This is a genomic window from Caballeronia udeis, from assembly GCF_044909315.1.
In the GTDB taxonomy this organism is placed as follows: domain Bacteria; phylum Pseudomonadota; class Gammaproteobacteria; order Burkholderiales; family Burkholderiaceae; genus Caballeronia; species Caballeronia udeis_A.
The window spans coordinates 114182-171852 of sequence record NZ_JBIYEB010000003.1 but is presented as its reverse complement, the minus strand read 5'-3'; the positions used below and the strand labels follow the sequence as shown (position 1 = coordinate 171852).

48 protein-coding genes, 2 tRNA genes and 4 pseudogenes (2 of these 54 running past the window's edge) are annotated in these 57671 nt (G+C 60.0%); 21 read left to right on the top strand and 33 right to left on the bottom strand.

All coding sequences use genetic code 11. The features are described 5' to 3' along the window. The 4 genes and pseudogenes from ABH944_RS05940 to ABH944_RS05925 form a co-directional block, all read right to left on the bottom strand. Positions 1 to 229 carry the 5' end (the start) of an amidohydrolase family protein gene (locus ABH944_RS05940; protein ID WP_404605158.1) on the bottom strand. The gene continues 797 nt to the left of window position 1, outside the view, so the window shows 229 of its 1026 coding nt (coding positions 1-229); it begins with the start codon at positions 227 to 229; its stop codon lies beyond the left edge, outside the window. Between the two features lie 11 nt (positions 230 to 240). Continuing rightward, on the bottom strand, positions 241 to 1218 hold the full coding sequence (locus tag ABH944_RS05935) for a PhnD/SsuA/transferrin family substrate-binding protein (RefSeq protein ID WP_404605160.1): 978 nt from the start codon (positions 1216 to 1218) through the stop codon (positions 241 to 243). Between the two features lie 252 nt (positions 1219 to 1470). Then, positions 1471 to 1566: pseudogene (locus ABH944_RS05930) on the bottom strand (IS6 family transposase); the annotation flags it as partial. A 167-nt stretch (positions 1567 to 1733) separates the two neighbouring features. Further along, the gene (locus tag ABH944_RS05925) at positions 1734 to 2816 is read right to left on the bottom strand and encodes a porin (protein ID WP_404605162.1); all 1083 of its coding nucleotides are present in this window, start codon (positions 2814 to 2816) and stop codon (positions 1734 to 1736) included. A gap of 1142 nt (positions 2817 to 3958) precedes the next feature. Between ABH944_RS05925 and ABH944_RS05920 the strand changes: the two genes are divergently transcribed. Continuing rightward, positions 3959 to 5263 carry an MFS transporter gene (locus tag ABH944_RS05920; RefSeq protein WP_404605164.1) on the top strand — a complete coding sequence of 435 codons (1305 nt, stop codon included), beginning with the start codon at positions 3959 to 3961 and terminating at the stop codon, positions 5261 to 5263. Positions 5264 to 5647: 384 nt separating this feature from the next. Then, the gene (locus tag ABH944_RS05915) at positions 5648 to 6352 is read left to right on the top strand and encodes an SH3 domain-containing protein (protein WP_404605166.1); all 705 of its coding nucleotides are present in this window, start codon (positions 5648 to 5650) and stop codon (positions 6350 to 6352) included. Between the two features lie 190 nt (positions 6353 to 6542). On the opposite strand, the gene ABH944_RS05910 is transcribed toward ABH944_RS05915, so the two are convergent. From ABH944_RS05910 to zwf, 3 genes and pseudogenes are all read right to left on the bottom strand, one after another. Further along, positions 6543 to 7061, bottom strand: coding sequence for a GNAT family N-acetyltransferase (locus ABH944_RS05910; RefSeq protein WP_404605168.1), 519 nt, complete (start codon positions 7059 to 7061; stop codon positions 6543 to 6545). A gap of 136 nt (positions 7062 to 7197) precedes the next feature. Further along, positions 7198 to 7284: pseudogene (locus ABH944_RS05905) on the bottom strand (histidine/lysine/arginine/ornithine ABC transporter ATP-binding protein); the annotation flags it as partial. A gap of 25 nt (positions 7285 to 7309) precedes the next feature. Next, positions 7310 to 8773, bottom strand: coding sequence for a glucose-6-phosphate dehydrogenase (gene zwf, locus ABH944_RS05900; protein ID WP_404605170.1), 1464 nt, complete (start codon positions 8771 to 8773; stop codon positions 7310 to 7312). Positions 8774 to 9503: 730 nt separating this feature from the next. On the opposite strand from zwf, the gene ABH944_RS05895 reads away from it, so the two are divergent. The 3 genes from ABH944_RS05895 (at position 9504) to ABH944_RS05885 (ending at position 10659) form a co-directional block, all read left to right on the top strand. Next, complete coding sequence (locus ABH944_RS05895) at positions 9504 to 9722, top strand: hypothetical protein (protein ID WP_404605172.1); 219 nt, start codon at positions 9504 to 9506, stop codon at positions 9720 to 9722. Between the two features lie 142 nt (positions 9723 to 9864). Continuing rightward, positions 9865 to 10290 carry a hypothetical protein gene (locus tag ABH944_RS05890; RefSeq protein WP_404605173.1) on the top strand — a complete coding sequence of 142 codons (426 nt, stop codon included), beginning with the start codon at positions 9865 to 9867 and terminating at the stop codon, positions 10288 to 10290. Between the two features lie 9 nt (positions 10291 to 10299). Then, positions 10300 to 10659, top strand: a complete 360-nt coding sequence (locus ABH944_RS05885; RefSeq protein WP_404605175.1) for a hypothetical protein — start codon at positions 10300 to 10302, stop codon at positions 10657 to 10659. Between the two features lie 71 nt (positions 10660 to 10730). Here the strand turns inward: ABH944_RS05885 and ABH944_RS05880 are convergent, their stop codons facing one another. Beyond that, positions 10731 to 12284, bottom strand: coding sequence for a putative bifunctional diguanylate cyclase/phosphodiesterase (locus ABH944_RS05880; protein WP_404605371.1), 1554 nt, complete (start codon positions 12282 to 12284; stop codon positions 10731 to 10733). A gap of 21 nt (positions 12285 to 12305) precedes the next feature. Beyond that, positions 12306 to 12626, bottom strand: a pseudogene (locus tag ABH944_RS05875) (MASE2 domain-containing protein); the annotation flags it as partial. Positions 12627 to 13046: 420 nt separating this feature from the next. On the opposite strand from ABH944_RS05875, the pseudogene ABH944_RS44630 reads away from it, so the two are divergent. Further along, positions 13047 to 13142, top strand: a pseudogene (locus ABH944_RS44630) (IS6 family transposase); the annotation flags it as partial. Positions 13143 to 13348: 206 nt separating this feature from the next. Here the strand turns inward: ABH944_RS44630 and ABH944_RS05865 are convergent. The 8 genes from ABH944_RS05865 to tig form a co-directional block, all read right to left on the bottom strand. After that, on the bottom strand, positions 13349 to 13525 hold the full coding sequence (locus ABH944_RS05865) for a hypothetical protein (RefSeq protein WP_404605178.1): 177 nt from the start codon (positions 13523 to 13525) through the stop codon (positions 13349 to 13351). A 90-nt stretch (positions 13526 to 13615) separates the two neighbouring features. Further along, positions 13616 to 13849: an Arm DNA-binding domain-containing protein gene (locus ABH944_RS05860; protein ID WP_404659328.1), complete on the bottom strand. Its 234-nt coding sequence runs from the start codon at positions 13847 to 13849 to the stop codon at positions 13616 to 13618. 247 nt (positions 13850 to 14096) lie between these two features. Beyond that, a tRNA-Val gene (locus ABH944_RS05855) sits at positions 14097 to 14172 on the bottom strand. A gap of 118 nt (positions 14173 to 14290) precedes the next feature. Further along, complete coding sequence (locus ABH944_RS05850) at positions 14291 to 14569, bottom strand: HU family DNA-binding protein (RefSeq protein WP_255540614.1); 279 nt, start codon at positions 14567 to 14569, stop codon at positions 14291 to 14293. Positions 14570 to 14852: 283 nt separating this feature from the next. Then, positions 14853 to 17276: an endopeptidase La gene (gene lon / locus ABH944_RS05845; RefSeq protein ID WP_404605182.1), complete on the bottom strand. Its 2424-nt coding sequence runs from the start codon at positions 17274 to 17276 to the stop codon at positions 14853 to 14855. A gap of 204 nt (positions 17277 to 17480) precedes the next feature. After that, positions 17481 to 18752 (bottom strand): ATP-dependent Clp protease ATP-binding subunit ClpX, encoded by a 1272-nt coding sequence (gene clpX, locus ABH944_RS05840; protein WP_031359732.1) that lies wholly within the window; start codon positions 18750 to 18752, stop codon positions 17481 to 17483. 250 nt (positions 18753 to 19002) lie between these two features. Next, positions 19003 to 19656, bottom strand: a complete 654-nt coding sequence (gene clpP, locus ABH944_RS05835) for an ATP-dependent Clp endopeptidase proteolytic subunit ClpP (protein ID WP_062092991.1) — start codon at positions 19654 to 19656, stop codon at positions 19003 to 19005. A gap of 153 nt (positions 19657 to 19809) precedes the next feature. Next, positions 19810 to 21165 (bottom strand): trigger factor, encoded by a 1356-nt coding sequence (tig, locus tag ABH944_RS05830; protein WP_404605183.1) that lies wholly within the window; start codon positions 21163 to 21165, stop codon positions 19810 to 19812. A 515-nt stretch (positions 21166 to 21680) separates the two neighbouring features. Here tig and ABH944_RS05825 point away from each other — a divergent pair. After that, entirely contained in the window at positions 21681 to 22847 is a 1167-nt protein-coding gene (locus ABH944_RS05825; RefSeq protein WP_404605185.1) for a glycerate kinase, read from the top strand. Positions 22848 to 22901: 54 nt separating this feature from the next. Here ABH944_RS05825 and ABH944_RS05820 read toward each other — a convergent pair whose 3' ends face one another. The 3 genes from ABH944_RS05820 to ABH944_RS05810 form a co-directional block, all read right to left on the bottom strand. Continuing rightward, positions 22902 to 24308, bottom strand: a complete 1407-nt coding sequence (locus ABH944_RS05820) for a PepSY-associated TM helix domain-containing protein (protein ID WP_404605187.1) — start codon at positions 24306 to 24308, stop codon at positions 22902 to 22904. Between the two features lie 53 nt (positions 24309 to 24361). Beyond that, on the bottom strand, positions 24362 to 26785 hold the full coding sequence (locus ABH944_RS05815) for a TonB-dependent receptor (protein WP_404605189.1): 2424 nt from the start codon (positions 26783 to 26785) through the stop codon (positions 24362 to 24364). A gap of 103 nt (positions 26786 to 26888) precedes the next feature. Next, on the bottom strand, positions 26889 to 27311 hold the full coding sequence (locus ABH944_RS05810) for a DUF2946 domain-containing protein (RefSeq protein ID WP_404605191.1): 423 nt from the start codon (positions 27309 to 27311) through the stop codon (positions 26889 to 26891). 402 nt (positions 27312 to 27713) lie between these two features. Here ABH944_RS05810 and ABH944_RS05805 point away from each other — a divergent pair. After that, a tRNA-Leu gene (locus ABH944_RS05805) sits at positions 27714 to 27800 on the top strand. Positions 27801 to 27884: 84 nt separating this feature from the next. On the opposite strand, the gene clpP (ABH944_RS05800) is transcribed toward ABH944_RS05805, so the two are convergent. Continuing rightward, complete coding sequence (clpP, locus tag ABH944_RS05800) at positions 27885 to 28487, bottom strand: ATP-dependent Clp endopeptidase proteolytic subunit ClpP (RefSeq protein WP_404605193.1); 603 nt, start codon at positions 28485 to 28487, stop codon at positions 27885 to 27887. Between the two features lie 204 nt (positions 28488 to 28691). On the opposite strand from clpP (ABH944_RS05800), the gene ABH944_RS05795 reads away from it, so the two are divergent. The 4 genes from ABH944_RS05795 to ABH944_RS05780 all read left to right on the top strand — a co-directional run bounded on the left by ABH944_RS05795 (position 28692) and on the right by ABH944_RS05780 (position 32660). Next, positions 28692 to 29519: a sigma-70 family RNA polymerase sigma factor gene (locus ABH944_RS05795; protein WP_404605195.1), complete on the top strand. Its 828-nt coding sequence runs from the start codon at positions 28692 to 28694 to the stop codon at positions 29517 to 29519. A gap of 252 nt (positions 29520 to 29771) precedes the next feature. Next, positions 29772 to 30692 carry a transglutaminase family protein gene (locus ABH944_RS05790; protein ID WP_404605197.1) on the top strand — a complete coding sequence of 307 codons (921 nt, stop codon included), beginning with the start codon at positions 29772 to 29774 and terminating at the stop codon, positions 30690 to 30692. A gap of 28 nt (positions 30693 to 30720) precedes the next feature. Continuing rightward, positions 30721 to 31524: a transglutaminase-like domain-containing protein gene (locus tag ABH944_RS05785; protein ID WP_404605199.1), complete on the top strand. Its 804-nt coding sequence runs from the start codon at positions 30721 to 30723 to the stop codon at positions 31522 to 31524. 242 nt (positions 31525 to 31766) lie between these two features. Continuing rightward, the gene (locus tag ABH944_RS05780; protein ID WP_404605201.1) at positions 31767 to 32660 is read left to right on the top strand and encodes a squalene/phytoene synthase family protein; all 894 of its coding nucleotides are present in this window, start codon (positions 31767 to 31769) and stop codon (positions 32658 to 32660) included. 38 nt (positions 32661 to 32698) lie between these two features. Here the strand turns inward: ABH944_RS05780 and ABH944_RS05775 are convergent, their stop codons facing one another. The 3 genes from ABH944_RS05775 to ABH944_RS05765 form a co-directional block, all read right to left on the bottom strand. Continuing rightward, on the bottom strand, positions 32699 to 33916 hold the full coding sequence (locus tag ABH944_RS05775) for a DUF1501 domain-containing protein (protein ID WP_404605203.1): 1218 nt from the start codon (positions 33914 to 33916) through the stop codon (positions 32699 to 32701). Positions 33917 to 33933: 17 nt separating this feature from the next. After that, complete coding sequence (locus ABH944_RS05770; protein WP_404605373.1) at positions 33934 to 35439, bottom strand: DUF1800 domain-containing protein; 1506 nt, start codon at positions 35437 to 35439, stop codon at positions 33934 to 33936. Positions 35440 to 35751: 312 nt separating this feature from the next. Next, positions 35752 to 36285 (bottom strand): hypothetical protein, encoded by a 534-nt coding sequence (locus ABH944_RS05765; RefSeq protein WP_404605205.1) that lies wholly within the window; start codon positions 36283 to 36285, stop codon positions 35752 to 35754. A 204-nt stretch (positions 36286 to 36489) separates the two neighbouring features. Here ABH944_RS05765 and ompR point away from each other — a divergent pair, with 204 nt between their 5' ends. The 4 genes from ompR (at position 36490) to ABH944_RS05745 (ending at position 40032) form a co-directional block, all read left to right on the top strand. Beyond that, the gene (gene ompR / locus ABH944_RS05760) at positions 36490 to 37215 is read left to right on the top strand and encodes an osmolarity response regulator transcription factor OmpR (RefSeq protein ID WP_031359745.1); all 726 of its coding nucleotides are present in this window, start codon (positions 36490 to 36492) and stop codon (positions 37213 to 37215) included. A gap of 67 nt (positions 37216 to 37282) precedes the next feature. Further along, positions 37283 to 38641 (top strand): ATP-binding protein, encoded by a 1359-nt coding sequence (locus ABH944_RS05755; protein ID WP_062091572.1) that lies wholly within the window; start codon positions 37283 to 37285, stop codon positions 38639 to 38641. A 214-nt stretch (positions 38642 to 38855) separates the two neighbouring features. Further along, entirely contained in the window at positions 38856 to 39404 is a 549-nt protein-coding gene (locus ABH944_RS05750) for a peroxiredoxin (RefSeq protein WP_062091571.1), read from the top strand. Positions 39405 to 39507: 103 nt separating this feature from the next. Continuing rightward, the gene (locus tag ABH944_RS05745; protein WP_062091570.1) at positions 39508 to 40032 is read left to right on the top strand and encodes a carboxymuconolactone decarboxylase family protein; all 525 of its coding nucleotides are present in this window, start codon (positions 39508 to 39510) and stop codon (positions 40030 to 40032) included. Between the two features lie 75 nt (positions 40033 to 40107). On the opposite strand, the gene ispF is transcribed toward ABH944_RS05745, so the two are convergent. Together ispF and ispD are read right to left on the bottom strand one after the other, a co-directional pair. Next, positions 40108 to 40599: a 2-C-methyl-D-erythritol 2,4-cyclodiphosphate synthase gene (gene ispF, locus ABH944_RS05740; protein ID WP_404605209.1), complete on the bottom strand. Its 492-nt coding sequence runs from the start codon at positions 40597 to 40599 to the stop codon at positions 40108 to 40110. A gap of 49 nt (positions 40600 to 40648) precedes the next feature. Next, a complete protein-coding gene (ispD, locus tag ABH944_RS05735; protein ID WP_404605210.1) occupies positions 40649 to 41362 on the bottom strand; it encodes a 2-C-methyl-D-erythritol 4-phosphate cytidylyltransferase in 714 nt (237 codons plus the stop codon). A 109-nt stretch (positions 41363 to 41471) separates the two neighbouring features. Here ispD and mfd point away from each other — a divergent pair, with 109 nt between their 5' ends. From mfd to ABH944_RS05720, 3 genes are all read left to right on the top strand, one after another. Beyond that, on the top strand, positions 41472 to 44963 hold the full coding sequence (gene mfd, locus ABH944_RS05730; RefSeq protein ID WP_404605212.1) for a transcription-repair coupling factor: 3492 nt from the start codon (positions 41472 to 41474) through the stop codon (positions 44961 to 44963). A 92-nt stretch (positions 44964 to 45055) separates the two neighbouring features. After that, positions 45056 to 46282, top strand: coding sequence for an acetylornithine deacetylase (gene argE / locus ABH944_RS05725; RefSeq protein WP_404605213.1), 1227 nt, complete (start codon positions 45056 to 45058; stop codon positions 46280 to 46282). Between the two features lie 39 nt (positions 46283 to 46321). After that, positions 46322 to 47335, top strand: a complete 1014-nt coding sequence (locus ABH944_RS05720) for a threonine/serine dehydratase family protein (RefSeq protein WP_404605215.1) — start codon at positions 46322 to 46324, stop codon at positions 47333 to 47335. A gap of 23 nt (positions 47336 to 47358) precedes the next feature. Here ABH944_RS05720 and ABH944_RS05715 read toward each other — a convergent pair whose 3' ends face one another. The 4 genes from ABH944_RS05715 to ABH944_RS05700 all read right to left on the bottom strand — a co-directional run bounded on the left by ABH944_RS05715 (position 47359) and on the right by ABH944_RS05700 (position 51647). Continuing rightward, entirely contained in the window at positions 47359 to 48180 is an 822-nt protein-coding gene (locus ABH944_RS05715; RefSeq protein WP_404605217.1) for an ABC transporter permease subunit, read from the bottom strand. Further along, complete coding sequence (locus ABH944_RS05710) at positions 48177 to 49091, bottom strand: ABC transporter permease subunit (RefSeq protein ID WP_404605218.1); 915 nt, start codon at positions 49089 to 49091, stop codon at positions 48177 to 48179. Before ABH944_RS05710 ends, ABH944_RS05715 begins: the two co-directional genes overlap by 4 nt. Further along, positions 49088 to 50296 carry an ABC transporter ATP-binding protein gene (locus ABH944_RS05705; RefSeq protein WP_404605219.1) on the bottom strand — a complete coding sequence of 403 codons (1209 nt, stop codon included), beginning with the start codon at positions 50294 to 50296 and terminating at the stop codon, positions 49088 to 49090. The genes ABH944_RS05710 and ABH944_RS05705 overlap by 4 nt, the downstream gene beginning before the upstream one ends. Before the next feature lie 181 nt (positions 50297 to 50477). Further along, entirely contained in the window at positions 50478 to 51647 is a 1170-nt protein-coding gene (locus ABH944_RS05700; protein WP_404605220.1) for a polyamine ABC transporter substrate-binding protein, read from the bottom strand. A gap of 735 nt (positions 51648 to 52382) precedes the next feature. On the opposite strand from ABH944_RS05700, the gene ABH944_RS05695 reads away from it, so the two are divergent. Together ABH944_RS05695 and ABH944_RS05690 are read left to right on the top strand one after the other, a co-directional pair. Next, on the top strand, positions 52383 to 53597 hold the full coding sequence (locus tag ABH944_RS05695) for a phospholipase A (protein WP_404605375.1): 1215 nt from the start codon (positions 52383 to 52385) through the stop codon (positions 53595 to 53597). Between the two features lie 64 nt (positions 53598 to 53661). Then, a complete protein-coding gene (locus tag ABH944_RS05690; protein ID WP_097262484.1) occupies positions 53662 to 53865 on the top strand; it encodes a DUF1289 domain-containing protein in 204 nt (67 codons plus the stop codon). A 152-nt stretch (positions 53866 to 54017) separates the two neighbouring features. Here ABH944_RS05690 and ABH944_RS05685 read toward each other — a convergent pair whose 3' ends face one another. The 3 genes from ABH944_RS05685 to thrC form a co-directional block, all read right to left on the bottom strand. Next, the gene (locus ABH944_RS05685; protein ID WP_404605222.1) at positions 54018 to 55175 is read right to left on the bottom strand and encodes an NAD(P)H-dependent flavin oxidoreductase; all 1158 of its coding nucleotides are present in this window, start codon (positions 55173 to 55175) and stop codon (positions 54018 to 54020) included. A gap of 222 nt (positions 55176 to 55397) precedes the next feature. Continuing rightward, complete coding sequence (locus ABH944_RS05680) at positions 55398 to 56990, bottom strand: ABC-F family ATPase (protein ID WP_404605224.1); 1593 nt, start codon at positions 56988 to 56990, stop codon at positions 55398 to 55400. Positions 56991 to 57201: 211 nt separating this feature from the next. Continuing rightward, positions 57202 to 57671: the final stretch of a threonine synthase gene (gene thrC / locus ABH944_RS05675; RefSeq protein ID WP_404605226.1), read on the bottom strand. It continues 976 nt past the right edge of the window; 470 of the gene's 1446 nt are visible here — the last part of the coding sequence; its start codon lies off the right edge, out of view — the gene reads right to left on this strand; the stop codon is at positions 57202 to 57204.

Below are 57671 nucleotides of genomic sequence, written 5' to 3'. Positions count from 1 at the left end.
GGCTCATCAATCCGGCGATCGGCGAAAACAGCGTCAAATCACTGCCCCGTTCGCGCTGCAGCCGGAGTTGACCATTGCCGACCCCTTCCCGGATTTCATCGTCGGTCACATGTGCGCCGGCGCGCGACGGTGCGTTGGCCGGGTCGTTCGCGAACTCGACCTGCCTGGCGCGCCAGTTGCGAAATGAAGTGGGTACGGTCGTGAAATGGCCGTGGCAATCAATAATCATATTGTCTCCAATCAGCGGGCCAGTGGGTCTACGAACAGTTCGTCAATGGACATGCGGCGCGGCGTGAGGCCTTGCTTGAACGCGGTGGCTTCCAAGGTTTCGATCGTCTTGAGGTTCTCTTGAAGACCGTAGGGAAGCGGATCGTGTCCAACAATCTTGCGCAGTTCCAGGTACTTCCTGTCGCTGGCGCTGGTTGCTTCTCCGGCGTCAAGACGCGCCAGCCATTCCTTCTTCGCTTGTGCAAAAGCGTCGAAAATCGATTTCGCGATCCACGGATGCCCGGCGAGCACCGAGTCCTTGACGACGATAGTTCCATGCATCGGATACACCCGTGTGCGGGTGTAGTACTCGGCTTCGAGTTCTGCGGCATTGGGCAACAGATCAGGATAGTCGGCCTCGACCTCCTTCCATCCGCCGGTGGGCGCACCGGTGCGGCCTATGCCCGCGGCAGCGCCAAAGCCTGCCGCCAATTCGCCGTTGGCCATCATTTTCGCCAGCGAGCTTCCTTCCGGGGCGTGGACAACGTTCGACGGCAGCTTGAGTTGGGTGACATGCTCCTCGTCATCGACGACCCAGGTCACCTTCGACGAATCGAGCCCGAACTCGTCAATGAGGACTTGACGCGTCCACACGCCGGTCGTGACCGAGTAGGCGCGCACTCCTACCTTCTTGCCCTCCAGGTCCTTGGGGGTCTCGATCCCCGCGTCCGGGCGCACCAGCAGACCGCCATGATGAAAGCGCCGCACGACGAAGATCGGCAGTCCGACGAACGGTGCGCCATAGGCACGGGCGATGATGTAAGTGGTCGGCGCCAGTTCGCAAACGTCGAATTCGACGTCGCGCACCATCCGGCGGAACGCGCCAATTTGCGGCTGGACTGTGATGAACTCTGCATCCACGCCCTCGATGGGGATGGAGCCGTTACGGATTGCAGACGTGTGCGGATGCTCAGCGATTGCGATCTTGAGCCGGACTTTTTTGGTCAACATTCATCTCCTTTGGACTAGGCGTCATCGACGGCTGAATGAAGGCTCCAGCGCCGGACGCATCGTTTCGATAAGAGAAGAATATTTGAGGACGGTCCTCACGTCCCTACACAAAAACTAGATTCGATGGCACTTTTAGAGTGTGTCGCGAAATAGAACTGCGGTAGCTGTTCGCGTGATGCCGTCGCCCTTCATCTGGCCTTTGCTGTCTATGGTCACGGTCTCAGGCGCACCGTTTTAATCGATGGACTTCTAGAAGCAGATGTGCGCGGCAGCCTTGTCGCGATGCGCACGCAACAGGAAATCGACCGTATTGCCGGCCTTGTCCGCCGCCCAATACGGGCACTTCCATATGAGCGCCTTGGCGCGACAGCGCCCTTGCGTCAGGCGGCAGAGCCCGGCCGATCCGTGATCCGGGACTCCTGTGATTGATCGTTTGGAAATGGCTCCTCCCGGAATCATCGAGAACGCCCAAACGACGCTTCTGAAGAAAACCGGGTGAGGATTTTGCGGTGATCTTAGAATTTGTGCACGAGGCCGACCCCGATGCCGCGCGTGTCGGTGCCGGGAGTGATCGCAAGGCCCGAATAGGCGGTGCCGGAGAGCGTGTAGCTTGCTTGATTCCGGTTCTGGATAAAGCCAGCCGCCGTGTAGAGCTCAGTCGATTTGGACAGGGAGTATTCGAAAAGGAGGCCCAATTGCTGCGCATTGTTGCCCTTCCCCGTACGGTCGTACAGGTAACCGTACATCAGCGAAAGTAAAGCAGCCGGCCCGAACTGATACGAGTCCGATATCTGGTAGACGTCGTGCTGCATGTATTTCGGCGTATTGGTCAGGTTTTCCGTGTGATAGGCCAGCCAGACGCGGTTGGCCCCGATCGCATACGAAGCACCCGCGTTAAACACGCTCAATACCGCGCCAGGACCCGCGGCAGCACCGCCCGCTAGCGTATAGCTCCCGCCCGCCCCGACCCCAGGTTCGTCTCCTCGTTCGTAGCCAGCGGCCACATTTAACGGCCCGTTGATGTACTGGATGACGACGTTGTAGAACCCCACGCCGTTGCCCCCGGTCGTCGGATCGCGCAACGCCACCATGAATTTGGCATTCAGCCCGCCAAACGTGGGCGTGTAATAGGAGATGCCGTTGTTCGCGCGGATGATCAGACCGTTGAAATTATTCATGGGCGACGCGATGCTTTTAACCCAGGAAGGATCCATTGCCGCCTGGAGAACGTCGTATTGCGGCGAGTTTTGCAAGCCGAAACGGACTTCTCCGAAACCGCCGGAGACACCGACAAACGCTAGACGATTAAAGGCATCGGCCGGGTTGGTGGCTGCACCCGTCTGGCCAGAGAATGCTTGCTCCAACTGGAAGTTGACGTGCAAGCCGTCACCGATATCCTCACTGCCCTTAAAGCCGTAGCGTGTCGCGAAAAGTCCGCCCGGTACCGCACGGATCGCCGAATTGTTACCGCCCGAACTCTGGTAGACGAAGCCATTGTCGAGCACGCCATAGAGTGTGACCGATGACTGCGCGAACACGGGGGGAGCGGCTGCGCAGGACAAGACTACGCCGGATGCGAGAGTGGTAAACCATTTCATGCGGCATCTCCATTTTTATCTGCATCGGTATGCCGATGCCTTTGTAGATATTTATTGATCGGTATAGCTAAGTTAAACGTCATGCGGTGAGCATTCGAGCGTCCCGATACGCCCGGGTACGTCACGGTTTTACGGAGAGATGGTCAATTTCAATGCGACCCGTCGGGTCGCTGAGGCCGATAGCGGCGGGGCAAGATAACGCGGTCTTTATGAGTTCGACTGCTAAATTTGTCTCCTCTGATTGATGTGTTTTTTTGGATCGGAGTCAATTCCGGCAAAAAAGCGCATCGGAATTCATTCGGCAAGGTTAATTGCACGAACGGCAAAGGGTCCATGGATAAAACTTAGATTGGATGGCATTTTTCTTACTTGAACCGGACGGGGTAAACCAGTATCGATGCCGCGAACCGTGCGCAGTTTGGTTGTGTCGCAGTAACAAGTGGGCCGTAGAATTCCGCGAGAGCGAGCAAAATTTCAGGACGTCAATTATCAGTCATCCTTAGTTCATGATATGGCTGCACTGTCTGCTCTTTCCGTTAGCGGGGGCCTGCCTGGCAACGCTGCACCAATGCCTTGCCGTAAGGCGAGGCGGCAATCCTGAGCACCGAGGTGCGACGAGGCGAGCATTCCTCTGGGCGTCTTACTGCGACTTCGTTCACGTCCCATCTAATTTACTTATCGGTGGTCTGGCCACCGAAGGTCGCGAGGATTGCGTCCCGGATCCGGAAAAATAGCGCACAGTCCTCGCCGCCGGGGCTCCCCGCGGACTTCCGGTCTTCCCGGTGCGTATGGGAAGCGGCAGAAACTGAATGTTATCGGCAGAGCATGTGGTTAACCCGAATCTTCTAAGCCGCACGCCACTTCGCTAACGTGCGTCCTGGGTGGCAGTTCGAATCTCTTCCCATATCCAGTTTGCTCGATCCGATTTCTCGCGCCCGGTGGGACACCATGTTTCGAACTGAAGCTAATCAATGTGCCTGTGGCCGTTCGATGCCCCGGCATATCCGGTGCTCAGATCACCGCTCACCGCGGCGCGCTTGACTACGTTCTCCACTGGTGCGCCGATCAAGCAACTCGTGCGACTCGCCGAACTTCGCCAAAGCATCGAGCGCGACTTCACTAAAATTTAGAGGGACAAAAAAATGCGTCTGGGTTGGTACTCTGATCTCACACCTGTTGAGCGGCGCACATACTGGGCGTGTTTCGCCGGGCTTGGCCTCGATTCGATGGATGCCACCATCTTTTCACTGGTGATCCCGGCCCTGATCGCGACGCTTGGGCTGACTCATCCGCAAGTGGGCTACCTGGCCACCGCGGCGCTCCTGGGGGTCGCCATCGGCGGCTGGGGTGCGGGCATTCTTGCTGACCAAGTCGGGCGCGTCCGGGTGTTGCAGTTCACAATCTTGTGGGTTGGCATATTCACCGTCGCCGCGGCTTTCGCCAACTCGTTTCCCGTGCTGTTCGGCATCCGTGTCATGCAAGGCTTGGGTTACGGCGGCGAAGCGGCCGTGGGCGGCGTGCTGATCAGCGAAGTCATCCGGCCCGCGCTGCGCGGCCGGGTCGCTGCCTCTGTTCAAAGTGGCTATGCCCTCGGCTATGCCATGTCAGTCGCGCTATTGCCGGTCATAGCCTCACTATTCCCCGAGCAGATTGGCTGGCGCGTGTTCTTCGCTATCGGCATCTTGCCAGCCGGCTTGATTTTATTCATCCGCCGGCTGGTGCCCGAGTCGGACGCGTACTCCGACGTGAAGGCCGCTCGCGACAGTGGGGTCATTGCTGCTCCGTTCTGGGAAATCTTCGGCCGGGCTCACCTGCGTCGCACCGTGGCCGCTGTGGTCATGGCGACGGGTATCTACGGGGGGGCGTATGTCATGATCACCTGGTTGCCGACCTATCTGCGTACCGCTTTGAACCTCTCGGTCGCGACGAGTGCCGGCTATCTCGCCTTTAATATCCTGGGTTCCCTTGTCGGGCCGTTCTTCTACGGGTGGATGTCGGACCGCGTGGGCCGACGACCCGCGTTCATGACGTTTTTGGTCCTGCAAGCCGCCAACGTCGCCGTCTATTTGCTCGTTCCAATAGGAGGCGCCGTCACCATCGTGCTCAGCTTCTTTCTGGGCGCTTTTCAGGCTGCTTTGGCGTCTGGCATGCTCCCGACCTTTGCCGAATTATTCCCGACCAGCATTCGAGCCAGTGGCCAGGGGTTTTGCCTCGGAGGTGGCCGCGGCTTCGGGTCCATCGTTCCAGCGACGGTGGGGCTCCTTGCCGCGTCTTTGTCGCTCGGCACGGCTATGGGCACGTGCGCCCTGTGCGCCTACGCCATCGCATTTTGTGCTGCCGTATTCTTGCCCGAGACCAGTGGAACGGACCTGCACGAGACATCCCTCGATCCCGCAGAGATGACCGACGCCCAGCGGCCACGCGCAGGCGGAGCACTTCGCACATGATGGCTGACCTATTGCGCGGCGATGGCCGTTTCTCCTTGGGAACGGCCTGTGAGATAACGCCGGGGCGACAGGCTGCTCAGGGTCGATAACACGCGCGCCGCTAACCTTCGGGCAGAAGGGCACCCCAAAAACGCGCGCGGATCTAGCCAGGCCGCGCAGCTTCCAGGACCGGGGCTTTGCTCAGCTCGATACATGAACGGCAAAGCATGAAAATTGCTGAACGGTAAGAACGCTGACAAAACGTAATTGCGCAGACAGTCGGGTGCAATTCAAACGCCACAGGCCTGTCCAAGCAACGTGGCCCTGCTATCGAGGCGCGGTTATGGCCGGGACGAAACGAATAGCGCACCTCAGGCATGGGCCGCTCTTTCCGACGGAGGAATCGTGCAAAAGAAAATCGTCATTGGAGCCATCGCGGGAGGCGTTTGCCTGATAGCGCTGTCCGGAGCGGCGTTCGCTCAATCGCTGGCGTATACGAATCAGCCCGTGAACGTTTATGCGGGTCCGTCCGGGGACTATCCGGTGGTTGCGCAAGTGCCGCCGGGCGCGCAGCTTACGGTGTACGGCTGCGTTACCGATTACAGCTGGTGCGACGTCGGAGCGCCCGAACTGCGCGGCTGGGTCTACGGCGGATATCTCGACTATCCGTACCAGGGTACCGAGGTGCCGGTCATGACTTACGGCGTGCAGATCGGGCTGCCGATCGTGGCGTTCTCGTTCGGAACTTACTGGGATCACTACTATCGCGGCCAGCCTTGGTATCACGACCGGGACCGGTGGGCGAATCATCCGCCGCCAATGCGGGGCGGTCCGCCGCCGCATGGTAGTCCGCCGGCGGCGGGCGGTCCGGCCATGAACCCGAGGCCGGTCATGCACGGCGGCCCGCAGCCGCAACCCCAGCCGGGGTACGCTCATGGGCCGGCGCAACCGCAGCCGGGATATGCGCACGGGCCTGTGCAGCCGCCCGGGCAAATGACGCGCGCTCCTCAGGGACAGGCTGCCGGGCACCCGGGCGGTCCGTCCGGTGAGCACGGCGGCGAGGCGCGCGGCGGCAATGAAGACCGCAATCATCCGCCGGATAACCATTAGCGATTGAAGGCTTTTCGCCCGCCACCGCTTCGCGACCGCATGGCAACGCGCCTGGCGTCCATGTCGCTCAACTCGACGGATGTTCGTCGGCGTGATCGTGAATTGTCGACAAACCGCCCGGCGCGCGGCGCGGCGGATGCTATCGGGCGTTCGCCGATTGACTAGGCAGGTGCGAAGTGACGGATAGGCGTCAAGATGGCTTGTAGACGTCCGGTCGCAACACCTCCATGAAACGCCATGCGTTCCCGAGTTCGGTGAAGCCGAACTGCGCATAGAGCGAATGCGCGTCCGATGTCAGCAGCAGAAGACGACGCAGGCCTGAAAGATCCGGGTGTTGCATCACTTCGCGCATCAGCCATTTCGACAAACCCTTGCCCCGGTGCGCCGCCAAAATGAACACATCGGCGACGAGTGCAAACGTAGCCCTGTCAGTGACGACGCGAGCCAAGCCGACCTGCGCCGCTGCATGATAGACGCCGAAGCATAGTGAATTGGCAATCGACTTTTCGACGACCTCTCGAGGTATGCCACCGGCCCAATACGAATCTTCCGACAGAAACCTGAAAATCATTTCGTGGTCGAGGCGCGCTGCATCAGTCGAAATTTCGTATCCAGCGATAGTCATGGTCACGACGTCGTTCTCGTGGAGTTGGCGATGGGCGACGAGCTTCGTCAGATAACTATCAAGCCGCATCGACAGGTACGCCATCGCCTATTAGTGGCGCCTCCACCGTGAGTCAACCTGACTCCAGGCTCAATAGGTCTGCCGACCATTCTGAAGGCGAGGCCCTTCGCTGGACATGTACAGTGCCTTTGCTCTTACCAACACAGTTGCGTTCACCCACTTGCTTGAGGCGTTCGCTACGTGGGCAGTTCAGCGCGTTGTCTGGTGAACCTTCAGCTTCAGTGCGCCCTTGGTGCAAGAACAGTACGAGTTATCTCCAACACCGAATCGAGTCAACTGCCCAACGCGTTTGGATCCCGCCACGCTCGCTCGAACGGAAGCCGCCACGCCCGGGGCGCAACGAGTTGATGGATGGCATTTGGCCCCCACGAGCCCGGCGCGTAGAAGCGAACGGGAGGAGGCGATTCGAGCAAGGCCGTCGATACTTCCCACAGCCGCTCGATACCCTCAGCGGTGGTGAAAAGCGTGCGGTCGCCCCGCATGGCATCGAGGATCAATCGCTCATAGGCTTCCAGTACTTCGCCAATCAGGCCGGTATCGCGCATGGCGAACTGCAGGCTTAGTTTGTCCAGCCGCATCCCGGGACCCGGACGTTTGCCATAAAACGAAAGCGACATTTTCGAGGCGTCCGCCAGGTCGAACGTCAAATGGTCCGGTCCTTGCGAACCGACGCCTGATCCAGCCGGGAACATGCTCTTCGGCGGCTCGCGAAATGCGATGGAGATGATCCGTTGCCCCTCGGCAAGCCGCTTTCCTGTGCGCAGATAGAATGGAACGCCGGCCCAGCGCCAGTTATCGATCGAACATTTCAGTGCGATGAATGTTTCCGTTTCCGATTCCGGACTGACTCCATCCTCGGATCGATAACCGGTGTACTGCCCCCGGACGACGTCGGTTGGCTGTATCGGCAGCATGCTACGGAAGACCTTGTTCTTCTCCTCGCTAATGGGCGACGGTTCCAGCGACGTTGGTGGCTCCATCGCCATGAACGCGAGAATCTGAAACAGGTGCGTGACGACCATGTCGCGAAATGCGCCTGTTTGTTCATAGAAACCCGCGCGCTTGCCGAGGCCCAGCGTTTCAGGCACGTCGATCTGCACGTGGTCGATGAAGTTGCGGTTCCAGATCGGCTCGAACAGACCGTTCGCGAAGCGGAAAGCGAGAATGTTCTGGGCGGGCTCCTTCCCCAGAAAATGATCGATCCGGAAGATCTGCTCTTCTTCGAAGACTTCGTGCAACCGGGCATTCAACGAAACAGAACTCGCCAGATCCGTTCCAAACGGCTTTTCCATGATGATCCGTGAACGTTCCACGAGCCCCGCTTCCTTGAGCATGCCGACTGCCGAGAGCGCGGCGTTAGGCGGAACGCTCAGGTAATGCAGCCGCCGGCACTCGCCATTGAAGCTCAGTTCGGCGTTCAGCACCGCAGCCTTCAGCGCCTCCGCGCCTGCTGTCAGCGGCAGATAGTCGAGATTGGCGGCGAAAGTGTCCCACTCCGGCTGTGCGACCTTGCGAGACGAAAACTCGTCGAGCGCTTCTCGCGCCGAGCGACGGAAGTCGTCAACGTGAATATCGTCGAGTGCGACGGCAATGATCCTGCAGCCCGGAATGAATCCTGCACTCGAGAGATGAAACAAGCCTGGCAGGAGCTTGCGTCGCGCCAGATCGCCCGTGGCGCCGAACAGAATGACAACTTGCGGGAATTGTGGACCCACCCCTGCAGAGACCTTGGCCATCGTGCAAATCCTTTCTGGGTTGTCGACGCCTGGCGAAAAGAAACACGGAAGAGTGCATCCGGCGGCCGGGCTTGATTGGCCCATGGTCGTCCGAAGTGCCCTTTCCGCAAACGCTCTTCGCCCCAAAAAAACGAAATGGTCTACATAACGTAGCCTTGACGAAGCCCTCGTACTCGTCACGATCCAATTTGCCTGGCGAGATGTCCCATCAGGCCGAGGAGCTCTGTTTCCACAGTATCACGCGCCTACAGATCGAACTTACGATCCTGACCGTGCACCACCACCGTGTTCGTATCTTGATTTTCACCGAACCGACAGATCGCTGATTCTTGCTCGCCCACTTTCTCAGATCTCGTTGATTCGCTCCATTCCGCGAACATAGCAAAGTTTTGTGGATCGCGAAAATCGTCGGTGATCGTCGGCTCCGATCATGTTTCCGGACAACCGGGCATTCCTCCTCGTGCACCTGATGTCCGTGGTCGCACGAATGTCACCTCTCGGACTGATGTAGGGATTTCCTGATAGTTCCAAAGCGGCTATTCCGAGGGAAGTTTCAGCGTGTACCGACTCAACAACCTGGTCTTCCACGTCTAGGATTGATACATCGGCGTTAGTACACGGGCTCTAATCGCCGGGCCGGGCAGCAGAGAAAAATGTGTCTGCCGCACTGGATGCGCCATGCAACACGTCCGCAGCTCGTCATTGATGCGGTCTTGGAGAGTCGAGTGAAATGAATTTCGAATGGATGGACGGTACGGTGAAACCCCCGCGCCCCGGTGTATATCCGGTAAAAGACATACACGGAAGTGCAACCAGGTACTTCGCGCGATGGACTGGCACGGTCTGGAATGTCGCCTGTGCCTCGCAGGCAAGAGCCCTGCTGGTCAACGCTGAATCGAAATATCAGGACCGTCAGTGGCGCCGGTGGGCGACCGATGTGGCAGCGTGAGCGAACGCTCGCCACGCCGGCGAGTCCGGCGTCACATCGGCGTGGGGGCGCCCATTCTCGTTTCGATTTTTTTCGAGCGGCAAAGACCGGATGAATATCAGGGACACCGGATATTCACTTGCGCCAGCCAGGGACTACGATCATGACAACGCAGAGCTTTTTCACTCATCAGGAAATTTTTGATAAAGCCGCGCGTCAAATTTTCGCCCAAGGTGATGCGGGGAAAAGCCCGCGCGAAAGGGGCAACTTCCCTGCATATTGCGGCGGATGCCCGATCGGAAATCTCATCGACCCGCTTGACTACCTACCCTCCATGCAAGGCGTCGCGGTTCTCTTCCTCGGCGTGGCCGCGGATCTCGCGCCCCCTCATATGCATGCAGGCCTTACCGCGCTCAGGCGAGCGCTGCTACGGTCCCGGATCAACGTGTACAACCCGTCGACCATCGAGTTGCTCGTTTGTCTTCAACATGTCCGCCGTGCTAAAGACCGATGGGAATGGCGCGATCGCCTGGGACCCATTGCAGACCAGTTCGGTCTTTGCGCCGATCTTCTCGAACAAGCTGCCTGAACTACGTCCATGCTGAGCGCCAGGGAAGTCTATGAGCATGTGAGAGGCCATCTGCTCACGCAGCGCGCGGTCTCCGAAGACGAGAACGGATCCTGCCGGCTGCGCGGCGACGACGGACGCAAGTGCGCGATCGGCTCGCTCATTCGTGACGACCTGTATTGCTCCGATATCGAGGGCGTCGGCATCGCCTACTATCAAAACTCACGCGATGGTGCGCTGCTGCGGGCGCTGCTTGCGTCAGGTGTCGATATCTACAATGAACACATCGTAAAACTACTGATGGAACTTGAAGAGCTACACGACAACACGCACGTTGACGAGTGGCCGCAATTGCTCGCCGCGCTGGGTCGGCGGCACGCGGTAATTTGACAGACGCATGTCAACGCGAACCCTCAACTGATACCCGGAAACGGGGTGACCGTAACACAGCGATCTGGAATTCAAGAGTCCGAACTGCACTCGGCCGTGGACAAGCTCAAGCCCAGCGGCATCGTAATCAGCCAGCGTTCGAACTCTTCCGGCGCGAGTGGGTAGCTGAAGCGGTAGCCCTGCCCGATCACGCAGCCATGCGCGACGAGCCAGCGTGCCTGAGCCCACGTCTCGACACCTTCCGCAACAATGTCGAGCGTCATCGCAGTCGCCATTGCAATCACCGCGCTGACAATGGACTGGCCGGTCGTGGTAATGAAGAGCTCCTTGATGAATGATTGATCGATCTTGATCCGGTCAATCTTGAGCGCATGCAAGTAAGACAGATTTGAATAGCCTGTTCCAAAGTCATCGACTGCAACACGCACGCCAAGCTGCGACAGTCTTTCAAATGTGGCACGCGCTTCGCCCACGTTATCCAGTAATGCACTCTCAGTCACTTCCAGCTCCAACTGAGAAGGCTCGATCTCGAACTGCGCAATCACCTCGCGCATCTCCTGGAGGAATTCGGGGCGGCGCAACTGGAGTGCGGAGACGTTGATCGACATGTGCACGCTCGTGTCGTGCATCGTGCGCCAACGTGCCACGTCCGCGCACGCCGTGCGCATCACGGCCATGCCAAGCTCGCTGATCAAGCCCATCTCTTCCGCTATCGGAATGAACAGGCCGGGCGGAACCTGTCCAAGCTCTGTGTCATGCCATCGTGCAAGAGCCTCGACACCAATGAGTCTTCCGCTCACCATATCCACCTGAGGTTGATAGTGCACCTTCAGGTCCTTCTGGATCGCGGCGCGCAAGCGGCGGGCGATCCGATACTTTATTGCGGACGCATGCGCCATTTGCTCGTCGTAAAAGGTGGCGCTGCCTTTTCCGCGATGTTTCGCCCGATACATGGCGGCATCGGCACGGCTGATCAGCGATGCAGCGTCTGCCGCGTGCTCGGGAAACACACTGATACCAACGCTCGCACCAAGCTTGAGCCGCGTTCCGTCAATCGACACGTCGCGCGACATATCGCGAATGATCTTGGCCGCAATGATCGAGAGGTCCTTGATTGACTCAACCTGGACAGCCGCGACGAATTCGTCACCGCCATACCGGCAAATCAATCCGCCCTGCTCCGAAATCTGCATCAGCCGGCCCGATAGACGGGCAAGGACGCGGTCGCCTGCCTTGTGACCCAGCGAATCATTGATCGTTTTAAAATTATCCAGGTCGACAAAAATCACGCCGACGATGGTTGTCTCCCCATGACAGGCCCGCAGCAAACGATCCAGGCGTGAGATAAACGTAGTTCTATTTGATAATCCGGTCAGCGCATCAGTCTCCGACAGAAACTTCAACTGGCGGGTTTTCTCGGCAAGGCGTTCGGATGCAACGTAGGCAAACTTGGCGATGAGCAGCGGGTAAATCACCATCATCGGGAGCATCACCAGGGTCGACCAGGGTTCGTTAATGTTGGTGAAATGGGCACCGAATAAACCCACACCGACCAGCGCGCCTAAAGCGTTCGCGATACAACAGAAGAGAATCGGCCGAATGCCGCCTACGGCGATGCTGTTCATTGCAACAGATAAGAGAACGATCGTCGAAGGAACAAGCCGAAAGTTCAGCAAAGCGACGACAACGCCGGCGAGCACTGAATCCATGAAAAGGTTACGGCGCTCGGCGCTGACGGGATGCCTCGAGCGCCGGACGATTGCGTAGGCAACATGCGGCCAAGCCAACAAACCCGTAGCGAATGCGACCAATACCAAAGTTATCGCGCGATCGGACAACACGATTGGAACGGTGCCCGCCAACCCCGCTGTTACTCCAAATATCCGGACGCGATATATTCCCGCAGCGAAGCGCAGCCCTGAGCGATGCACCGCCGCTGTCGAAACAGGCAATCCAAACGGCCCCATTTTCGATTTCACCACTATCCCGCTCCCTGGCTTGATCCGGACAGTCGTTCACCCATGCTTGAAGTTGCGATTCCAGCGCTTCACCTGTATACGGTCTCTTCTGGAAAAACTTTAATTTCTCGCGGGCACATCGTCCAGCATCATGCGGGTATCGCTCCGAGACGAGACGGATTGCAGGGGCATCGCCTCACGCCGGTTCCGGTTGCGGTTCCGGCTGCGATTTCGATTTCTTCATCGCGCCAGCTTATCCGACGGGTCATGCAACTTGACAGCACTCTGCCCATCGATGCGGACCGGACGGCGCATCGTTGTGATCGCATTGTCGAATTACTGTGCCATGTCGAGCGATCTGAAGCCTTCGTGGTTCGACAACTGTGCGTGGCGGTAAAGCTCTGCTCACCACACGAAGGCGGGTTCCAGATCAACAACCTGATCGAACAGGGCCGTCGAAACATCAAGTCCAGAATAAACGCGATGCTCGGCTTCAAACGGCTCAGGAGTGCTGCGACCACGATATTCCGTGCGTCGTCAGGCTCAGCCGCGCGCAACAGCATTTTGTTTTCTGCCATGCCGCTGCATTTTTATGTAGATGCCCACTCATTCTGAGGCAGTTTGCTTCCACTTCCGTCGAACAGCTCTCTTTTCAAAAACGTCGATGCAGTCTTCCAAAGACGGCCGTGCATTACTATGTATATCTAACTATAAAACCAAGTGTCGTTCGATCAAATTAGAGTCGATTCCGACGTTCCTTGATTCATCACGACAACACTCGGTGTGCCAACCCTCTCGGCATCTACCAGGCTGTCCTCATTCAGTACCACGGCAAGGCAATCAAGATAGTCGGCCCGGTCTTGCGCCATCTTGGCAAGCCGGCGCTCGATCTTGTCGAGATAGTTCACGGACCAATGCGGCTCTTGCTCTGTGATCCACACCTTCGCAACCGATTCAAGCGTTGAGTTGACGTTGAATCGTGCCTGGGCTTTTGTCTGCTACCGGCGCTGCATCGGGTCAACGCCTAGCCTCGGCAACTGTCGTCCGGCAGCGTGCGCTGCTCTTGCCTCCTTCTCACTGACCTTCGGCCATCCACCAAGCGCCATGGTTTCGGTTTTGCCGGCGAAATCGTAGTTCCACCGCCAAAGCTTGGCGCCGCCGGGTTTAACCAACATGCCAAGCCGCCCTCCGTCGACGAGCGTGCAAGGTCTCGTGGCGGCCTTGGCGTTCACACGCTCTAGCCGGGTAAGTTGATGAAGTGCGGTCTTCGCATCGTTGTATACCGTTCGTGAACTCTCGTGAAATACCAAAGTACAGCGAAAAATACAACGCTTAAAATCCGGATCCGAAGGGACCACGAGGGATTTCCGGGAACATTTTCCGGACAATAAAAAGCCCGCAGAGCCAATAGCTGTGCGGGTTTCAGAGAATTGTTCCGGACGTCACCGGAACAATTGGGACATTGTTTGCGAAACGGTCTGGTGGGTGATGACGGGCTCGAACCGCCGACCTACGCCTTGTAAGGGCGCCGCTCTACCAACTGAGCTAATCACCCGCTTCGCGAATATATTTTGCTGCGAGTTTCTCAAGCGATCTTCACCATGCTGCGAAGTGCGTGATCCGCTCCGCCAGATTCGAAACCGCCTGAAACCGTTCCGCATCCAGCGAGTCCGCTAGTTTAGCGCATCTTTCAGCGCTTTGCCAGGGCGAAACTTCGGAACTTTCGCGGCTTTGATCTTGATTTCGTCGCCGGTGCGGGGGTTGCGGCCGATACGCGCCGTCCGCTTGCCCACGGCAAATGTACCGAAGCCTACCAGCGTCACCGAGCCGCCCTTCTTCAGGGTCGTCTTGACCCCGCCGATCACGGCTTCGAGCGCGCGACCAGCCGCCGCTTTGGAGATATCTGCTTGCTGCGCAATATGGTCGATCAGGTCAGTCTTGTTCATTGTGATCCCCCGAATGATGGTTTGTGGATGGGCGATACTGCAAGAGTAAGTTCACGACAGGCTGCTTGAGCACGGGCCTCGGAAGCCCCTGGTGCGGCGGTCATTAGAAGTAGCCGAAACACAGGTGTCAACCGGGATTGAGCCTGATTAGAGGGCCTCTGAGGCATTAAAGCGCGTGGTTATGGGCGCACCAATAAAAAACCCGCGTGGTCAGTTCACACTGACCACGCGGGTTTTTGGGTTCGCTCGACTTCGGTGCAACCGCTTCCGGCTGCGCCTCGACGGGCGTTTAATGCTTCACGAACTCACCGGCTGCCGGCGCGTCCTTCTTTTCCGCAACGGCAGGCGTTGCCGGCTTGGCTTCTTCTTCCGGCAAGGCAGCGGGAACACGTTCGAGCGCAAGCTCGAGAACCTTGTCGATCCAGCGAACCGGAACGATTTCGATCGAGTTCTTCACGTTGTCTGGAATCTCGGCCAGATCCTTCGTGTTTTCTTCAGGGATCAGCACGAGCTTGATGCCGCCGCGATGCGCCGCCAGCAACTTCTCCTTCAATCCGCCGATAGGCAGCACTTCGCCACGCAACGTGATTTCGCCAGTCATGGCCACATCGGCACGAACCGGAATACCGGTCAGCACAGACACCAGCGCTGTGGTCATGGCGATACCGGCGGACGGACCGTCCTTCGGCGTTGCGCCTTCGGGCACGTGGATGTGGATGTCCTTTTTCTCGAACGCCTCATCCGACACACCCAGACGACGCGAACGCGAACGCACCACTGAACGCGCTGCCTCGACCGACTCCTTCATCACGTCGCCGAGCGAACCCGTGCGGATGATGTTGCCCTTACCCGGCATCACGGCGGCTTCGATGGTCAGCAGATCGCCGCCCACTTCCGTCCACGCGAGACCCGTCACCTGGCCGACCTGGTTCTCCTTCGCTGCCAGACCGAAGTCGGTCTTGCGCACGCCGAGGAACGTGTCGAGATTGCTGCCGTCGACCTTGACCGCGCCTTCTGCCTTCTTCAGCAGAAGCATCTTCACGACCTTGCGGCAAATCTTCGACATTTCGCGCTCAAGCGAACGAACGCCGGCTTCACGCGTGTAGTAGCGAATGATGTCGCGGATCGCTTCTTCCGTGAGATCCATCTCGCCAGCCTTCAGGCCGTTGTTGCGAGTCTGCTTCGGCAACAGGTACTTCTGCGCGATGTTGACCTTCTCGTCCTCGGTGTAACCCGAGAGACGAATCACTTCCATCCGGTCGAGCAACGGCGGCGGAATGTTCAGCGAGTTCGACGTCGCCACGAACATCACGTCCGACAAGTCGAAGTCCACTTCGATGTAGTGATCGGCAAACGTATGGTTCTGTTCCGGATCGAGTACTTCAAGCAACGCGGACGCCGGGTCACCGCGGAAATCCATGCCCATCTTGTCGACTTCGTCGAGCAGGAAAAGCGGATTGCGCACGCCGACCTTCGCCAGGCTTTGCAGGATTTTGCCGGGCATCGACCCGATATACGTGCGGCGGTGACCGCGAATCTCGGACTCGTCATGCACGCCGCCAAGCGCCATGCGCACGAACTTGCGGTTCGTTGCGCGGGCGATCGACTGGCCCAGCGAGGTCTTGCCGACGCCCGGAGGCCCGACGAGGCACAGGATAGGCGCCTTGACCTTTTCAACGCGCTGTTGGACCGCAAGATACTCGAGGATCCGTTCCTTGACCTTCTCAAGGCCGAAGTGATCTTCGTCGAGCACGCGCTCCGCATTCGAGAGGTCATTGTTGACCTTGCTCTTCTTGCGCCACGGCAAGCCGATCAGCGTGTCGATGTAATTGCGCACGACGGTGGCTTCAGCCGACATGGGCGACATGAGCTTGAGCTTCTTGAGCTCGGCATCCGCCTTCTTCTTGGCTTCCTTCGGCATGCGCGCGTTGGTGATGCGCTTCTCGAGTTCCTCGAGATCCGCACCTTCCTCGCCTTCGCCCAGTTCCTTCTGGATCGCCTTGACCTGTTCGTTCAGGTAATACTCGCGCTGGCTCTTTTCCATCTGACGCTTCACGCGTCCACGAATGCGCTTTTCGACCTGAAGAATGTCGATCTCGGCTTCGAGCTGGGCAAGCAGATGCTCAAGGCGTTCCACAACCGGGAACATCTCGAGAATGTGTTGCTTCTGGTCGAGCTTCAGCGGCAAATGCGCGGCGATGGTGTCAGCCAGGCGACCCGCTTCGTCGATACCCGACAGCGACGTCAGGATCTCGGGAGGGATCTTCTTGTTGAGTTTCACGTACTGATCGAACTGCGACACAATCGCGCGGCGCAGCGCTTCAGTTTCAGCGCTGTCGGCGTGGTCGGGCTCGAGCGGCATCACGTCGCAGGAAAACTGTGTTTCCTGTTCTTCGATCGTGAGCGTCTTGGCACGCTGCAAGCCTTCGACCAGCACCTTCACGGTACCGTCCGGCAGCTTCAGCATTTGCAGGATGTTTGCGATACATCCCACTTCGTACATGTCTTTTTCGGTCGGCTCGTCTTTCGCAGCGGTCTTCTGGGCGACAAGCATGATGTGCTTGCCACCTTCCATCGCGGCTTCGAGTGCCTTGATCGATTTGGGTCGTCCGACAAAAAGCGGAATCACCATGTGCGGGAAAACGACTACGTCACGCAGCGGAAGCAGCGGGAGAGTAATACGTTCCTGCGGGAGGAGTTGGGTTCCTGACATTTTCATTTCCCCAGTAGTGGAATCAGTTCAGTCGTAAATAAGGCCGTCAAAATGGATTGCAAGCCTTAAGCGTGTGGGAAAAGATCAATGAATCGAAAAAATTCGCCTCAGTAACGTGTCAGTAACATCCACAAGATATCCGAAAAATAAACAAAAAGCCGTTCACGTTGCCATGAACGGCTTTTCGCCGACACACAGCCCAACTCAGTTAGAACCTGCTACCTTCGGCGTGTCTTCGTAGATCAAGAGCGGCTTGCCATCGCCATCAATCGTGTTGTCGTCCACGATGACCTTGCTCACACCTTTCATTGCGGGCAACTCGTACATCACGTCCAGCAACGCCTGCTCCAGAATGGACCGCAAACCACGCGCACCGGTCTTGCGGCGGATAGCCTTCAACGCAATGGCCTTCAACGCGCCCGGACGAATCTCCAGGTCCACGCGTTCCATGTTGAACAGCTTGTGATACTGCTTCACCAGCGCATTCTTCGGCTCGGTCAGGATCTTGATCAGCGCGTCTTCATCCAGCTTGCCGAGCGTCGCCACCACGGGCAGACGGCCGATCAGCTCGGGGATCAGACCAAACTTGATCAAATCTTCCGGCTCCACTTCGCGCAGCACTTCGCCCGCGTCGCGATCAACTTTACTCTTCACGCTTGCGCCAAAACCAATACCCGTCTTTTCCGTCCGGTCGATGATGACCTTCTCGAGACCGTCGAACGCGCCACCGCAAATGAACAGGATATTGGTGGTGTCGACCTGGATGAAGTCCTGGTTCGGGTGCTTGCGGCCGCCTTGCGGGGGCACCGAAGCCATCGTGCCTTCGACCAGTTTCAGCAGCGCTTGCTGAACGCCCTCGCCCGACACGTCGCGCGTGATGGACGGGTTATCCGACTTGCGGCTGATCTTGTCGATTTCGTCGATGTAGACAATGCCGCGCTGGGCCTTGTCGACTTCATAGTTACAGTTCTGCAGCAGCTTCTGAATAATGTTTTCAACGTCTTCGCCTACATAACCGGCTTCCGTCAGCGTGGTTGCGTCTGCAATCACGAACGGGACGTTCAACATGCGCGCGAGCGTTTGTGCGAGCAAGGTCTTGCCCGAACCCGTGGGTCCGATCAGCAGGATGTTGCTCTTCGACAACTCGATGTCGTCTTTCTTCTCGAGATGCTTGAGGCGCTTGTAGTGGTTATACACCGCCACTGCAAGGATCCGCTTTGCGCGTTCCTGACCAATCACGTACTGGTTCAGGATCTCGCTGATCTCTTGCGGGCTTGGCAGATCCGACTTCGTCAGGCCAGCCTCTTCCGCCGCGCCGGCAGCTTCGTCGCGGATGATTTCGTTGCACAGGTCGATGCATTCATCACAGATGAACACAGAAGGACCTGCTATGAGCTTCTTGACCTCGTGCTGGCTCTTGCCGCAGAACGAGCAATACAACAGCTTTTCGCTGTTAGAACCTTTTTTGTCCGCCATGGATGTGCGAGCCTCCGGACACTCGATTACATAATACGCCGCTCAATTCACCTACGCAGAAATGGCATGTGCGCAGGTTGAAAGCGTGTGTGGCGTGTGCTTTAACGCCGTTTTCCGCGTTGGCTCCAGCCTCACGTGCGGCTCGGATTCTCCGCGCCGCCGTTGGCCGTCTGGTCCAAAACCGCAACGTCCGTATGGACAAAACGGAACGGCCGGCCCGTTATTCCCCAACGACCGGCGCGACGCCCGGTCAGGGGCGCTTGTGAAGAACCTGATCGACGATACCGTACGCCTGCGCGTCATCGCCGGACATGAAATTATCGCGGTCGGTGTCGCGTGCGAGACGTTCCACCGGCTGCCCCGTATGGTGCGACAGCAACTGGTTCAGACGTTCCTTCAGGTACAGAATTTCCCGCGCCTGAATTTCGATGTCCGATGCCTGCCCGCGCGCGCCGCCGAGCGGCTGGTGAATCATCACGCGCGAGTTGGGCAGCGCTACGCGCTTGCCCTTGGCGCCCGCCGCCAGCAGGAACGCGCCCATGCTCGCAGCCAGTCCCATGCACAGCGTGGCGACATCCGGCTTCACGAACTGCATGGTGTCGTAAATCGCCATGCCGGCCGACACGGACCCACCCGGGCTGTTGATGTACAGGCTGATGTCCTTGTCGGGGTTTTCGCTTTCGAGAAACAGCAACTGCGCGACCACCAGATTGGCCGTCTGGTCGTTCACTTCGCCAACCAGGAACACCAGGCGCTCTTTCAACAGACGCGAATAGATGTCATAGGCACGTTCGCCGCGGCCGCTCGTTTCCACCACCATGGGCACCAGACCGAGCGCCTTGGTTTCGAAATCATGCGGAGCGTTCGACGCGAGCGTTTCCAGTAATTGAGCGCGGAAGGTCATGCAATTTCCTTGTTGGGAATAGGGATACTGAACGACAAAGGAACATCCGAAAAACGGCACAACTTGGCAACCAGAACCGGCGACACAACCGAAATGCAAAAAAGGCGTGCCGGCCCGTCACCTCGACGGCCCTGCACGCCTTGTCGACGCTGCTTACGCTTGCGCCGTCGCGCTGGCCAATTCTTCGAAGCTTACTTCCTTGTCGCTCACTCGGGCCTTGCCGAGCACGAAGTCCACGACGTTGCTTTCCACAACGTACGCTTCCATTTCGGCGAGGCGCTGCTGATTCGAATAATACCAGCGGACGACTTCCTTCGGGTCCTCGTAGCTTTTCGCGAATTCGTCCACTTCCGCGCGGATCTGTTCCGGCTTCGCCTGCAGGTCGTTAGCCTTGACCAGTTCGGCCAGAACCAGACCCAGCTTGACGCGGCGCTCGGCTTGTTCCGCGAACATTTCTGCGGGGATGGGCGCGTCCGCTGCGTTCGGCACACCGCGTTGTTGCAGATCCTGACGCGCCATTTCGACCAGACGTTGCTGATCCTGCTCGATCAGCGCCTTCGGCACGTCGAGTTCGGAGATCTTCAGCAAGGCGTCCATGACCTGGTTCTTCACGATCTGCTGCGTGCGGCGCTTGGCTTCACGCTCCAGGTTGTCCTTGATCTCGCCGCGCATCTTGGCCGTGTCGCCGTCTTCCACACCCAGCGATTTCGCGAAATCGGTATCGATTTCCGGCAGGTGTGCCCATTCGATCTTCTTCATCGTGATGGTGAACTGTGCCGTTTTGCCGGCTACGTCCTTGCCGTGGTAGTCGTCCGGGAACTTGAGGTCGAATTCCTTCGACTCGCCGACCTTCAGGCCGAGCGCCGCCGTTTCGAATTCCGGCAACATGCGGCCTTCGCCCAGCACGAACGTGAAGTCTTCAGCGCTGCCGCCTTCGAACAGCACGCCATCGAGCTTGCCGACGAAGTCCATGGTCACGCGGTCGCCGTCTTTCGCCGCCGTATCCGCGCCGCCGTCACCGTGCTCGCCACCTTCGCCACGTGCGTGGTAATGCACGCGCTGCTTGCGCAGGATTTCCAGCGTGCGGTCGATTTCAGCTTCCGAGATGGTCGTGACCGTACGTTCGATTTCAGCCGTTGCCACGTCGCCAATCTTGACTTCGGGGTATACCTCGAAGGTTGCGTCGAACGCGTAATCGGCCGCTTCGTCCGCTACTTCGCCGCCCTTGGGCGCGAAGCTCGGCTGGCCTGCCACACGCAGGTTTTCAGTGCGCGTGACGTCGAAGAATTCCTTGCCGACCTTGTCGCTCAGCACTTCAGCTTCAACCTGGCCCTGGTACTGCTGTGTCACCATCTTGAGCGGCACCTTGCCAGGGCGGAAACCCGGCATGCGCACGTTTTTCGCCAGCTGACGGATACGCGAGTCCACTTCCTTTTGCACCGTATCTTTCGGCAGGGAAATCGTCACACGGCGTTCCAGCTTGCCGAGGTTTTCAACAACGTTAGCCATGGCTTCTATCGTCCTAGAGTAAATCGAGTATTCGGGTTCGTGTGTCTGGTCAATTCTGCTTCGATCTCGCACCGCGATAGGCGCACGGCGTCTCGCGGTTCCTGAACACTGCAAGCAGCCTAGCCGGTGCTCATTGGCGGAGCCCAGTCAAGCCGTGACAGGAAGCCGTCCGCGCCGGTTTGAGTCAACAGAGCCAAACATTTTACCAAACTATTTGCAAGGGTCGTGGCGGATGAGAGTCTCCGCTGTCAAATACCCCGAAATCCGGCCTATTTTCGCGGTTTTGGTGCGTGTTTTGTGGCCCCGGGGTACCGTAATGCCACCTTGAAGCTGCCCCGAAGCCCATTCAATGCCAACTCCATACCAACCCAATGCCGCCCTGAGTGCAGCACCCCTCCCACTCCGCGCAGCCGTTGCATTGCCTGCGCGCATCGAACGCATGCCGTACAGGCATAAGGTTTGATTAATTCGGGCCGTGTCGCTAGATTTCAAGCAAATTCATAACTCGAGACATCATGCCGAATACCCAGCCTGCCGGTTTTTCTTCGTCGCATCCTTCCCCCGTTGTAGTCATCGCCCCGGATTCCTTCAAGGGTTCGCTCAGCGCGGAACAGGTCGCGGATGCAATTGCAAGCGGTATCCGGCGGGCGCGCACCGACGCCGTCATCCGCATCGTGCCGATGGCCGACGGCGGCGAAGGCACGCTCGACGCCATGCTCGCGGCGGGCGGCGAGCGGCGCCTGATCAACGTGCGGGGCGCCGCGTCCGAACGGCGCGACGCCGCGACGGGTTTGCTGGTGGATGGCAGCGCGATCGTGGAAACAGCTGAAGTCGTGGGAATCACGGACCCTGACGGCATGGCCGTGCCGGTCGCCGAGCGCAGCACGCTCGGCATGGGCGAAGCGATCCGCACGCTGCTCGATCTCGGTGTGCGCAAATTCTATGTGGCGCTGGGCGGCAGCAGCACGAATGACGGCGGCGCGGGACTTCTGGTGGGCCTGGGCTTGAAACTCTTCGACGCAGACGGTAAGGCGCTCGACCCGGTCCCGTCGCAACTTGCGCGGATCGCTCGGATTGACGCGACAGGGCTCGATCCGCGCCTGCGTGACGCCGAGTTCACGGGCATGTCCGACGTGAACAATCCGCTCACCGGCGAGCACGGTGCAACGGCTATTTTCGGGCCGCAAAAAGGCGTCACGCCCGACCAGATCGCGACAATCGATGCAGCGCTCGGCCATTTCGCCGACCTGCTCGAACCGGCGCTGCAACGCGCCGGGCGAGATCAACCCGGCGCCGGCGCGGCCGGCGGGCTGGGTTTTGCGCTGCATATGCTCGGCGCGCGTTTCGAGGCCGGCGCAGAGGTGGTCGCGCGTGAAGTGGGGCTCGATGCCGCGCTCGACGGCGCGAACTGGCTGATCACGGGTGAAGGACGCTCGGACGTGCAGACGCTGCACGGCAAGGCCCCGTTTATCGCGTGTCAGCACGCTCGTGCGCATGGCGTGGAAGCGTCGTTGCTGTCCGGCGCCATCGATCCCGCTGCGCTGCCGCGTTTGTCCGAGCATTTCAGCGGATGTTTTTCTCCCGCGCCCGGGCCGATCACGCTGGAAGTCGCCATTCGCGAGGCCGCAACGCTGCTGGCGAACGAAGCTGAACAGCTTGCACGGTTGAAGTTCGGTTCATGATAGGTTTGCGATGCATTGATCAGACGGCCGGCGACGCGCTGGCCGTCGGCTCTGTCATCGCGTACTGGCAACTTTGCCGGGACTGAACAGCAAGCGGTCCGATATCCACACAATCAGCATTGTCAGACCCATCATCGGGAAAACGATGCCGAGTGCGGTCAAACCGCCGACCCACGCGCGCATCGGTGGATCGATAACCGGTTTCGACGGCGCGCCGATCGCCCTGCCCGGCTTGCGTTTGCGCCACATCACGAAGCCACTGACCGACATTGCCGCCAGTCCGAGCGAGATCAGCGATGCGAGAATCTGGTTCGCCACGCCGAAATAGCGCCCCATGTGCAGCGACGTGCCGTACGAAATCCATTGAGCGACGCGCCCGTAATCCGGATACGCGATGTCAGAAAGAATCTGGCCGCTGTATCTATCGATGTGCAATGTGCGTTCATCCTGCGGATCGGATGGAAAGTACGACACCGTGTACACGCCCTCGGCGGTGGTAGGCAACGCGATGTCATAGCCATCCCGGACGCCCGCCTGCGCCGCCAGCGCAACGACCTTGTCGAGGGCAATAGTGGCGTCGGCGCTGTCCGCGGTGCTGTGCGGAACGCGCGTGGCGCCCACTGCCCACGGGGTCTGCGGCAACGGCAGATCGTCCATCTTCATGCCGGCCATCGATGGATCGGCCATGTTCATTGCAGGCTTCGCGGAATGCACATGCGCCTTGCCCCACGCGCCTTGCGGATAGCCAAGCTGCGCGGACGTCGCCAACGCCTTGAATTGCTTGCCCCATGTGCTCGACCATGGGAGCCCGCTCAGCACAAAAAACAATGCGCCAAGCGCGAGCCATGCACCGCCGACCGCGTGCAATTCACGCCACCAGACACGGCCTTTCGACGACGACAACCGTGGCACGAACCGGCCACCCTTCTGACGCGCCTTCGGCCACCACAATGCAATGCCTGTTCCGATCATCACCAGCGTCCAGCAACCCGCCAGTTCCATCAGGATCTCGCCGGCCTTGCCCAGCATCAAGCCGCGATGCAAATTGCGAATCTGCTTCATCAACCGGTTCTCGACGCTCAGTCTGCCCAGCACCTCGCCCGTGTAGGGATCGAGATAGACGCTTTCACTCGATCCGGGTTTCAGGCGGAACACGAATTCGGCGCTGCGACGCGGATCGGTGTTAACAACTGCCGCGGTCGGCACGGCGCCGTGCGGTTCAGCGGCGGCCGCTTTCGCCAGCAAGGCTTGCTGGCTCAGACGCGGCTCGGTGCGGGCATCGACGATCATGCGGTCGTGATACAGCAGCGGTTCGATCTGGGGCTGGAAACAGTACAGCGTGCCGGTGATCGCGAGGACCAGCAGCAGCGGCATGACAAACAAGCCGGCATAGAAATGCCAGCGCCATAACAGCCGATGCCGCGCCGCCAGGCGGGCGTCGGAAAGAGATGCGGATTGCATATGAGGTGTCCTTCCATACGTTGACTACAGACCCAGGAGCCCCGAAACGAGCGTCAGATTCCGATCCGGCCTTCGACATAAACCGTCTGGCCCGCGTACGGATGGAACACGTAATAACGGTGATCGAAGAGGTTATCCACGCCGACGCCGAGCTCGGTTCGCTTAGTAGGACGGAAGGTGAATTTGGCGTCGACGACCGTGTATGTGCTCGTGCCGCCGTAGGTGTTCGGATTGCTATCGGTATTAGTGAGCGTGTTGTATTCGCGGCCCGAATAACGCGCGGCGATCGTGACGGCGCTCTGGCTCGTCGCGCGCCAGGTGGCGGCCATGTTCGCGCGCCACAACGGGATGCGGTAGAAGTACTTGCCCACCGACGCCGGGTTGCCGCTGTTTGCGATGATCTTCGATTGCGTGTAGGCCAGCCCCGCTGTGAGGTCCAGGCCGCGAATCAGTACGTCCTGCCCTTCGTAGCTTGTTTCAATACCCCGCGAACGCACCTTGTCGATGTTCTGAAAGTTCGTGATGTTCGGAATCACGGTGGTGTTCGTCTGGCTGAACAACGTGTTTTTTACATCGTCCTGAAACAGCGTGAATCGATATACGCCATTACCGTGTTGCCACTCGGCCGTCAGTTCCTTCGAGAGATCGTCTTCCGGCTTCAGGTTCGGGTTGTTATTGACGATCGACAAACCCGTGATCTGCCCTTGAAACAATTCGCCGACGGTCGGGAAGCGGTACGCCCGTCCTATCGATGCGCGCAGCAACAGGTCTTGCGTGACATCGAAGGACAGTGAGGCTTTCGGCGACCAGTGGCTCTGGCTGACTTCAGCGTAGTGCAGCGAGGTAGATCCCACTGCCCGCGTGCCGTCATACGCGTTCCAGTTCTCGTAGCGCGCGCCGTAGGTGAATTTCCAGCGCGGCAGGAACCGCCACGCGTCTTGCGCGTACACGGCTTGCGTCTCGGTGCGTCCGCCGAATGCGTTGGCGAATGTCGTCCCGCCGCCGTCGCGCCAGGCGGGTGTGTTGTAGGTTTCGTTGTCGAGGAAATAGTTGTCGTAGTGATAGCCGAACGACAGCCAGTGCGCACCCGGGCCGGCGGCGGGCGTGGCCGGTGTCCAGGTGGTGCGCAGGTCGAGCGTTTTCCAGCCGGTGCCATCGCCGAATGCGATCGTGCCCGCGCCATTGCCCGGCGCCCCCGAATTCGCGGTGCGTGCAATGCTCTGGGTGATATCGAAATATGACGCTACAGCTTCCGCGTTCCAGCCGGATGCGTTGCGCATTTTCAGCGACAGCCCGTACAGGAAGTTTTCGCTGGCTCCCTGGCTCGGCGCAAACGTTGCAGCAGGTACGTTGTATTCGTAGCCGCCAATATTCACGAGGCCGCTATAGACCGGGTTGCCGGTGGCATCGCGGAGAAATGACTGGGTGTCGCTGTTGTACTTCTGATGCCAGTAACCTAGCGTGAAACCGGCTTGCAAAGCAGGCGTTAAGTCATACGCGAGTTTCAGCTTGAACTGGTCCTGGAACGTGCGCTCAATCCCTTCCGATGTCACGCCCAGCACGGCAGTGCGATTGTTGTTCTGGTCGTTGTAGAAATACGCGCCGGTCACCGGCAGATCGGCCGCCTTCGCCGGTATTGCCGACGCCGCCAGCGTCGCGAATTGCAGCGGCTGGCCCGTGTTTTCCAGATGATCGACACCGATCAGCCAGGACAGGTTGCCGTTTTTATCGCCGATGGTCGCCGACGAATTCGTGCCGTTGAAACTGCGATTCACGCCGAACAGATTGAAGTGCTGGCTGAACGCCTGCACGTGGGCATCGGCTTCGAACTTCTCCGGCATGCGTGTGGTGATGGCCACCGTCGCGCCGATCGAGTTGCCGGGATACAGCGCCGAATACGGACCGTAGATCACGTCGGTGTGCTCGATGTCGTCGGCGAAAACCATCGACCAGCGGGGCGCAAACGTGAACGTATTGCCGAGGAAATTGCTGAGCAGCAAGCCATCGGCGTACACCAGCCCGCGCGCCGTTTGCGAATTGCTCGTGCCGCGCACGGCAATGGGCGAATTCACATCGCCGATAAACCGCTTGCGCACCGCCATGTTCGGCACGTACTTCAGCACGTCTTCGGGTGTGACCACGTTCCAGTATTGCGCCTGCTCGGCGGTGACTGTCGCGGTCGTGGCGGGAAGGTTCGGATCGAGCGGAGAACGCGCCATTGAAACTGCGGTGCTGGTGACAACGACCGGGGCGAGCTGGACTGCATCGGCGTCGGCATCGCGACGACCGGGTGTATTTTCGGGCGAGCTTTCCGATGTTGCAGCGGCGGGGGCGGCAAGCACAAAGGCCGGCGCCAGCAGCGAAAGCGGCAAGCAGGCATGGCGATGAAATGTGAACCGATGAAACGTGAGCGCGCGCGAACGCACGCCGGCACGGCAGCCTGATGGCTGCCGTGCTCGCTTGAGGAGCTTGAGCATCGAAGAAATCCTGAATAAGTGGACGCAGACCGTCCGGCCACGAGCGCTTAAACGGCGCACGTAATCACGGCAAACAGCCAGAACGGATCAATACGGACGAACTTCAGGAAACGACGGGCGGCGCGCGCGGAGACGCGGCGTTGAACGACTTGACGTGAACGACCTGCGCGACCGGCGCGGCGGTCTGGCGTGTGACGCGTTCGACTCCCAGCAGCGCGGCAGGCGGGGCGGACGTCAGCGGCACGTTGTGCGCCAGCAGGCCGCAATACGAACAGGCGTCGAACGAATCGGCGCCGGCCATGTGATGGCCCGCTTGTTCGTGGCTCTCCACCGCCGCATGCGGCGTGGAAGAAAGCGCGGATGGAACGATCTGCGCGAGGGCATCGGCGGAACAGATCGCCGCTTGCGGATCGACACCCTGCTGACGCGACGCCAGCGTCTGGCTAATCACCGGCGCGACAATAGCCAGCCACATGGTGGCCATGCCGAGCCATGCAACGAGGCGATTGCGCGAGGTGCGATTCATCGGGGTAACTTCAGCCGCAGACGGACAAACGAGAATGAGAGGCGATTGTAAGCACGTCGTTCGTGCCACGCAATGCGGTTCGGGCTGTCAGGCGGAAGTTTCAGGTTGTATCGACGAATCGACAGCGGATGTTCGATGTTTTGGCTTCGTCCGCATCCGGTGAGTTCTGCCAACCCTCCCGGTGAGTCCATCCGCGTGCATATTGCGCATGAAGACATTGGGCATCGATTCGGTTAGAATGCCGGGCTTGGCGCGACGCACACCCCTGTGTCGCCGGGAAATCCGCTTTCCCGAAGTTGCAAAAGCGCGGTGGATGATGGTACGAGGGGTACGAGGTGATTGGGCACGGATTGCATGTTTCCCCTCCCTCCCGAACCCGCTTTAAACTAGCCGCATAAACGCGCGTGAGTGGCGAAATTGGTAGACGCACCAGGTTTAGGTCCTGACGGCAGCAATGTCGTGTCGGTTCGAGTCCGACCTCACGCACCAAGCTGAAAACGAAGCCTCGCTGAAAACAGCGAGGCTTCGTCATTTGCGCGGCCGGTTTTTCAGCCGATGCCGCTGCCACCGGGTTCAAGCGGCTCGCTGCGTCAGCACTTCATCTATCAACCCGTACTCCCGCGCCTGATCCGCCGACATGAAATTGTCGCGGTCGGTGTCCGCGGCAATCTGCTCTACGCTCTTCCCCGTGCGCTCCGCCATGATCCCGTTCAGGCGCCGGCGCGAATACAGCACCTCTTCGGCCTGGATGGCAATATCGGCAGCCGTGCCCTGCGAGCCGCCCGATGGCTGGTGGATCATGATGCGCGCGTTGGGTAACGCAAACCGCTTGCCCTTCGCGCCCGCGGTCAGCAGGAACGTCCCCATGCTCGCGGCAAATCCGGTGCACAAGGTGGACACGTCTGGCCGGATGAACTGCATGGTGTCGAAGATCGCCATGCCGTCGTAGACCGAACCGCCCGGTGAATTGATGTACAGCGCAATGTCCTTCTCGGGGTTGTCGGCTTCGAGAAACAGCAGTTGCGCGACAACCAGGCTCGCCGTCTGGTCCGTCACCGGCCCCACCAGGAAGATGATGCGTTCGCGCAGCAGCCGCGAATAGACGTCGTAGGCGCGTTCGCCGCGTCCGGAGTGTTCAATGACGGTTGGCACGAGGCCGAGGTTGTGGGGACTCATTTCGCTGCGGTTCCTTTGTCTTTGTTTTTGCCGATATCGCCTGAGGATGGAGGCGAAGATGCATGCCTCAGCCGATATGACGCACGAGGCCGTCCATGCGTGACGCCCGTTCACGCGATATATTTTTGCCTGGGCTGTCACATTCACGTGGCGCCAGCCGTCAGGCCGTTACAGAGTGAAAGCACGTCATTGAGGGGACCTTGCATGACAGGTGATACGGATATTGATCGCGACTCGGCGCAGTTCGCCCTCTTTGAGGCGTCGCGCGCACGGCTGTTTTCGCTCGCTTACCGGATCCTCGGTGTGCGCGCGGACGCCGAGGACGTCGTGCAGGACACGTTCGTCAAGTGGCATCTGCACCAGCGCACAGCGGGGATTACGGGAGACAATGCGCTGGACACGCCCGCAGCGTGGCTCGCAACCGTCGCAAAACGTACCGCTATCGACCGTTTACGGCGTCTGAAACATGAAGCGCCGTTGCCCGGGGGTGCCGATAATTTCGACAATGTCGACGGGTTCAATGCCATCGATCACGCCCCATCGGCGCAGACGCTTGTGGAACAGGCATCGGATTTATCGTACGGAATGCGCCTCGTGCTCGACCGGCTGTCGGCGGAGGAACGGGCGGCGTTCCTGCTGCGCGAAGCGTTCGAGGCGGACTATGCGAGCATCGCGAAGATCCTCAACCGGAGCGCCGCGCACTGCCGGCAAATGGTGCATCGCGCGAAAGACCGGGTGCGTGACGATCGGAAAAACAAGGACGCAGCGCATACGGTCCATCGCGAGGACGCAATCGAGCCCGCAATCGAACGATTACTCGATGCCATCGCGCGCCAGGATGTCAGCGCGCTGGTCGCGTTGACGCTTGCCACGGCGCCGGAGTTTGCTCCAGTTGCGCGGGTAGCGGCGGCAATCGCCGAGCAGCAGGCTGCCTTGCTGACACACGCATTGATCGCGCGGCTGCGGATGGGCCGCATTGACTTGCGCCCGACCGTCACCGCCGAGCGCGCGTCCTCCCTCGTGCTCGCCTGACGCTTTCGTGCATATGCCGCGGTCCAGCGGCGGGAAAACACCTGCGCGGGGCCGCCGGCCAAGCCGCAAACGAATTCTTTCGCTCGAACCGTCTCGTGTATCCTGAAAACTGGTGCCTGGAGAGTCCAGCCACCTCGATCAAGGATCCACAATGGCTTTCAACCACCAGGCCGCGACAGTCGCGGTAAGGTCGCGGAGCAGGCTCACCAGCGGCCTTCTGCCTGTTGGTCTTCGCTTAAGCGGTGGCATCAGGTGAACGAGCCACAACGCTTTACCGTCCGGCACACAAGCGTCTACCGGTATTCGGAACCGGTGGATTTCGGCGAACATCGAATGATGTTCCGGCCGAGGTCCAGCCACGACCTGCGCCTCGTCACCATGCAGTTGAAGATCACGCCGGAACCGGCGCGCCTGCGCTGGCTGCACGATATCTTCGACAACTCGGTGGCCGTCGCCACGTTCGATAGCCAGGCAACGGAGTTGGCGTTCGAAAGCGAAGTCACACTCGAGCATTTCGAAGCGCCGCACCCGGACTACGCGCTCGAGCGCTACGCCGCCACGTTTCCTTTTGCGTATACGAATGAGGAAGCATCGGACCTCGTCAACGCGCGCAACCGGCCGGAACCGGATGGCGACGTCGATGCCTGGGCAAATCGTTTCGTCACGTCCGGCGAACCCATGGGTACGATGGCGCTGCTGCGCAAGATCAACCAGGCGATCAACGACGAGTTCAAGTACGTCCGCCGCACGGAAAAAGGCGTGAATCGTCCCGCCGACACGTTGCGCCTGCGCACCGGCAGTTGCCGGGACTTCGCCGTGTTCATGATGGATGCGGTACGCTCGCTGGGCCTGGCCGCGCGGTTCGTCAGCGGCTACATCTTCGTGCCAGAACTGGACACCCCGCTGGACACCCCGCTGGACACCCCGCTTGACGCCGCGCGCGACACCACGCGCGGCGGTGGCGCGACCCACGCGTGGCTGCAAATTTATCTTCCCGGCGCTGGCTGGGTCGATTTCGACCCGACCAACAGCCTCATTGGCAACCGTCATCTCATCCGCGTCGCGGTTGCATGGGACCACCATCAGGCCCTCCCGCTATGGGGAACCTGGAACGGCGAGCCCGGCTCGTTCCGCAGCCTCGACGTCGAGGTCAGCGTGACCGAAAACCGCTGATGTCCTCTTCCATAGAAAGGCCACTCCCATGAAACTCCGCGTTGGTTACGAGCTGGTCTACGAGTGTCAGCAGCCGACACCCATGCTTCTCATGCTGAACACGCATTTTTCGTTCGCGCCGCAGGTCCTGCTGGCCGATCTGCTGGTGGTCAATCCACCGGTGCCGATCTCGCAGTATCGCGATGGCTTCGGCAACCTGTGCAGCCGGATTGTCGCGCCCGAGGGCCAGATAGCGCTGTCGACGTCGGCATTGCTCGAGGTGCCGGCGGAATTTGAAAAACCCGGGCCGGATGGCGAACAGCATCCGGTCGAAAACCTGCCCAACGAATGCCTGGTATTTTTGCTTGGCAGCCGATATTGCGAAACCGACCTGCTGTCAGACTTCGCGTGGAAAACGTTCGGCAATACGCCGCTGGGACGCCCGCGAGTACAGGCTATCTGCGACTTCGTGCATAACCACATTGTGTTCAACTACGCGCACGCACGGCCGACCAAGACCGCGTGGGAAGCCTTCAACGAGCGTCAGGGCGTATGCCGCGACTTCGCGCATCTGGCTGTCACGCTGTGCCGCGCGATGAACATTCCGGCGCGCTACTGCACGGGATATATCAGTGACGCCGGCATGCCGCCGCCTTATACCGCGATGGATTTCGCGGCGTGGTTCGAGGCTTTTATCGGCGGAACCTGGCAGACCTTCGACGCGCGCAACAACGTCCCGCGAATGGGCCGCGTGTTGATGGCGCGAGGCCGCGATGCCGCCGACGTCGCAATCAGCAATACGTTCGGTCCCACCAAGCTGCTCAAATTCGATGTGATTTGCGAGGCGCAGTAACAAGCGCATTTACTTCGGATATCTAACCGAGATCGCGCCACGCGGAACAGGCCCGCACCACCGCGTGCCGGCACCTGTTCCGCCCCGCCTTGCAGCACATTCCCATCCGGGGGATAATTCAGCTTGAACGTCGCGTATATGAGTCGGCGCAGCGAGCCGGATTCATGCTGCACCGAAAAGAAAATGCCGCATCCTCCCTTACCTGTCCAGTCTCCAGAACACGTGCGAGCCATTGAGTTTCAATGGCTTTTTTTCTGGGCTGGACTGATCGGCTTACGCCGTCATCACCTTTCATTGCCGTGAACTTCGACGACTACTGCCAGCAAAAAGCCGCGCCCGATGGCTCCAGCACGTACTACGCCCTGCGCCGTGCGCCCTCTGCCAGACAGCCGCTTCTGACAGCGTTCTACGCTTTGCGCCGGGAGCTGGAGGACACCGTCAAGGAAACCAGCGACCCGACCATTGGCCGCACCAAACACGCCTGGTGGCAAAAGGAACTGGCCAGCCTGTTTGGCGGCGAACCCGCCCATCCTGTGACGAAGGCGATCGCCGCGCATCGGGCGGACACCCCGGTTCTCGACGAGCAAGGGCGGACATCGATTGAGAACCTGGTCGACGGCTTCAGCATGGACCTCGATCAGGCACGGTATCTTGACTGGACGGGTTTGCGGCGTTATCTGGACAACGTCGGCGGCGCGTTTGCCCTGATCGTTGCCCGCGCGAGTGCACGCCGCCCGGATGATGCACCGGGCTGGGCCAATTCGCTTGGCACGGCGTTGATGCTGGCGGAGCGTATAGCGGAAGTGGGCGACGACGCGCGCCACGGCCGCATTTATATTCCTATCGATGAAATGCAGCGCTTCAACGTGACCGCGGCCGATCTCATCAACCGCAAATACAGCGATGCGTTCACTGACCTCATGCGCTTCCAGACCGGCCGGGCACGCGAAGCGCTCAAGCAGTCACTGGACGCGATCCCCCCGGACGAGCGCGCGACCCAGCGCGTGCTGCGGACGCAAGCGGCTTTATCGCTGGCCTTGCTCGACGAAATAGAACGCGAAAACTTCCAGGTACTCCATCAGCGGATTGCGCTGACACCTATCCGCAAACTGTGGATCAGTTGGCGCGTCCGATAAGTCCGGCTGGGTCGCTCCGCTTCCTGACGCGCCTTGCCTCAAGCCCGCAGCAACGGCAGCGTCTCGAACTTCTGCCCGAGGACCGCGGTGGAATTCATTCCCCACCAGGACCCAAGCACGGTCGCGTACATCTGCCTGAAGTCCACGCCCACCGGCAAATTGCCGTTCCCGTCCAGCCTTGCCAAGTCCGGCGCCACACCATGAAGGCCGCCATTCACTCGGCCGCCCATCACGAAATGCGGTGCGACCGTGCCGTGATCCGTGCCGTTACTCTGGTTCTCGCGGGGCCGCCGGCCAAACTCGGCATAGGTCATGATTAGCGTCTCGTTCCATCGGCCCAGTTCGACCAGCGCCGAGCGCATCGCAACCATTCCCTCCGATAACTGCTTGAGCAACGCCGCCTGCTGACCCGGCTGGTTCTGATGGGTATCGAACCCATTGAGCGTCAGGCGGATCACCGCCACGCCCTGCCCCGTCTGCGGCACGCCGGCAGGGGTATCGGTGGCGGCGAGCACTTGCATGGCCGTCTTGATCGAGGTGCCGAATGCACCACCCGGAAATTGCGTCTTGAGCGCGAACTGGCCGGCACGCGGACGCAGCCGGTCAGCCGCTTTCACGATCTCGTTTTCCACATTCAGGATATGCGCGAGCGCGGGATTGCGTTCCTTCAGCGATATCGGCGTCGCAAGCCGCGCCTGTTTCTCGAACTGCGCGGGATTCACGAGTGCGACGGCACGTGCGCCGTTCGCAAGCGGCCCCATTTCAGCGCTACCGATCACCACGGCGTCGGCAGCGAATCCTGCCGGCACGGGCTGCGCGCGGAACGTGCGCGTGAGCCAGCCTTCGTGCAGATATTGATCCGAGCGCGAGCCGGTATCCCAGATCTCGATGGACCGGAAATGCGAGAGATTCGGTTGCGGATAACTGACGCCCTGCACGATCGCGAGTTGCCGGTCCTTCCAGAGCGGCATCAATGGCTGCATGGCGGGATGAAGACCCGTACGCTGGTCGAGCTGGATGACCTGTTCGCGCTTGATGCCGATCCCCGGACGCAATGTGGCGTATGCGGGGTCGGAGAACGGAATCACCGTGTTCAGGCCGTCGTTGCCGCCCTTCAGTTCGACCAGGATCAGGACGTTGCCGTACCCGCTCGTACGCATCTCGACCGGATGCGGGCTCGCTGCGGCGAATGCCGAGGGCGCAAGCGCGAAGGCGCCGGCTGCACCGGTCATCGAGAGGAAGTCGCGTCGGTTCATGGGGCCGCCTATTTCGCCTATTTCAACTGGTACGCAGGGTCCATCAGCAAGGCCCGCAGATAGGCGCTGCTGGTGACGTCGGGTTCGATGGCGTCGGCGGGAGAGACCGCCAGCACCGCGCGCTGCAATTGCAATTGCATCGACAGGTTGGGACGGGCGTCCGGTGTCGTGTTGTATTGCGCGAGCCATGCATCGAGATCGAAACGCAAACCCGCATGCGGCCGCTGCATCGCTGCAGGTTTCATGGCGGCGGCTGTCATCATGTTCGGCGTTGGACCTGACATCGAGCCTGGCATAGCGCTCGTCTTCGCATTGGCCGCCGCGGGACGCACGCCATGCGCTTCGGTCGCGCGGAACAGCTGTTCGATGAACTGCTTGCGCGCGAGCAGCGTGGTGCTGTTGATCCAGTTTTCACCGCCCGGCCAGCCCTTCACGTTCGGGGGATAAAAGAGATTTTCGCCGAAATTGCGCACCTGGGCGGCGAGCGCTGTTGTGTCCTGATCGCCATAACCCAGATCGAATCCGCGCACGGCTCCGACCACGAATTCGGCCGGCGACTTGACCAGCACGCCCCGGTTGCGCTCATCCCAGAACGGCTCCGATAAAAACAGGCCCCGTAACGCTGTCTTGATGTCGTAGTGCGACTCGCGAAAGCGCTCGGCGATCGATGCTATCTGAGCCGGGTCCGGCGTATCGGAAATAAACTCGCGCCACAGTTCGGTCGTGATGAAGGTCGACGTTTCCGGTTGAGCCAGGAGAATGTCGAGAACCTGGTCGCCATCGAAATTGCCCATCTTGCCGAGGAAGGTCTTGTCGCCGTCATCGTGGATCTTCGGATTGAATTGATAAGCCAGCGTATCCGGATCCAGCGTCCAGCCGGTGTAGGCCCGCGCGGCTTCGGTTACGTCACGCTGTGAGTAATGTCCCTCGCCCAGCGTGAACAGCTCCATGACCTCGCGTGCGAAGTTCTCGTTTGGCCGGCCCTTGCGGCTGCCGGCGCCATCGAGGTATTGCAGCATGGCCGGATCTTTCGAGACCGCGTGGAGCAAGTCGCCGAAATTGCCGAGCGCGTCGCGGCGCAGCAGCGCGTTCTGCCGGAACATGAGCTGCGGATAGTGAGTCTTGTCTTCGCCGGAGGGAAAATGATCGTGCCAGAAGAGCGTCATGCGCTCGGTGAGCGGCGAGCGCGTGGTCACCATTTCCCGTACCCACCAGCCACGCAACTCTTCGTAGCGACGGCTTTGTTCGCGCTGGTCGTCACGACGCTCGTCCTGCGTCCACGCACGCCGCACTTCAACCGATGGGATTGGCTCCGTGACCCACGCGGGAGGCGGGGTTGCGGCTTCGGTTCGGGCGCCTGCGAGCAATGTATCGACAGCCCGCTCGCGAGTCATTCCAATGTACGGGGCGACCTCGATCGCGTCTGCTTCGAAGCCGGTGCGGGTTAGCAGGAAGCGGGCGTCGGTGGCATCGAGCGGATCGGCATCGACCGCCGCCGCTTCCGTCCGATGCACATTGCGCATCCGGCGCGGAGTGTTGTTTTGCGCTGCCTGAGCCGTCAACGCGCTGGTTAGCATCAAACATAACGCGATGAACAACGCGGCAATACTCACACCGCGCCCACGCCGATCCGGCGAACCGGGGGCAACGTGAAAGTCAGGAAACCTGGAGGGTTGCATTGAGGAGCGAATCCGGTGGCCGCGCTATGTCAATCAACGGCGCGCTAGCGGCGCCCGTTGACCGCCGTTACCACTTCGGCATCCGGTTAGAGCCGGAAGGCCGCTGGCCTTGGCCGGAAGTTTGGCCTCACACCGGCAAAGGGCTTGCGCCAAGCCTCAGCGCTTATAGAGGTCCCTGACCGCTTCCTCGATATGCTGGCGCAGCAGCCGCCGCTCATCCGCGGTCATCACGCCGTGCCGCGGCGGCCGCTCGGGCGGTTGCGGATCGCTTTGCGGCGCGGGCATGGCCGGCATGGCAGGTTGCAGTTCGCGATTGCCGTTGAGCGGTTTTTGCATCCGATGCTGAGCGCGCATGAAGCCGCCATCGAAGTGCTTCTTCGGCCGTTGCGAGTTGAAATCGGAACTGTCGCTCTCCGGACTCGAATACCGGGACGCAGAGGAAGAAGAGGGAGATGAAGACAACGACGAATCAGGACGATCGAACGTCGACGAACTGCGATTGGAGGATTGTGATGGTTGCGCAAGAGCGGTGCGCGCGGCAAACACGGCGTAAAACGCGCTAGCGATCAGCGTTAGTCGGATGATGCGCTTGGTGCGCACAGGTATGCGCCGCCGCGCTCCCTTCATGTTGTTCCCTTCGTTGCTCGACAACCGGACAGTCTCAGGCTCTTTGGCGTGCTTGCGTGTCATGCCAGAATTGACGGTTAATGCCGCCATGATACTGACGCGCAATCGTTGTACTAATGGAGTATCCACCGAATGACGGGCTTAGGTAAAGGAGTGTACGCATAGAACCTTTATGTCGTGCCACACTCGCCGTAAATTTTGTAACTATCTGTTACCTTAGAAATCAGTCAAACTCGCACGTCTTTCTAATCGCGCTAAGATGCCGTCATGGAAACCAAAAATCCCTCAAAAATACTCGTAGTCGACGACGACCCCCGTTTGCGCGATCTTTTGCGACGTTATCTCGGCGAACAGGGCTTCAACGTCTATGTCGCTGAAAATGCGCCGTCGATGAACAAGCTCTGGGTTCGAGAACGTTTCGACCTGCTCGTGCTCGACCTGATGTTGCCGGGGGAAGACGGATTGTCGATCTGCCGCCGTCTGCGGGGCAGCAACGACCGTACGCCCATCATCATGCTCACCGCGAAAGGCGAGGACGTCGACCGGATCGTGGGCCTGGAAATGGGCGCGGACGACTATTTGCCGAAGCCGTTCAACCCGCGCGAACTTGTCGCACGGATTCATGCGGTGCTGCGTCGCCAGTCGCCGTCCGAACTGCCGGGCGCGCCGTCCGAAACCACCGAAGTCTTCGAGTTCGGCGAATTTGCGCTGAATCTCGCCACCCGCACACTCACCAAGAACGGCCAGGAAATCCCGCTGACCACCGGCGAATTCTCGGTGCTGAAAGTATTCGCGCGGCACCCGCGTGCACCGCTGTCGCGTGAAAAGCTGATGGAACTGGCCCGCGGCCGTGAATACGAAGTCTTCGACCGCAGTCTCGACGTGCAGATCTCAAGATTGCGCAAGCTGATCGAGCCGGATCCAAGCAGCCCGCGCTTCATCCAGACGGTGTGGGGTCTGGGTTACGTCTTCATCCCCGACGGCGCAGCCTGATTGAGTCCTGATCGAGTTCTGGCAAGCGCGCCCCGTGCGCGCCACAAGAGAAGAGCATCAACGAATCATGCGGATTGACAGGCGGCTACTGACGCTCGCGTTCGGCGGCCTGTTCTGGCGGACCTTCGCCTTGATCGCGTTGCTGATTGCGGTCAGCATTGCCGCGTGGTTTCAGAGCTTCCGCGTGATCGAACGCGAACCGCGCGCACAGCGCGTGGCGCTGCAGCTCGTCGCGGTGGTCAAGCTCACGCGTACCGCCCTCCTTTATTCCGATCCGGATCTTCGCCGCGCTCTGCTGCAGGATCTGGAGAGCAATGAAGGGGTGCGCGTATACCCGCGCGAAACCACCGATAAATATCGCCTGCAGCCCGACGAGTCGCTCAACCGGCTGATCGAGCACGACGTGCGCGGCCGGCTTGGCAACGACACGGTGATCGCACAATCCGTCAACGATATCCCGGGCGTCTGGATTAGCTTCAAGATCGACGACGACGATTACTGGGTGGCGCTCGACCGCGATCAGCTCGATAACGTCACCGGCCTGCAATGGGCCGGCTGGGGCGTCTTTGCGCTCGCGCTGTCGCTATTCGGCGCGGCGTTCATCACCAGCCTCGTGAACCGGCCGTTCGCGCGGCTGGCGCTGGCGGCGCGCAGGGTTGGTTCGGGACAATCGCCCGAGCCGTTGCCCGAACGCGGCATGGGCGTGGCCGCCGAAACCAATCGCAGTTTCAACCAGATGGTGCAGGACCTCGAACAGCTCGACGCCGACCGGGCGTTGATGCTGGCTGGCATCTCGCACGACCTGCGCACGCCGCTCGCGCGTTTGCGGCTCGAAACCGAAATGAGCCCTTCCGACGAAGCGACGAAACTTGCGATGGTCGATGACATCGAACAGATGGACATGATCATCGGGCGCTTCCTCGATTACGCCCGGCCGATGCAACGGATGGCCGAAGCCGTCGATCTCTCGCTGATCGGCGGCGAAATGGCCTCGCGTTTCTATGCGGAAGACGGCGTGCTGATGAAAACCGACCTGGCCCAGGGCGCGATCATTGAAGGCGATCCGACCGACGTCCGGCGGGTGATCGGCAACCTGCTGGAGAACGCGCGCAAATACGGGCGGAGCGCGATGGACGATATCGCCCGGATCACGCTGCAAACGCGGGTCAGTCACGGGCGCGTGGAGTTGTCGGTGATGGATGAAGGGCGCGGCATTCCCGAAGATCAGGTCGCGTTGATTACGCGGCCGTTCTACCGCGTTGATACGGCGCGCACGCAGGCCAACGGCACCGGGCTCGGCATGGCGATCGTGCAACGGCTCGTCACCCGGCAGCGCGGCACGCTGCGCCTGCGCAATCGCCATCCGCATGCGGGGTTTGAGGTGACCATCGACTTCCCGGCAATGGAAAAGCGCACCTTCCGCTAAGCGGATCGTTTCAGAAAAATGCTATCGGTCCATTCGTTAAAAGCTATCCGGACCATTAGCTAAAATCTATTGAAGTTGATAATTAATAGAGTTATAGTAAGGGTCGTTCAACGCAAGCATCAGCTTCTCACGTGAGTTTGATGTTGCGTCATGTGAGCGTTACAGCGATCAGCTAGTCTTGATTTCCTCTTCCAACGAACACAGGAGTATTCATATGAAGACCGTGGGCGATAAAGTTGAAGCGTTTACCGTTACTGCTGCAAAGCCGGGTTTCAACCATCACGAAGAAAATGGCGTGTCGGCGTTTGAAGACATCACCGAACAGTCGTTCCCTGGTAAGTGGAAGATCCTGTACTTCTACCCGAAGGACTTCACGTTCGTCTGCCCGACGGAAATCGTTGAATTCGCGAAGCTGAACAGCGATTTCGCCGATCGCGACGCAGTGTTGCTGGGCGGCAGCGTGGACAACGAATTCGTGAAGCTGGCATGGCGCCGGGAACACAAGGACCTGAACAAGCTGAACCACTATGCGTTCGGCGACGTGAAGGGCGAGTTGATCGACCAGCTCGGCATCCGCGACAAGGAAGCAGGCGTGGCGCTGCGCGCAACGTTTGTTATCGACCCGGACAACGTGATTCAACACGTCTCGGTGAACAACCTGAACGTGGGCCGCAATCCGGAGGAAATCCTGCGTATTCTCGACGGCCTGCAAACGGACGAACTGTGTCCGTGCAATCGTGCTGTCGGCGGTTCGACGCTGTAAGTCATATCGGCGAGGCCTTCTTGGCTTGCGCCCAGCCCGTCAGCTTTGCGAGTCAAACTCGAGCCGGCGGGCTTTTTTATCGCTGATCAGATAGGAGAAATTTATGGAATTCCTCGCATCGATTAAAGAACTCATTCCCGATTACGCAAAAGACATTCGCCTGAACGTGGATGGCACGATTGCGCGTTCATCGCTGGAAGGCAATGACGCGGTGGGCGTGGCGCTGGCCGCGGCCTATGCGGCGAAGGCTACGAAGATTGTCGCGCTGATCCGCGCGGCGGGCGTTTTGTCAGCCGAGGAAACGAACGGCGCGTTGACCGCTGCCGCGTTGATGGGCATGAACAACGTCTGGTATCCGTACCTGGAAATGGCCGATAACGCCGACCTGAAGACGCAACCCGCTGCGTTACGGATGAATGCGTATGCAACGCACGGCGGCGTCGACAAGCGGCGCTTCGAGATGTATGCGCTGGCCGCATCCATTGTTGGAAAATGCCACTTTTGCGTGAAGTCGCACTATGAAAACCTCGTTGGCGAGGGCATGAGCACGACGCAATTGCGGGATGTGGGACGAATTGCCGCCGTGATCAACGCCGCTCAACTGGCGATTACCGCTGAAGGGAATTAAGCCGGTTCGGGTTCAAGCTTGCAAAAACGCCACGTTTTAAGCGTGGCGTTTGTATTTGCGTCCTTATGAATGCGTTCAGGCGTCAATGCCCGTGCGCATCAGCAGCACGGCAGCCTGCGCCTCGATACCCTCTTTACGCCCCAGATACCCCAGCTTCTCGTTCGTCTTGGCTTTCACATTCACGCGAGTTAGGGGCAACTCGAGATCCTCGGCAATATTCGCCCGGATCGCCTCAATGAACGGCGCAAGCTTCGGCGCCTGCGCGATCACCGTCGTGTCGACGTTCATGATCGCGAAGCCGGCTTCCGAAACTCTTCGGAACGCCTCGCGCAACAACACCCGGCTATCGGCCCCGGCGAAGTCCGCATCGGTATCCGGGAAATGCCTTCCGATATCGCCCATGGCCGCGGCGCCGAACAGCGCATCCGTAATCGCATGCAGCAAAACGTCGGCATCCGAATGCCCGAGCAGCCCGCGCTCGTAGGGAATGCTCACCCCGCCGATAATCAGCGGCCGGCCTTCGACCAGTTGGTGAACGTCGTAGCCTTGTCCGATTCTGAAATCCATCGATAGTCCTAGATTAGTGAGCGAGTGGGCAACTGATTAAACCGCTGAATCAAACACCGCCGAGCATAGCCGACGCAAGTGCGAAGTCTTCCGGATACGTAACCTTGAAATTGCGCAGACTACCCTGAATCAGCCGCGGTGCATGGCCCAGCCACTCGATAGCGCTGGCTTCGTCGGTGAGATCGTGACCGTCCTGTTGCGCCCGCGTGATCGCGTCACGCAACATGCCCAGGCGGAACATCTGCGGTGTCTGCGCCTGCCACAAGCCGTTACGCGACTCCGTGCGGGCAATGCGCCCTTCCACATGCGCCGTGCCTTCAGACTCGATACGCTTGAGCGTGTCGGCCACGGGCAGCGCCAGGATGCCCCCCACAGGATCGTTCTTCAACTCAGCCACCAGCCTGCGGATCATCTCCGGCGTGAGCCCGGGGCGCGCCGCGTCGTGCACGAGCACCCAGTCGTCATCGCGCGCGCCAAAACCGGTCAGCGCGGCAAGGCCGTTGAACACCGACGCTTGCCGCGTCGTGCCGCCGCAGCGTTGCACGGCGAAGCGCAAGCCCGCGAAACGGCGGTCATCGAAATGATGATCGCCCGGCGCCAGCACGACCAGCGTCTGGGCAAATTCGGAACAGGCGTCAAAAGCGGCGAGCGAATAACGCAGCATCGGATGGCGCCCGACAGTCTGGTATTGCTTCGGCATGGGTGCACCGGAACGGCTGCCGGAACCGGCACACGGGATGAGGGCGAACAGGCGGGAGGTCACGAGTTGAAAACGCCCAAGTCAAAGTGAAGCCCGGATTTTATAATAGGTCCATCGCGACCATGCCGGTCCCGCATGCACTTTCGCACGCGAACGGTTCCCCGCACACTTTATGCCTTCAAAAGCCGTCAGTTTGCAGTCAACGTCCCCTATCGCACTTGTCAAAGCCGGTCAGCGCTTTGCCTTCGATGGCGCCACCGGTTCCTCCGACGCCCTCGCCCTGGCACGCTACCACCTGGCTTTTCGCGAAAAAGTCCCGTTATTGGTCGTGATGTGCGCGAGCGCGGTCGATTCGCAACGCCTCGCCGTCGAAATTCCGTTTTTCGCGCCGGACGCCCGCGTGAGGCTCCTGCCCGACTGGGAAACGCTGCCCTACGACACGTTTTCTCCGCACCAGGACCTGGTTTCGGCACGGCTGGCGACGCTGCACGACCTGGGTGAAGGCCGCTGCGACATCCTGCTCGTGCCCGCGACCACCGCGCTGTATCGAATGCCGCCGGCATCGTTTCTCGCTGCCTATACGTTTTCGTTCACGCAGGGCGAGCGGCTAAACGAGGCAAAACTGAAGAGCCAGTTGACGCTGGCGGGCTACGAGCATGTCAGTCAGGTCGTGCGTCCGGGCGAATATTGCGTGCGGGGTTCGCTCCTCGACCTGTACCCGATGGGCTCGCCGCTGCCTTACCGGATCGATTTGTTCGACGATCAGGTCGACTCCATCCGCGCCTTCGATCCCGACACGCAGCGCAGCCTCTACCCGGTGCGCGACGTGCGCCTGCTGCCGGGCCGCGAATTTCCCTTCGATGAACCCGCGCGCACCGCTTTCCGGAGCCGCTGGCGCGAGGTGTTCGAGGGCGATCCAAGCCGTTCATCGATTTACAAGGACATCGGCAATGGCGTGCCGGCAGCGGGGATCGAGTATTACCTGCCGCTGTTCTTCGACGAAACCGCCACGCTGTTCCATTACTTGCCGCAAGACGCGCAACTGGCGTTCGTCGGCGACATGGACGCAGCCATCAAGCGCTTCACTAACGACACGCGGCAGCGCTACAACTTCTTGTCGCATGACCGCGAGCGGCCGCTGCTCGAACCGCAGCGCCTGTTTCTCAGCGACGACGACTTTTTCTCGTTCGCCAAACCGTTCGCGCAAATCAAGTTCCCGGCTGCGCCCGAGGGCGGCTGGGCAGTGCCGTTGCCAGGTCTTGCCATCGACCGGCATGCCGAAGAGCCGTTGCTCGCGTTGCGCCACTATCTGGAGCAGACGCCGAATCGCGTGTTGTTCGCGACCGAATCCGCCGGCCGCCGCGAGACCATCCAGCAACTGCTCTCCGATAACGGCCTGCGCGCGTCGCTGGACGATACCTTCCAGCAATGGCTCACCGGCGACGCCAAATTCTCGCTCGGCGTAGCACCGCTCGCGAACGGCTTTGCGCTGCCCGGCGAAGGCATCTCGATCATCACGGAGACCGAGCTGTACGGACAGCTCACGCGTCGTGCCGGACGGCGTCGCCAAGAGCAGGCGAGCAACGTCGATTCGATGGTGCGCGACCTGTCCGAGCTGAAGATCGGTGATCCGGTCGTGCATACGCAGCATGGTATTGGGCGCTATATGGGCCTGGTATCGATGGATCTGGGCGAAGGCGAAACCGAGTTCCTGCATCTCGAATACCAGAACGAAAGCAAGCTGTACGTGCCGGTCGCCCAGTTGCACGTGATCTCGCGCTACAGCGGCGCGGACCCGGAAAGCGCGCCGTTGCACGCGCTCGGTTCCGGCCAGTGGGACAAAGCGAAGCGCAAGGCTGCTCAACAAATCCGCGATACCGCCGCCGAATTGCTGAATCTTTACGCCCGCCGCGCGCTGCGCCAGGGCCACTCGTTCCCGCTGGAAGCGCGCGATTACACAAAATTCGCGGAGAGTTTCGGCTTCGAGGAAACCCCCGACCAAGCGGCAGCAATTGCCGCTGTAATCGGCGACATGACCAGCGGCAAGCCGATGGACCGGCTGGTCTGTGGCGACGTAGGTTTCGGCAAGACGGAAGTGGCGCTGCGTGCCGCGTTTATCGCAGTGATGGGTGGCAAGCAGGTGGCTATCCTGTCGCCAACTACCCTGCTCGCCGAACAGCACACCAACACCTTCACCGACCGTTTCGCCGACTGGCCCGTGAAGATCGCTGAATTGTCGCGCTTCAAGAGCACGAAGGAAGTGGCGGCATCGATTGCGGCGATCAATGAAGGCACGATCGATATTGTCATCGGCACGCACAAGCTGCTGTCCACCGACGTCGTGTTCAAGCGGCTCGGGCTGGTGATCATCGACGAGGAGCATCGTTTCGGTGTGCGTCAGAAGGAAGCGTTGAAGGCACTGCGCGCGGAAGTCGATGTGCTGACGCTCACCGCCACGCCAATTCCGCGCACGCTCGGCATGGCGCTGGAAGGGTTGCGCGACTTCTCGATCATCGCCACCGCGCCGCAAAAGCGCCTCGCGATCAAGACCTTCGTTCGACGCGAAGAAGACGGCGTGATCCGCGAGGCGATGCTGCGGGAACTGAAGCGCGGCGGACAGGTTTATTTCCTGCACAACGAGGTCGAGACGATCGACAACCGGCGCGCCATGCTCGAAGCGCTGGTGCCCGAAGCGCGTATCGCGGTCGCGCACGGGCAAATGCACGAGCGCGAACTCGAACGCGTGATGCGCGATTTCGTCGGCCAGCGGGCGAATGTGCTGCTGTGCACGACGATTATTGAAACGGGGATCGACGTGCCGAGCGCAAACACGATCCTCATTCATCGCTCCGATAAATTCGGCCTCGCGCAATTGCATCAGTTGCGTGGACGTGTCGGGCGTTCGCACCATCAGGCCTACGCGTATTTGCTGGTTCACGATCCGGCCGCGCTGACGAAGCAGGCGCAGCGGCGGCTGGAAGCGATCCAGCAGATGGAGGAACTCGGCTCCGGCTTCTATCTCGCGATGCACGATCTGGAAATTCGCGGCACGGGCGAAGTACTCGGCGACAAACAATCGGGCGAAATCCACGAGATCGGTTTCCAGCTTTACACCGACATGCTGAACGACGCGGTGAGGGCGCTGAAGGAAGGCCGCGAGCCCGATCTGAACTCGCCGCTTGCCGCCACCACCGAGATCAATCTGCACGCACCGGCCATCCTTCCCGCCGACTATTGCGGCGACGTGCAGGAACGTTTGTCGCTGTACAAGCGCATGGCGAACTGCGAAACGAGTGATGCCATCGACAGCATCCTGGAAGAGTTGATCGACCGTTTCGGCAAGCTGCCGCCCCAGGCGAGCGCATTGGTCGAAACGCATAAACTGCGCCTCGCGGCCAAACCGCTGGGCATCATGAAGATCGACGCGGCGGAGCATGCGATCGCCCTGCAGTTCATTCCGAACCCGCCTGTCGATGCCATGAAGATCATCGAGATGGTGCAGAAGAACAAGCACATCAAGCTCGCGGGGCAGGACAAGCTGCGCATAGAAGTGCGCAGTCCGGATCTCGCCGTGCGGATTTCGACGGTCAAGGACACGCTGCGCGCGCTTGGCGCGCCGGTGCGCCAGCAGAAACCCGCTGGCGCGCCCGTGCCTTCGCGTTAACAACGATGCACAACCCGTGCACTGCCTTGTCCGGCGGTGCACGGCCGGTTTTTTCGGTATTATCGAAAGTGAAAAATTCCAAGGAGAGATTCATGTCGCAGATCGCTGAATCGACGGCTTCCGTCGCGCAAACCCCTTCTTCCGAGCCAGCGTCGTTGCCGTGGATCAAGAAGCTTGTCTCCTTCGACACCGTCAGCCGCAACCCGAACATGGGCCTGATTGAGACCGTGCGCGACGAATTGCGCGCAGCCGGTATCGACAGCACGCTCACCACGGATCCTTCAGGCAAATGGGCCAACCTGTTCGCGACCGTGCCAGCGCACGATGGCGCGACGGACGGAGGCATCGTGCTCTCGGGACATACAGACGTGGTGCCTGTCGATGGCCAGAAATGGGACAGCGACCCGTTCAAGCCGGAAATACGCGACGGTCTGTTGTACGGTCGCGGAACGTGCGACATGAAGGGGTTTATCGGCGCATCGTTGAGCTTGTTGCCGAAGATGCAGGCCACGAAACTCGCACGGCCGATCCACTTCGCCCTCTCCTTCGACGAAGAAGTCGGCTGCGCCGGCGCGCCACTGATGATCACCGAGCTGCAAAAGCGCGGATTGCGGCCTGATGGCTGCATTGTGGGCGAGCCGACCAGCATGCGGCCGGTCATCGCGCATAAAGGTATCAACGCTTACAACTGCTGTGTGCGCGGGTTTGCCGCTCATTCATCGTTGACGCCGAAGGGCTTGAACGCGATCGAATATGCCGCGCGGCTGATCTGCTTCATCCGCGACGTCGCCGATGAATTCCGGGCGCAAGGCCCGTTCGACGAACAGTACGACGTGCCGTTCACGACCGCGCAAACCAGCACGATCAATGGCGGCAACGCGATCAATACGGTGCCGGCCGAATGCAATTTCGCGTTCGAATTCCGCAATTTGCCGACGCTCGATCCAGAGCCGATTTACCAGCGCATCGAGAAATACGCGCGGGAAGAGTTATTGCCGAAGATGCAGAAGGAACATGCGAACGCGGCGATCGAGTTCTCGAAGATTGCTGCAGCGCCGGGGCTTGATGCGTCCGAGCAAGCGGCGATCACGCAACTGGTGCGCGCGCTGACCGCGAATCAGGAAAAGCGCAAAGTGGCTTACGGGACGGAAGCGGGATTATTCCAACTCGCGGGCGTTCCGAGCATTGTGTGCGGACCGGGGAATATCGAGCAGGCGCACAAGGCGAACGAATATGTGTCGCTGGAACAACTTGTGGCATGCGAAGCGTTTTTGGGCAAGTTCATTCACAGCATGTCGGTCGAGGCGCAAGTGCGTTGATGTCCGCTGAAATTGCTCGTTGAGGTCACAAGGGAATTCATGTCCACCGCCCATCACTCCGATAACACCATCGACGGCACGCCGATTCCCACACTCGACGATATCGCCGCCCAGCACATGACGCTATCGCCGTGGGTCGCGCGCACGCCGACCTTCGAGCGTCACGACTTCCTCACACTGGAAGGTACGCCGGTCAACTTCAAGTTCGAGTTACTGCAGGTCGGCGGCACATTCAAGACGCGCGGCGCGTTTTCGCATCTGCTTGCGCTCACCGAAGGCGAACGCGACGCGGGCGTGACCTGCGTATCGGCGGGCAACCACGCAGTGGCCGTCGCGTTTACCGCGATGCGGCTAGGGATCAGCGCAAAGGTCGTGATGCTCAAGACCGCCAGTTCGGCGCGATTGGCGTTGTGCCGCCGTTTCGGTGCGGAGATCGTGATCGCGGAAAACGGCGCCGAAGCGTTCGAAATCGTTCGCCGCATAGAAGCCGAGGAAGGCCGCTATTTCGTGCATCCGTTCAATAGCTATCGGACGATCCTGGGCACGGCGACGCTCGGATACGAATGGACCTCGCAAGCGCCCGACCTGGACGCGGTGATCCTGCCGATTGGCGGCGGCGGATTGGCCGCGGGCGTATCGCTGGCGTTCCGGCTCGCGAATCCATCGATTCATGTGTACGGCGTGGAACCCAAGGGCGCCGACGCCATGGGCCAGAGTTTCGCCGCTAATCACACCGTGAAGATGGGCGCGATGCACAGCATTGCGGATTCGTTGATGGCGCCGCACACCGAGGACTACAGCTACGAATTGTGCCGGCGGCATATCGACAATCTGGTAACCGTGTCGGACACCGAACTGCGCCACGCCATGCTGCATCTGTTCAACGAGCTGAAGCTGGCGGTCGAACCGGCATGCGCGGCCGCCACTGCCGCGTTACTTGGGCCGTTGCGCGAAACCTTGCAGGGCAAGCGCGTGGGTGTACTGCTGTGCGGCACGAACACCGACTCGGCCACACTCGGCAAACACCTCGCGATGGCGGCTCAAGACGACTGAGCCCGTCGCGCGCCGAGCCGCCGCTACAACACATTCGTCAGCCGCTTGCGCTCGCTCCGCTGCATGAAGTAGTTCGCGGCGATCACGCCAACGGTCACGAACGCAATGAACAGCGTGGCGAGCGCGTTCATCTCCGGATTCAGGCCGAGGCGCACGCGCGAAAACACGACAAGCGGCAAGGTCGTCGATCCCGGTCCCGACAAGAACGCGGATAACACGAGGTCGTCGATCGACAGCGTGAACGAGAGCAGCCACCCCGCCACCAGCGCCTGCGATATCAGCGGCAGCGTGATCGAGAAAAACACCCGCAATGGCGTCGCGCCCAGATCGAGCGCGGCTTCTTCAATGGATGGATTCAATTCCCTGACCCGCGATTCCACGATGATCGCAACATAGGAAATACAGAGCATCACGTGACCGATCCAGATCGTAAAAAGGCCGCGCCCGGCCGGCCAGCCAAATACTTTCGCCATTTCCACAAACAGCAACAGCAGCGAAATCCCCTGGATCACTTCGGGAATCACGAGCGGTGCATTGATCATGCCGGCATAGAGCGTGAAACCGCGAAACCGCCCCATGCGCGCGAGCACATATCCCGCCCATGTCCCGATCACCACCGACGCGCACGCCGTGAATACCGCGATTCGAATCGATAACCACGCGGCATTGATCAGTTCATCGTCGTGCAATAACGCCGCGTACCACTTCAGCGAGAATTGCGTCCACACGGTCACGAGCTGCGACTCGTTGAACGAATACACCACCAGGCTCACGATCGGAATATAGAGAAACAGGAATCCGAAACCGAGAAACGTGAACCGGAGCGAGCGACTGGGTTCAATCATCGCTTGTCCTCCAGCTGCTTCGCCTGGTAGTACTGGAACAGCGCCATGGGAACGAGTAACAACAGCACCATGGCGCATGTGACGGCGGAAGCCATCGGCCAGTCGGCGTTGTCGAAGAACTCATTCCACATCACGCGGCCGATCATCAACGTATCCGCGCCGCCCAGCAATTCCGGGATCACGTATTCGCCCACCGCCGGAATAAACACCAGCAGGCAGCCCGCAATAATTCCGTTCTTCGACAACGGCAGCGTGATCTGCAAAAACGCTTTCCACGGTTTCGCGCCGAGATCGTAAGCGGCTTCAAGCAAGGTGAGATCCATCTTCACGAGATGGGCGTACAGCGGCATCACGAGAAACGGCAGATATGAATACACCATGCCGATATAAACCGCGATATTCGTGTGATACAGCTCGATAGGCGAATGAATAATCCCCGTCCACATCAGGAAGTTGTTCAGCAAGCCGTTGTTCTTCAGGATCCCGATCCATGCATACACGCGAATCAGGAACGACGTCCAGAACGGCAGCATCACGGCCATCATCAGCAGATTGCGGGTCGCAGGATTCGAACGCGCGATGTAATACGCCATCGGATAACCGATCAGCAGGCACAGCAGAGTGGATACGCCGGCGACCAGCAGCGAGTTCATGTAGGTCGCAAAGTACAGGCTGTCCGTCACGAGAAACGCGTAGTGCGAAAAATCGAGCGCGATACTCAGCACGCCGTCTTTCATCGCCGTCAATTCCGTATAAGGCGGAATACCGAGACGCGAATCGGAGAAACTGATTTTGACGACCAGCAGGAACGGCACGAGGAACAGCAGCACGAGCCATAGATATGGCCCAAAGATGACCGCCGTCCTGCCCGTCAGGCCGAAGCGTTGCTTGATTGAATGCAGCGGTTTCATACTGTGAGCACCACGCCTGCAGACGCTGTCCAGCGCACGAAAACTTCGTCGCCCCAGGTGGGCGAATCGATCTGGCCGAGCGCGAGGCTCGACAAGTTCGCCACGACCACTTTGCCGCTGTCCAGCTTCACGTGGTACAGCGTGTAGCCACCCATATACGCAATGTTCGCCACGGTGCCGTGGCCCCAGTTGTATGAACCGTCCGGCGGCTTGCGCGTCAACGCAATGCGCTCTGGCCGGACCGAGATGGTGACCGGCATGCCGAGCGGGCCCGTGATGCCGTGGCTCACATACAGCCGCGAGGGAAGCTCCGTGCATTCAACGAATACGTGATCCGGTTCGTCTTCCACCACGATGCCGTCGAACAGGTTCGTCGAGCCGATGAATTCGGCAGTGAAGCGGCTGTTCGGATATTCGTAGACCTCGTGCGGCGTACCGATCTGTACGATCTCGCCCTCGCTCATGACCGCGATCCGGCTGGCCATGGTCATCGCTTCCTCCTGATCGTGCGTGACCATGATGCAGGTCACGCCGACCTTGTCGAGAATATTCACCAGTTCGATCTGCGTGCGCTGGCGAATCTGTTTGTCGAGCGCGGACATGGGCTCGTCAAGCAGCAGCAGCTTCGGACGCTTCACCAGGCTGCGGGCCAGCGCCACGCGCTGCTGCTGGCCGCCCGACAACTGATGCGGCTTGCGCTGCGCGTATTTCGCCATCTGCACGAGATCGAGTGTCGTGTGGACGCGTTCCTTGAGTTCGGCGCCGCGCACGCCCTCCTGCTTGAGTCCGAACGCCACATTCGACTCCACCGTCATGTGCGGAAACAGCGCATATGACTGGAACATCATGTTCACCGGTCTGCGATACGGCGGCATGCTCGCGAGATCCTCGCCATCGATCACGATCTGGCCTGAGGTAACCGACTCCAGCCCCGCGAGCATGCGCAGCAGGGTGGACTTGCCGCAGCCGGAACTGCCGAGCAGCGCGAACAGCTCGCCCTTCTTCACCGACAGGTTCACCCCTTTCACCGCAATGATTTCGTCGAATTTCTTGACGATATCCACAATCCGCACGAAGTTGTCCGCCGCCCATTCCGGGTCCCGCAAGCCCGGTTCCGGCCTGCGGCCGATGGAGGCTGACTGGCCAGACGGCCCGCCTTGATTGCCCGGTCCGGCGGGCACTGCACTCGACTGCTGGTCACTCATGATCTGCTGCCCGGCTCCTGCGCTATGCGCGTTCGTGCTGCTTTTTCCAGCAGCACTTTTTAACTTTATTCTTTCGACGCGGCCGCCGACAAAATGGCCGGCCACGAACAAAGCCCCCGGGGTGACCAGGGGCTTCGCATTTATCGACTGCCTAATGCAACTTTGGCAACCTTGGCAAGGATCAGCGTCCGGACTTCAGTTCCGTCCAGAGCCGCGTTTGCAAGCGCTGGATTTCCGGCGGCAACGGCTTGAGCAGGAACAGCGTCTTGATCACGTCCTGCGGCGGGTACACGGCCGGATCGTCGGCAACATCCTTCGATACGTATTTCCGCGCTTCCGTATTCGCACTCGGGTAATACACCTCGTTCGTGATCGCGGCGTGAACTTGCGGGGTCTCGATGTAGTTGATCCACTCGAGCGCCGCTTCCTTGTTCTTCGCGTCCTTCGGAATCGCCATCACGTCAAACCAGACCGGCGCGCCGCCCTTGGGGATGTAGTACTCGACCTTGTACGCCTTCTTCGCCTCTTCCGCACGATGCTTGGCGATCACCACGTCGCCCGACCAGCCATAGGCGAAACAGACGTCGCCGCCGACCAGGTCGTTGATATACCCCGACGAGTTGAACTGGGTGATATATGGACGGATCTTCTTGAGCATTGCCAGCGCGGCGCGGTAGTCGGCCGGGTTCGTGCTCATTGGATCCTTGCCGATGTAATGCAGCGCGGCGGCGAACATCTGGTCCGGCGCGTCGAGCACCGAGACGCCGCAGGCCTTGAGCTTCGAGATGTTTTCCGGCTTGAACAGGATGTCCCAGTTATCCAGCGGCACGTTCTTGCCGAGGATCTGCTGGACCTTCGTCACGTTGTAGCCAAGGCCGGTCGTGCCGTATGCCCACGGTACCGTGTACTGGTTGCCCGGATCCGCGCCCGCGATCAGCTTCATCAGGTCGGGGTCGAGGTATTTGAGGTTCGGGAGTTTGGATTTGTCGAGCGGGGCGAAGATTCCTGCGGTGATCTGCTTGCCGGCGTAGTTGCTGGTGGGCACCACGATGTCATAGCCCGAATTGCCGGTGAGCAGCTTGGCTTGCAGTGTGTCGTCGCTGTCGTAGTTGTCGTACTTGACCTTGATGCCGGTCTGCTTCTCGAAGTTCGGAATCGTGTCTTTCGCGATGTAGTCCGACCAGTTGTACACGTTGAGCTGAGTGTCTTTCGCCGATGCCGCCAGCGGTGCTGTTAACGCCGCCACACCCGCCACAGCCACGGTGATAGAGAGTACGCACGCCGGCACCCGTGCGATCGCGCCCGATACACCCGAACGCTTCGACAACCGGTCCGCCATTTTTTCTGTCATTTCAGTTTCTCCGTCCATTCGACTTGCCGACCGTTGATTTCCATGTCTCAAACTGCCCTTTCTCCCGTGCTCAGTCGAGACGCTTCCAAAAAAACGAAAACTATCATCAAAAGGTTGCATCGCAAAAAACAATTGGCGAATTTTGTCGCGTGAAGTGTACAAGGAGCACGTTTGGCAGGAACTGCATAAGCACGGCCGCGCCGGCCATCACTCAGCCCGGATTTATGTCCGGCATCCAATGCACATTCGTCAGCAGGACAGTCATTGCCCGGGGGCTTCGTGAAACCCCTCAGCGACTGGGGCGGTGCGCCGAGCCTTGTCCCGTTCTTGTCTCGTGCTTGCTCCATCAAGGCTAGCACTCGTGTTGTGCCGGTTACGTCTTTTTTCCATCTGCTCCGCACTATCCCGCTTCAGGCCCATCAACAAACGAGTGGTATCGATACAAGTCAGGATTGATTTTTGCGCAAGCTGCCCGTTCCGCTCCAACGTTACAGATGCTCCCTCCCAAGCTTACAATTCAGCGTTTCGTGAATGTCGCGCCGGGGTGGTTCGGAGGTCAGCAGGCGCCCCAGCGGGTCGCGCACCGCGTAATCGGGACGACCAGGCACGCAGATCCCCGCCGCCTCGCCCGACGCTACTCAACGCAACAAGGATGATCGTTTAATGGCCCGAGGCTCTTTGCCGTTCCCACCATGCTCCCTCATGCCCTTGCGGCCCACGGTGTACCGTTTCGCCATGCTGGCCTTCGCTATCAGCCTTGGGCTGACGAGCGCCGCCCACGCTACCGTGTCCGTGCTCCAGCCCGTGCGCGAAGCCGCCTCTGAACAGCCGCTCGAACTGACACTGCTTTATAGCGACGACGACAAGCAGCCGCTCACCATCGATGTGCCAAAAGCGCTCAACGTCACGCTGACCAATGGCGACCTGCCACCGCAACCGCTGGCGCTGCAACGCGAGCCCGGCGTCCCCGACACGCTGTCGCTGCGCCCCGGGCAATATCGAAAGGTTCGCTATGCCGCCCCTTGGCCCGAGTCGGCGCGCGGCGTGATGAAGGTCGATCCGGTAGGCTTCGATTCGTCGCCCATGCTGATCACGCTCAATCGCGGCAAATCCCAGGCACAAGTGGTGGCGGCGGAAACCGCCGAGACGAAGGCCCGCACACCGCAGCAACTGGCAAGCGCCGAGGCCGCGGCGAATACGTCGGCCGTACCCACGACGACCAGCGACCGCATGTTGAGCGGCCGCTTGTCGACCTTCGAACCCATGTATTTCGCCGACGGCCAGAACGGCGATAACCTCGCGAAATTTCAGTTCAGCTTCAAGTACCGGCTGCTGTTGCCCGACGATCCCCGCTCGCGAAGCTTCCTCGACAACCTGTATTTCGCCTACACGCAAACGTCGATCTGGGATCTTTCGGCTGAATCCGCGCCCTTCCGCGACACGAGCTATGAACCGCAGTTGTTCTATTACCTGGAGAACACGGGTTGGAAAAGCTCGCTGTTTTCGCGGATGGGCGTAACAGCCGGTATTGGACATGAGTCGAACGGCAAGGCGGGCGCGGATTCGCGCGGCATCAACATCGCTTTCGTGCGCCCGACCTGGGATTTCGGCGATATCAATTCGAACCACCTGACGATCTCGCCGAAGATCTACTACTACATCACGAAGAGCGGCAACGAGGACATCCAGGACTATCGCGGTTACGTCGATCTGCTGGTGAAGTACGGCAGCCCCGACGGCTGGCAACTCGCCACCACGCTGCGCAAGGGCACCAAAGCGGGATACGGCAGCGTGGACGCCCAATTCACTTACCCGCTCGCCAAGCTGATCGGCAGCGCATGGGGCGGCTATTTGTGGGTGGGGTATTTCAACGGCTACGGGGAAGACATTCTCGATTACAACCAGCGTAACCACTGGATCGCGCGGATCGGCTACAGCATCGCGCGTTAAACTTAGGTCTTTTGCACGGGCGCCGCGATTTTCACTGCATGCCGCGCCCGACTACAGGCGTTTTATGGCATCGAACCTTCATGATTTGCCCGACAGCCCGTGCATCGGCGTCTGCTCGACCCTCTTTGACGACGTCTGCAAAGGCTGCGGCCGCATGGCCGGCGAAGTCTCCAACTGGGTGTTTCTCAGCGATGCAGAGAAGCTCGCTATCTGGGAACGCATTACCCGCGAAGGCACCGCCATGCGCTTCACCCGCGACAAGGTTTGATCGCGGGCTGACCGCGGCTTTGTCGCCAGACGCGGACGCGTAGCGACGTATGGCTGCGCCGGTTCGTTACACAGTCGATTCCCGAGGCTTGATTCCCGAGGTTAGTCAGGACGAGCACGACCGCATGGCGTGGATCCTTACCCCCGCGCCGTTCAAGCTGCGGCCGTAGGCCGGATATCTGCGACCAGCAGGTCGAGGAGTTCACGCACGCTGCGAATTGCCGAGCCGAACGGCAGCGCTTCGCGCCCCCGGAAGAACAGTCCGTTCGCGCGATCTCCACGCAGGGCTGCGGCCAGACGGGTATCGATACAAAAGTGCCCGAACTTTTCAATACCGTCGCGCAAACCGCACGCCGCCAGGCAATTGAGGCCCGTGGGGCACTTTTGCTCGCGCGAGCCGATCTTGTCGCGAATCCGTTGCTCATTGCGTAGATATCGATCGAGCCACGGCGTTTTCACCGCGCGAGCCGGCAGGCCCGTTACACTCACGAATTCGACGATGTCTTCCGGCGTTGCGTCGGCGAGAATGCGCTTGAACTCGGGATGTGCATCCCCCTCCTCGGTCACCGCGAACGCCGTGCCAAGTTGCACGCCGGACGCACCCATCGCCAGCCAGTGACGCACCGCCGCGTGCCCGTCGATACCGCCCGCCACGATCAGCGGAATCCGGGTCCGTTCAATGCCGAGGGTATCGAAGGTCAGCATGGTTTCTTCGATCACGCGAGCGAAGTCAAAACGCTCGCTCGGAATATCCGCAACGCTCGCCACGCCGAGATGGCCGCCGGCATGACCCGGATGTTCGATCACGATGGCATCGGGCAAGCGATTCTTCTTGAGCCACTTCTTCAGCACTAACGCGATGCCGCGACTGTCCGACAAGATCGGGATCAGCGCGATATCAATGCCTTGCGTCAGGTCCGGCAGATCCAGCGGCAGCCCTGCCCCCATGACGATCGCGTCGGCGCCGCTCTCGCACGCCGTCTGCACCGCCGCCGCATAGGAGGAAACCGCGCGCATGACGTTCACGGCGACCATGCCGTGCCCTTCGCTCAGGGCCTTCGCTGCAATGATCTCGCGCCGCAACGCCGTCTGATTGGCGGCCTCCAGCGTCGCCTGGTCCGGGTTCTGTTTGCACATCTCAAGCAGATCAGGATGGTGATGCCGCAAGTCGATGCTCGAAATGGTGCCCATCGCACCCTCCCGGGCTACGGCGCCGGCTAGCCGGTGCGCGGACACACCCACACCCATGCCTCCCTGCACAATAGGAAGCAACGTGCGGCCACGAATGGTCAGGGGGGTAAGAGGGGTCATGAAAGGGTCATCTCCAGAGCCAAAGTTTTGAGCTTGCAGGAGGTTGGACAGACACACGTTGCTTTTTATCAAGCAAGTTCGACTGTGCTGTATTTCAATTTCCTGAACGTGCCCCAGACCTGGAAAAGCAAACGGCCCGCTTCTCACGAAGCGGGCCGTTTGCTTTGAAGCTTGTTTCTGTTCGCAGAGTAACGCGTTGCGCGGGATGTAGCCGGTGCCGTGTTACTGAATACCCTGGCTCGTCAGGAATTCCTCGTACGTGCCACCGAAGTCGCGCAGCGTGCCGTCGTTCTTGACCTCGATGATCCGGTTCGCCAGGCCATTTACGAACTCCCGGTCATGGGACACGAAGATCAGCGTGCCTTCGTACTTCTCCAGCGCGATCTGCAAGGACTCGATCGATTCCATGTCCATGTGGTTGGTCGGCTCGTCCATCAGCAACACGTTCGGGCGCCCGAGCATCAGCTTGCCCCAGATCATGCGGCCTTTTTCGCCGCCCGACAGCACCTTCACCGATTTCTTGATGTCGTCGGCGTTGAACAGCAAACGGCCCAGCGTGCCACGGACCATCTGGTCGTCGTCGCCATCCTGACGATACTGATCTACCCAGTCGGTCAGCGTCTCGTCCTTCGGAAACTCTTCGTACGTGTCCTGCGGCATATAACCGACCAGCGCGTTTTCCGCCCACTTGACCGTGCCGCCGTCCAGTTCGATTGCACCCTTCAACGCGCGCAGCAACGTGGTCTTGCCCGCACCGTTCTCGCCGATGATCGCAATCCGCTCGCCCGGCTGAACGCTCAGGCTGAAGTGATTGAAGATCGTGCGGTCGTATTTCTTCGTGATGTTGGTCGCCACCACCGCAATGTTGTGCAGCTTTTTCTCGAATTCAAAACGAATGAACGGATTCTGCCGCGACGACGGCTTGAATTCCTCGATCTTGATTTTTTCGATCTGTTTCGCACGGCTGGTCGCCTGGCGCGCCTTCGACTTGTTGGCCGAGAACCGGCGCACGAAGTCCTGGAGGTCGGCTACTTTGTCTTTCGCCTTCTGGTTCGCATTCGCTTGACGCTCGCGCGCCTGGGCCGACGCCAGCATGTAATCGTCGTAATTGCCCGGGTACACCTTCAACGTGCCGTAATCCATGTCCGCCATGTGTGTGCAGACCTGGTTCAGGAAGTGTCGATCATGCGAAATGATCACCATGGTCGAGTTGTACTGGTTCAGTATGTCCTCGAGCCAGCGAATGGACGTGATGTCCAGGTTGTTGGTCGGTTCGTCCAGCAGCAACACATCCGGCTTCGAAAACAGCGCCTGTGCGAGCAATACGCGCAACTTCCACCCCGGAGCAACGTTGCTCATCGGACCGCTATGGTCTTCGATCGCAATGCCAATACCCAGCAGCAACTCGCCAGCGCGTGCTTCGGCCGTATAGCCGCCGTATTCGGCGAACTTCGCTTCGAGTTCGGCGGCGTGCATGTAGTCGTCGTCGGTGGCGTCCGGATTCGCGTAAATGGCGTCGCGCTCGGACATCGCGTTCCACATTTCCGTGTGGCCCATCATCACGACGTCGAGCACGCGCATGTCTTCATACGCGAACTGATCCTGACGCAGCTTACCCAGACGCACGTTCGGTTCGAGCATCACGTTGCCGGAGCTCGGTTCCAGGTCACTGCCCAGAATCTTCATGAACGTGGATTTGCCGCAGCCGTTCGCCCCGATCAGGCCGTAGCGATTTCCTTCCCCGAACTTGACCGAAATGTTCTCGAAGAGGGGCTTCGGCCCGAATTGCATGGTGATGTTGGCAGTAGACAGCACAGCGCGTCCTTTTGAATGGTGTACGGCGAAAAACCTGCAATTTTAGCAGTTTTCAGGGCGAGTTGCGGCATTGCAGCGCAAAGCTGCACGCGTGGGTGCGCATGCCGCACGTCCGGCGGCCGGCGCATGACACCGCAAATGACGCCACGACGGGTGTTCAGGGGTGCCCCGTTCCGCCAGCCGATATTGCCCGGCGCCGTCCGTCCCGAGCCTAGATGCGCTCCGCGATATACGCCTTCACCAACGCGGCGTCGGCCGCCACCATATCAAATTTCTGTGGCAATTCCTCGATACCGATAAACGCCGCCGGCCGCTCCGGTTCACGCTCGAGCGCCTCGCGAATGGTCTCGCCGAACTTGATCGGCTGAGCGGTTTCCAGCACGATCATCGGCACGCCCGGGCTCAGGTGCTCGCGCGCAACCTTCAGGCCGTCGGCCGTGTGGGTATCGATCATGGTGCCGTAACGCTTGAACGCATCGCGGATGGTATCCACCCGATCGGCATGGCTGCTGCGTCCCGACACAAATCCAAATTCCTTCACGCGTGCAAAGTCGCCGCTCGCCGCAAGGTCGAATCCACCTTTTTCTTCCACGTCGCGGAAAAGCTGCAGCACGCGCGCCGGATCGCGTCCGAGCAGATCGAACACGAAACGCTCGAAATTCGACGCTTTCGAGATATCCA

Bases quoted from the DNA above. Each gene is read 5' to 3' on its own strand.
- ABH944_RS05935 (WP_404605160.1), bottom strand. From the start codon at position 1,218: ATGTTGACCAAAAAAGTCCGGCTCAAGATCGCAATCGCTGAGCATCCG.
- ABH944_RS05925 (WP_404605162.1), bottom strand. From the start codon at position 2,816: ATGAAATGGTTTACCACTCTCGCATCCGGCGTAGTCTTGTCCTGCGCA.
- ABH944_RS05920 (WP_404605164.1), top strand. From the start codon at position 3,959: ATGCGTCTGGGTTGGTACTCTGATCTCACACCTGTTGAGCGGCGCACA.
- ABH944_RS05910 (WP_404605168.1), bottom strand. From the start codon at position 7,061: ATGGCGTACCTGTCGATGCGGCTTGATAGTTATCTGACGAAGCTCGTC.
- zwf (WP_404605170.1), bottom strand. From the start codon at position 8,773: ATGGCCAAGGTCTCTGCAGGGGTGGGTCCACAATTCCCGCAAGTTGTC.
- ABH944_RS05895 (WP_404605172.1), top strand. From the start codon at position 9,504: ATGAATTTCGAATGGATGGACGGTACGGTGAAACCCCCGCGCCCCGGT.
- ABH944_RS05890 (WP_404605173.1), top strand. From the start codon at position 9,865: ATGACAACGCAGAGCTTTTTCACTCATCAGGAAATTTTTGATAAAGCC.
- ABH944_RS05885 (WP_404605175.1), top strand. From the start codon at position 10,300: ATGCTGAGCGCCAGGGAAGTCTATGAGCATGTGAGAGGCCATCTGCTC.
- ABH944_RS05880 (WP_404605371.1), bottom strand. From the start codon at position 12,284: ATGAACAGCATCGCCGTAGGCGGCATTCGGCCGATTCTCTTCTGTTGT.
- lon (WP_404605182.1), bottom strand. From the start codon at position 17,276: ATGTCAGGAACCCAACTCCTCCCGCAGGAACGTATTACTCTCCCGCTG.
- clpX (WP_031359732.1), bottom strand. From the start codon at position 18,752: ATGGCGGACAAAAAAGGTTCTAACAGCGAAAAGCTGTTGTATTGCTCG.
- clpP (WP_062092991.1), bottom strand. From the start codon at position 19,656: ATGACCTTCCGCGCTCAATTACTGGAAACGCTCGCGTCGAACGCTCCG.
- tig (WP_404605183.1), bottom strand. From the start codon at position 21,165: ATGGCTAACGTTGTTGAAAACCTCGGCAAGCTGGAACGCCGTGTGACG.
- ABH944_RS05825 (WP_404605185.1), top strand. From the start codon at position 21,681: ATGCCGAATACCCAGCCTGCCGGTTTTTCTTCGTCGCATCCTTCCCCC.
- ABH944_RS05820 (WP_404605187.1), bottom strand. From the start codon at position 24,308: ATGCAATCCGCATCTCTTTCCGACGCCCGCCTGGCGGCGCGGCATCGG.
- ABH944_RS05815 (WP_404605189.1), bottom strand. From the start codon at position 26,785: ATGCTCAAGCTCCTCAAGCGAGCACGGCAGCCATCAGGCTGCCGTGCC.
- ABH944_RS05810 (WP_404605191.1), bottom strand. From the start codon at position 27,311: ATGAATCGCACCTCGCGCAATCGCCTCGTTGCATGGCTCGGCATGGCC.
- clpP (WP_404605193.1), bottom strand. From the start codon at position 28,487: ATGAGTCCCCACAACCTCGGCCTCGTGCCAACCGTCATTGAACACTCC.
- ABH944_RS05795 (WP_404605195.1), top strand. From the start codon at position 28,692: ATGACAGGTGATACGGATATTGATCGCGACTCGGCGCAGTTCGCCCTC.
- ABH944_RS05785 (WP_404605199.1), top strand. From the start codon at position 30,721: ATGAAACTCCGCGTTGGTTACGAGCTGGTCTACGAGTGTCAGCAGCCG.
- ABH944_RS05780 (WP_404605201.1), top strand. From the start codon at position 31,767: ATGGCTTTTTTTCTGGGCTGGACTGATCGGCTTACGCCGTCATCACCT.
- ABH944_RS05775 (WP_404605203.1), bottom strand. From the start codon at position 33,916: ATGAACCGACGCGACTTCCTCTCGATGACCGGTGCAGCCGGCGCCTTC.
- ABH944_RS05770 (WP_404605373.1), bottom strand. From the start codon at position 35,439: ATGCGCAATGTGCATCGGACGGAAGCGGCGGCGGTCGATGCCGATCCG.
- ABH944_RS05765 (WP_404605205.1), bottom strand. From the start codon at position 36,285: ATGACACGCAAGCACGCCAAAGAGCCTGAGACTGTCCGGTTGTCGAGC.
- ompR (WP_031359745.1), top strand. From the start codon at position 36,490: ATGGAAACCAAAAATCCCTCAAAAATACTCGTAGTCGACGACGACCCC.
- ABH944_RS05755 (WP_062091572.1), top strand. From the start codon at position 37,283: ATGCGGATTGACAGGCGGCTACTGACGCTCGCGTTCGGCGGCCTGTTC.
- ABH944_RS05750 (WP_062091571.1), top strand. From the start codon at position 38,856: ATGAAGACCGTGGGCGATAAAGTTGAAGCGTTTACCGTTACTGCTGCA.
- ABH944_RS05745 (WP_062091570.1), top strand. From the start codon at position 39,508: ATGGAATTCCTCGCATCGATTAAAGAACTCATTCCCGATTACGCAAAA.
- ispF (WP_404605209.1), bottom strand. From the start codon at position 40,599: ATGGATTTCAGAATCGGACAAGGCTACGACGTTCACCAACTGGTCGAA.
- mfd (WP_404605212.1), top strand. From the start codon at position 41,472: ATGCCTTCAAAAGCCGTCAGTTTGCAGTCAACGTCCCCTATCGCACTT.
- argE (WP_404605213.1), top strand. From the start codon at position 45,056: ATGTCGCAGATCGCTGAATCGACGGCTTCCGTCGCGCAAACCCCTTCT.
- ABH944_RS05720 (WP_404605215.1), top strand. From the start codon at position 46,322: ATGTCCACCGCCCATCACTCCGATAACACCATCGACGGCACGCCGATT.
- ABH944_RS05715 (WP_404605217.1), bottom strand. From the start codon at position 48,180: ATGATTGAACCCAGTCGCTCGCTCCGGTTCACGTTTCTCGGTTTCGGA.
- ABH944_RS05710 (WP_404605218.1), bottom strand. From the start codon at position 49,091: ATGAAACCGCTGCATTCAATCAAGCAACGCTTCGGCCTGACGGGCAGG.
- ABH944_RS05705 (WP_404605219.1), bottom strand. From the start codon at position 50,296: ATGAGTGACCAGCAGTCGAGTGCAGTGCCCGCCGGACCGGGCAATCAA.
- ABH944_RS05700 (WP_404605220.1), bottom strand. From the start codon at position 51,647: ATGACAGAAAAAATGGCGGACCGGTTGTCGAAGCGTTCGGGTGTATCG.
- ABH944_RS05695 (WP_404605375.1), top strand. From the start codon at position 52,383: ATGCTGGCCTTCGCTATCAGCCTTGGGCTGACGAGCGCCGCCCACGCT.
- ABH944_RS05690 (WP_097262484.1), top strand. From the start codon at position 53,662: ATGGCATCGAACCTTCATGATTTGCCCGACAGCCCGTGCATCGGCGTC.
- ABH944_RS05685 (WP_404605222.1), bottom strand. From the start codon at position 55,175: ATGACCCCTCTTACCCCCCTGACCATTCGTGGCCGCACGTTGCTTCCT.